Origin of the sequence: Pseudomonas palmensis (assembly GCF_049942755.1) — a bacterium.
Taxonomy (GTDB): Bacteria; Pseudomonadota; Gammaproteobacteria; order Pseudomonadales; family Pseudomonadaceae; genus Aquipseudomonas; species Aquipseudomonas palmensis.
Map to the genome: position 1 here is coordinate 227022 of NZ_CP187958.1, position 57671 is coordinate 284692.

At 64.0% G+C, this 57671-nt stretch carries 28 protein-coding genes (2 of these 28 cut by a window edge); 10 read left to right on the top strand and 18 right to left on the bottom strand.

Annotated features, from left to right (window positions below; translation table 11 throughout):
• Window positions 1–824: the 3' portion of a citrate synthase gene (gene gltA / locus ACPRTJ_RS01210; protein ID WP_043863142.1), read on the top strand. It extends 466 nt beyond the left edge of the window; only the last 824 of its 1290 coding nucleotides appear in the window; its start codon lies off the left edge, out of view; its stop codon occupies window positions 822–824.
• Between the two features lie 134 nt (window positions 825–958).
• Here the strand turns inward: gltA and ACPRTJ_RS01215 are convergent, their stop codons facing one another.
• The 9 genes from ACPRTJ_RS01215 to ACPRTJ_RS01255 form a co-directional block, all read right to left on the bottom strand.
• The gene (locus ACPRTJ_RS01215; protein ID WP_043863143.1) at window positions 959–1564 is read right to left on the bottom strand and encodes an START domain-containing protein; all 606 of its coding nucleotides are present in this window, start codon (window positions 1562–1564) and stop codon (window positions 959–961) included.
• A gap of 35 nt (window positions 1565–1599) precedes the next feature.
• Window positions 1600–1854, bottom strand: coding sequence for a YkgJ family cysteine cluster protein (locus ACPRTJ_RS01220; RefSeq protein WP_043863144.1), 255 nt, complete (start codon window positions 1852–1854; stop codon window positions 1600–1602).
• A gap of 127 nt (window positions 1855–1981) precedes the next feature.
• Window positions 1982–2512 (bottom strand): hypothetical protein, encoded by a 531-nt coding sequence (locus tag ACPRTJ_RS01225; protein WP_043863145.1) that lies wholly within the window; start codon window positions 2510–2512, stop codon window positions 1982–1984.
• Window positions 2513–2579: 67 nt separating this feature from the next.
• Complete coding sequence (locus tag ACPRTJ_RS01230; RefSeq protein WP_043863146.1) at window positions 2580–4025, bottom strand: PLP-dependent aminotransferase family protein; 1446 nt, start codon at window positions 4023–4025, stop codon at window positions 2580–2582.
• Between the two features lie 189 nt (window positions 4026–4214).
• A complete protein-coding gene (locus ACPRTJ_RS01235; protein WP_043863147.1) occupies window positions 4215–5024 on the bottom strand; it encodes an OmpA family protein in 810 nt (269 codons plus the stop codon).
• Window positions 5021–5374 carry a DUF4398 domain-containing protein gene (locus tag ACPRTJ_RS01240; RefSeq protein WP_043863148.1) on the bottom strand — a complete coding sequence of 118 codons (354 nt, stop codon included), beginning with the start codon at window positions 5372–5374 and terminating at the stop codon, window positions 5021–5023. The genes ACPRTJ_RS01235 and ACPRTJ_RS01240 overlap by 4 nt, the downstream gene beginning before the upstream one ends.
• 9 nt (window positions 5375–5383) lie before the next feature.
• Window positions 5384–6190: a substrate-binding periplasmic protein gene (locus tag ACPRTJ_RS01245; protein WP_244988700.1), complete on the bottom strand. Its 807-nt coding sequence runs from the start codon at window positions 6188–6190 to the stop codon at window positions 5384–5386.
• Window positions 6191–6284: 94 nt separating this feature from the next.
• Window positions 6285–7214, bottom strand: a complete 930-nt coding sequence (locus ACPRTJ_RS01250) for an electron transfer flavoprotein subunit alpha/FixB family protein (protein WP_043863150.1) — start codon at window positions 7212–7214, stop codon at window positions 6285–6287.
• Complete coding sequence (locus ACPRTJ_RS01255; protein ID WP_426427838.1) at window positions 7215–7964, bottom strand: electron transfer flavoprotein subunit beta/FixA family protein; 750 nt, start codon at window positions 7962–7964, stop codon at window positions 7215–7217. It lies immediately after the preceding gene.
• A gap of 543 nt (window positions 7965–8507) precedes the next feature.
• On the opposite strand from ACPRTJ_RS01255, the gene ACPRTJ_RS01260 reads away from it, so the two are divergent.
• Window positions 8508–10172 carry an electron transfer flavoprotein-ubiquinone oxidoreductase gene (locus ACPRTJ_RS01260; protein WP_043863152.1) on the top strand — a complete coding sequence of 555 codons (1665 nt, stop codon included), beginning with the start codon at window positions 8508–8510 and terminating at the stop codon, window positions 10170–10172.
• Between the two features lie 75 nt (window positions 10173–10247).
• On the opposite strand, the gene ACPRTJ_RS01265 is transcribed toward ACPRTJ_RS01260, so the two are convergent.
• The 3 genes from ACPRTJ_RS01265 to ACPRTJ_RS01275 all read right to left on the bottom strand — a co-directional run bounded on the left by ACPRTJ_RS01265 (window position 10248) and on the right by ACPRTJ_RS01275 (window position 12780).
• The gene (locus ACPRTJ_RS01265; RefSeq protein WP_104572884.1) at window positions 10248–11564 is read right to left on the bottom strand and encodes an MFS transporter; all 1317 of its coding nucleotides are present in this window, start codon (window positions 11562–11564) and stop codon (window positions 10248–10250) included.
• A gap of 84 nt (window positions 11565–11648) precedes the next feature.
• Window positions 11649–12134, bottom strand: a complete 486-nt coding sequence (locus tag ACPRTJ_RS01270) for a histidine kinase (RefSeq protein WP_104572885.1) — start codon at window positions 12132–12134, stop codon at window positions 11649–11651.
• Between the two features lie 169 nt (window positions 12135–12303).
• Window positions 12304–12780 (bottom strand): sigma-70 family RNA polymerase sigma factor, encoded by a 477-nt coding sequence (locus tag ACPRTJ_RS01275; RefSeq protein WP_426427840.1) that lies wholly within the window; start codon window positions 12778–12780, stop codon window positions 12304–12306.
• Between the two features lie 255 nt (window positions 12781–13035).
• Here ACPRTJ_RS01275 and ACPRTJ_RS01280 point away from each other — a divergent pair, with 255 nt between their 5' ends.
• From ACPRTJ_RS01280 to ACPRTJ_RS01290, 3 genes are read left to right on the top strand one after another with little or no spacing between them, the layout of a single operon-like run.
• Window positions 13036–14214: an efflux RND transporter periplasmic adaptor subunit gene (locus ACPRTJ_RS01280; protein ID WP_253087356.1), complete on the top strand. Its 1179-nt coding sequence runs from the start codon at window positions 13036–13038 to the stop codon at window positions 14212–14214.
• Entirely contained in the window at window positions 14215–16182 is a 1968-nt protein-coding gene (locus ACPRTJ_RS01285; protein ID WP_104572888.1) for a MacB family efflux pump subunit, read from the top strand.
• A gap of 7 nt (window positions 16183–16189) precedes the next feature.
• A complete protein-coding gene (locus ACPRTJ_RS01290; protein WP_274097193.1) occupies window positions 16190–17581 on the top strand; it encodes an efflux transporter outer membrane subunit in 1392 nt (463 codons plus the stop codon).
• 12 nt (window positions 17582–17593) lie between these two features.
• Here the strand turns inward: ACPRTJ_RS01290 and ACPRTJ_RS01295 are convergent, their stop codons facing one another.
• Window positions 17594–19225, bottom strand: coding sequence for a PvdJ/PvdD/PvdP-like protein (locus tag ACPRTJ_RS01295; protein ID WP_426427842.1), 1632 nt, complete (start codon window positions 19223–19225; stop codon window positions 17594–17596).
• A gap of 189 nt (window positions 19226–19414) precedes the next feature.
• On the opposite strand from ACPRTJ_RS01295, the gene ACPRTJ_RS01300 reads away from it, so the two are divergent.
• The 5 genes from ACPRTJ_RS01300 to ACPRTJ_RS01320 all read left to right on the top strand — a co-directional run bounded on the left by ACPRTJ_RS01300 (window position 19415) and on the right by ACPRTJ_RS01320 (window position 47432).
• Entirely contained in the window at window positions 19415–20293 is an 879-nt protein-coding gene (locus tag ACPRTJ_RS01300; RefSeq protein WP_258662447.1) for a formylglycine-generating enzyme family protein, read from the top strand.
• 139 nt (window positions 20294–20432) lie between these two features.
• The gene (locus tag ACPRTJ_RS01305; RefSeq protein WP_104572892.1) at window positions 20433–22082 is read left to right on the top strand and encodes a cyclic peptide export ABC transporter; all 1650 of its coding nucleotides are present in this window, start codon (window positions 20433–20435) and stop codon (window positions 22080–22082) included.
• 120 nt (window positions 22083–22202) lie between these two features.
• Complete coding sequence (locus tag ACPRTJ_RS01310; RefSeq protein ID WP_426427845.1) at window positions 22203–34601, top strand: non-ribosomal peptide synthase/polyketide synthase; 12399 nt, start codon at window positions 22203–22205, stop codon at window positions 34599–34601.
• Window positions 34602–34612: 11 nt separating this feature from the next.
• Window positions 34613–46414 carry an amino acid adenylation domain-containing protein gene (locus tag ACPRTJ_RS01315; protein ID WP_426427847.1) on the top strand — a complete coding sequence of 3934 codons (11802 nt, stop codon included), beginning with the start codon at window positions 34613–34615 and terminating at the stop codon, window positions 46412–46414.
• A 61-nt stretch (window positions 46415–46475) separates the two neighbouring features.
• Complete coding sequence (locus tag ACPRTJ_RS01320; RefSeq protein ID WP_213607248.1) at window positions 46476–47432, top strand: alpha/beta hydrolase; 957 nt, start codon at window positions 46476–46478, stop codon at window positions 47430–47432.
• Between the two features lie 63 nt (window positions 47433–47495).
• Here ACPRTJ_RS01320 and ACPRTJ_RS01325 read toward each other — a convergent pair whose 3' ends face one another.
• The 5 genes from ACPRTJ_RS01325 to ACPRTJ_RS01345 all read right to left on the bottom strand — a co-directional run.
• The gene (locus ACPRTJ_RS01325) at window positions 47496–50006 is read right to left on the bottom strand and encodes a TonB-dependent siderophore receptor (RefSeq protein ID WP_116053330.1); all 2511 of its coding nucleotides are present in this window, start codon (window positions 50004–50006) and stop codon (window positions 47496–47498) included.
• A gap of 106 nt (window positions 50007–50112) precedes the next feature.
• The gene (locus tag ACPRTJ_RS01330) at window positions 50113–51066 is read right to left on the bottom strand and encodes a FecR family protein (RefSeq protein WP_426427850.1); all 954 of its coding nucleotides are present in this window, start codon (window positions 51064–51066) and stop codon (window positions 50113–50115) included.
• A complete protein-coding gene (locus ACPRTJ_RS01335; protein ID WP_213607246.1) occupies window positions 51067–51576 on the bottom strand; it encodes an RNA polymerase sigma factor in 510 nt (169 codons plus the stop codon). It lies immediately after the preceding gene.
• 185 nt (window positions 51577–51761) lie between these two features.
• Window positions 51762–54296 carry a TonB-dependent siderophore receptor gene (locus ACPRTJ_RS01340; protein ID WP_426427852.1) on the bottom strand — a complete coding sequence of 845 codons (2535 nt, stop codon included), beginning with the start codon at window positions 54294–54296 and terminating at the stop codon, window positions 51762–51764.
• A gap of 306 nt (window positions 54297–54602) precedes the next feature.
• A protein-coding gene (locus tag ACPRTJ_RS01345) for a non-ribosomal peptide synthetase (protein WP_426427854.1) crosses the window boundary here: on the bottom strand, window positions 54603–57671 show its 3' portion. 87 nt of this gene lie beyond the right edge of the window; 3069 of the gene's 3156 nt are visible here — the last part of the coding sequence; its start codon lies off the right edge, out of view; the stop codon is at window positions 54603–54605.

A 57671-nucleotide genomic window follows, 5' to 3' on the forward strand; every position in this document is an offset into this window, starting at 1 on the left:
AGCACCGGGAAATCTCGGCCGTGCGCCTGGTCGCCAAGATGCCGACCCTGGCCGCGATGGTCTACAAGTACTCCATGGGCCAGCCCATGATGTACCCGCGCAACGACCTGACCTACGCCGAAAACTTCCTGCACATGATGTTCAACACCCCGTGCGAGATCAAACCGATCAGCCCGGTGCTGGCCAAGGCAATGGACCGGATCTTCATCCTCCACGCCGACCACGAACAGAATGCGTCGACCTCCACCGTACGCCTGGCAGGCTCCTCGGGCGCCAATCCGTTCGCCTGTATCGCTGCCGGCATCGCTGCACTGTGGGGCCCTGCCCACGGCGGCGCCAACGAAGCCGTGCTGACCATGCTCGACGAAATTGGCGATGTCTCGAACATCGACACCTTCATCGCCAAGGCCAAGGACAAGAACGACCCGTTCAAGCTGATGGGCTTCGGTCACCGCGTCTACAAGAACCGCGACCCGCGTGCCACCGTGATGAAGCAGACCTGCGACGAAGTGCTGCGCGAGCTGGGCATCACCAACGATCCGCAGCTGGAACTGGCCATGCGCCTGGAAGAGATCGCCCTGACCGATCCGTACTTCATCGAGCGCTCGCTGTACCCGAACGTCGACTTCTACTCGGGGATCATCCTCAAGGCGATCGGCATCCCTACCAGCATGTTCACCGTGATCTTCGCCCTGGCGCGGACCGTCGGCTGGATCTCGCACTGGAAGGAAATGCTCTCCAGCCCGTACAAGATTGGCCGTCCGCGCCAGCTGTACACCGGCTACGAGTCACGTGACATCGTCAAACTGGAAGACCGCAAGTAAGCCAAACGGCTCGCCTGCAACAACAAGAAAGGCTGCCCTCGGGCAGCCTTTTTTGTTGCGTAACGCTTCATGCAGGAGGAGCAAGCCTTGGCGGCCCCTACAGTTTAGGCATATTGCAGCCTACCATCAAACTGTTACGGTTTCTCCGCCCGCTCCTTCAACGCCTTGAGCGTATTGAACGGCGCATCGACCACGAACTTGTTCGCCACCATCGCTGGCACACTCCCGCCTGGCTCGGTGTGCACCTGGTATGTCACCTCGGTAGTGTCACCCTTGGGCACCAGCTTCCAGAAACCCTGCACTTCAGCCACCCGCACATAGCCTTTTTCCTCCGGCAGGTACTTGGGCACACCCTCCAGCTTGCGGGTCAGGCTGCCGTCAGCACCTTCGCTGGTGGTTACATGGATGATCGAATCGCGCGGGGTGACCGGCCACGGCGTATTGAACTGGGTGTAGGTCCAGCTCTGGTCACCCTCGTGCTTGAGCAGCTTCTGGCTCTTGCACTCGTGAATCCAGGCACAGGCCCCGGCCACGTCTTCCTGCAGCGCCCGGACCTTGGCCAGCGGCGCCTTGATGGTCGTCACGCCCTGATAGGCCTTGTAGTTCGAACCACTCACTTCGCTCAGCGATACCTTGATGCCATCCCCTTCCTTGGCAACCTTCCAGTCTTCAGCCTGCGCCACCGACATGAACATCGCACTCAGACCACAAATCACCGCTACCCGCTTCATCGAACCCATCGTGTTGTTTTCCTTGTTTGCGAAGTTCCACTCACTCAAGCCGCCGTCACTTGCTCCAGCCAGCCGATGATCCTGATCGCCTCGTCGCGATCATTGCCGCAGGTGTCCACCTCCGCCTGGAAGCCCGAGCACACCGCCGGCCGTTCAGGCTGGCCGAACAGGCTGCAGAGGTTGTGCTCGGACAGTTGCACACAGCGTTCGCCAGCCGGCTTGCCGTGCGGCATGCCAGGAATGGGCGAGCTGATGGAAGGGGCAATGCAGCAAGCGCCACAGCCTTCACGGCAGTTCATGACGACATGGACCTCGGCCTAACAAATGATGGGTGAATGGGGATAGTAACCGCTAAAACAGGTGTTTGAAATTACCGCTCAGATGAAATATCGCCGCGCAGAATGTGACCGGCAGGTCGAGCAGCGTTTATTGCTTGAACTCGAAATCGATGGCTGCACCCTCAATGTCCTGACGGGCATCATTGCGCAACTGCAATTGCATTTCGTTGCTGATCAAGCGGCCATTGAGCTGGAACGGGCTGTCCGCGGCAGGCTTTTCTTCGAACAACGACGGCAGCAGCGGACGTCGCACACGGACTTCCTCCTGACTGCTCGGCTGCAGGTCCTTGACCATCTCCGGGGGCAGGCTCAGATCCAGGCGCGCCTTGGGCAAGGGCGCGGCAATCACCTCGGAGGCCTTGCGCTTGCCCGACTTTACCGCCTTGGCCGGCGTCTTCCTGGGGTCGCCAGCCTTGGTCTTGGGTTGCGCCTTGGGCTTGGCCTGTGGCTTGGCACTCGCTTTTACCGGGGCCTGGGTCGAAGGCTTCCGGTCCGGTGCCGGGGCAGCCGACGCCTGTGCCAGCAGTATCGGCCCCGGTCCGGGCACAGCCAGTGCCGGGCCCGTTGCACACAGGCCCAGCGCACACAACATCACGGCAGCACAGCTCAACGCTTTCATAGGCAACGAGACGTATTCATGAGTCGCACATGCTCCCTGTTCCTGCAGTCGCTGGCAAGCCCGCGATCTAGAGGTATCCGCCCGAGGCGGTTTCCTGGCAAAGCTGATGGGCCAGCATCCCCAATGTCAGCAGCGCCCGCTCAGCCTCGCGGTTCCACGGAATGCCGCAGTTGAGACGAATGCAGTGGTTGAACTGCTCCGTGTTACTGAAGATCAGCCCGGGCGCGATGCTGATGCCCTGCTGCAAGGCACGTACATGCAACTCCTGGGTGTTGACCCGCCCCGGCAGGCTGACCCACAGGATGAAGCCCCCGGTAGGCCGGCTCATCTGGGTGCCTTCCGGAAAGTGCTGCTGTACCGCCAGCTGGTAGGCACTGAGGTTCTTGCGATATTCCTGGCGAATGTAGCGCAGATGGCGGTCATAGCCACCATTTTCAAGGTAGGCCGCCACCCCCATCTGCGTCACACTGCACGCCGAGTGCGTGGTAAAGGTCTGCAGTCGCTGGATTTCCTGCTGATAGTTGCCCGCGATCATCCAGCCGATACGCACCCCCGGCGACAGGGTCTTGGAAAAGCTCGAGCAATAGATCACCCGCCCCAGCCGGTCGAAGGCCTTGAGCGCCTTGGTGCGCCCTTGCTCGAACATCAGCTCGCCGTAGATATCGTCCTCGACGATCTGGATGTTGAAATCCGAGGCCAGGCGCAGCAACTGCTTCTGGCGCTCCTCGGGAATGGTGCCGCCCAGCGGGTTGCTCAACCGCGCAGTCAGCACCAGCGCCTTGATCGACCACTGGTTGGCCGCCAGTTGCAGGGCCTCCAGGCTGATGCCGGTGGCCGGGTCGCTGGGGATCTCGATCACCTTGAGCCCCAGCAGGTCCGCCAGTTGCAGCAGCCCGTAATAGGTGGGCGACTCGGCGGCGATCAGGTCGCCTGGCCGGGTCAGCACCCGCAACGACATCTGCAGCGCATCGACGCAACCGTGGGTTACCACCACTTCGGACGGGTCGACCACCACCCCGGCGTCGCGCATGCGAATGGCGATCTGCCGGCGCAGCGGCTCGAAACCCGGGCTGAACATGTAGCTGAACGCCCGCGGGCTCTGGAACCGCGTGACCTTGGCCAGTTGCTGGTGCAGCGCCCGCACCGGCAGGTAGTCCACATGCGGAACCGCCGCCCCCAGCGGGAACACCCCATCACGCCGGGCTTCGGTCAGTACCTGCTGGATGATGCTGCTGCGCGTGACCAGCCCTGGACGCTCGACCCGCGCGATGTCCGGGGTCTGCGCAGTCAGGGCCGGGGTCTGGTGGACGTAGTAGCCCGATTGCGGCCGCGCGCGAATCAGCCCCTGGTCCTCGAGGTTGGCATAGGCCTGCAGCACGGTGGCATGGCTGACATTGAGCTGCGAGCTCATCTTGCGTACCGACGGTACGCGCTCACCGGGCTGATAGACGCCGCGGCGGATGTCTTCCGCCAGTTGCTGGGCGATGCGCTGGTAGAGCAACAGATTGGTCATGGGACGGATCTCGAAACGCGGGCTATCTAATTGTTCTTGTACAGTCGGCGAAGAATACCGGAACAGTGCATAAGTGTACGGGCACAGATGCCAGAATAGTCGACTACACAGTTGTGTGACAGCGGCTTTTTCAAGCTTTGCGGCATAAAAAAACCGGTGACTATCACCGGTTTTTTGTTTACCTCGACCTCAGCGCGGCGCGCCCAGGTGGCCTTTCTCGTCGGAAAACACGATCTCCACCCGACGGTTCTGCGCCCTGCCCCGCTCCGAGGCATTGGCCTCGATCGGGTACTGGTCGCCATAGCCTTCGACCTGGATGCGTTTTTCGTCGACGCCCAGGTCGACCAGCATGTCCGCCACGGCCTGCGCACGATCACGCGACAGCGTCAGGTTGTCCTCGGGAGTGCCGGTGCTGTCGGTATACCCCTCGATGCGCACAACGCGCCGGGGGTTGAGCTGCAGAAACTGCACCAGCTTGAGCACGGTACGGCTGGCGGAGTTCTTCAATTCGGCCTGCCCGGTATCGAACAGCACGTCACCCAGGGTCATCACCAGGCCACGGTCGCTCTGGGTCGTGGCCAGGCTGACGATCTGCGCCTCCAGCCATTTGCCCTGCTGCTGCACGCTGACCAGCTTGGCTTCGCGCAGGGCCAGCTGCAGGCGCTGGCGCTCCAGTTCGAGCTTGGCCAGGCGCTCCTGATTGAGCACCAGGTTGCTGTGCTCGCGGGCAATCTCGCTGTAGCGCTGACTCAGGTAGGCGTAATGGCGCACGTCCGCACCACTGCCCACGTAGCTGGACAACCGCTCGGCACGGGCCAGCGACTCGCCGGCGCGGATCACGTCACGCGGCGCACTGCGCAGCACATTGGAATCGTCCTTCACTGCCTGGAAACTGGCGGCGGCCTGGTCGAGGGCGGTTTCGCTGCGCTCGCTGGCGCAGCCCTGCAACCCCAGCACACCTGCACATAACACGGCCACCAAGGGCTTGATCGAACTCACTGTTGCTCCCCCAACTGCTTTCGCAGACGATTGACCCGCGATTGCAGCAGCGACAGCTGCTCCTGACTCTTGAGGGTCAGCACCCGGGCTTCGGCCAGCCGCGCATCAAGCTCGGCCTGCTCGGCGCGCAGCCGCGCATCACGGTACGACTCGCTGGCCATGTTGCTGCGGGCGCGGGCAAGCTTGTCTTCGGCCAGCTTCAGCTCGGCCACTTCGTCGGTGGCACCGACGGCCTTGGCCTGCTCCAGCGCCTGTTCGGACAGGCGCATCTGCTCGTGGGGCGCCGGGTCGGCAGCGCAACCGGCCAGGGCCAGTAACGCCATGGCAGCGAAAAGCGGTTGAGTTCTCACACAATCTTCCTACTGTTTGGGGGCGTCGAGCGGTTGCTGCAGCTGCGCCTTCCAGCGCTCGACATTGCGTTGCAGTACTGCCTGAGGCACGCCTGAGGCCGGCAATTCTGTCAGTTTTTTGGCCAGCTGTCCGCGCAACCAGGCGTCATTGCACGCCGAATTGTGCGACAGCGCCAGGTACAGCCCCGGGCGATCCAGCGGCAGGCCGCGGGCGATCAGGTCGTTGGCCATGCCAAGGGTCTGCGCCATGGCCATGCCGGCGTAACGCCCGGCCAGCACATAGTCGACCTGGCCAAGCAAAAGCTTCTGGAATGCCTGGGTCAGGTTCTGCGCCGGCGCCAGCTTCAACTGGTCCTTGGCAAACTGGGCGAACGCCGGGGTCAGCCTGGCCTTCTCCGAGATCGCGCCCTGGTGCTGGTGCAGATCGGCCAGGCCGTCGTAGGCCAGCGTGGAGTCGTGCCGGGTCCACACCAGGTAGTCGTTCTGCAGCAGCGCCGGGTGGATGAAGTCGACGCGGGTCAGGTCTTCAGTGGCCAGCGGCGCATCCACCAGCAGGTCCATGCGCCCGCTGCGCACTTCATCCTGCGCCTCGTTGCGCTTGCCTGCGTACAGCACCTCGACCTTCAGCCCAAGCTCCGTCGCCACCTGCTTGAGCAGGTCGACGTTGGCGCCAATCAGGTGCCTGGGGTCCTGCGGGTCGCGCCAGGCATAGGGCGGCGCATCGGGGCTGCCGGTCGCCACCAGACGCTCGCACTTGCCCACCGCCAGCGCCGCCGTGGGCAAGCAGGCAAACCCCAGCAATCCCGCCATCGCCATTCGGCCAAGCCACCCCATGCACATGCCTCCCTTGCGTCGCGAAATAAAAAAGCCCGATCAAAAGACCGGGCTCTTTATAAGTGAAGCGGCTGGATTAAACCAGCTTCTCCAGCTCAGGTACGGCTTCGAACAGGTCGGCGACCAGGCCGTAGTCGGCCACCTGGAAGATCGGCGCCTCTTCGTCCTTGTTGATCGCAACGATCACCTTGGAGTCCTTCATGCCGGCCAGGTGCTGGATCGCGCCGGAGATACCGACGGCGATGTACAGCTGCGGCGCAACGATCTTGCCGGTCTGGCCGACCTGCATGTCGTTGGGCACGAAGCCTGCGTCGACCGCGGCGCGCGAAGCACCCACGGCGGCGCCGAGCTTGTCCGCCAGCGCGTACAGGTGCTTGAAGTTGTCGCCGTTCTGCATGCCGCGGCCGCCGGAAACGACGATCTTGGCAGCGGTCAGCTCAGGACGATCGGACTTGGCCAGCTCTTCGCCGACAAATGCCGACTTGCCCGCATCGTGGGCAGCGCCAACCGCTTCGACAGCAGCCGAACCACCTTCGGCGGCAACGGCGTCGAAGCCGGTGGCACGCACGGTGATGACCTTGACCGCAGCGCTCGATTGCACGGTGGCAATGGCGTTACCGGCGTAGATCGGACGCTTGAAGGTGTCCGCCGACTCGACCGCGATGATCTCGGAGATCTGGTCGACGTCCAGCAGCGCGGCAACGCGCGGCAGGATGTTCTTGCCGTTGGAGGTGGCTGGTGCCAGCACGTGGCTGTAGGCCTTGCCAAGCTCGGCCACCAGCGGCGCGACGTTTTCCGGCAGCTGGTGCGCATAGGCAGCGTTGTCGGCTACCAGCACCTTGGCCACACCAGCGATTTTCGCGGCAGCTTCGGCAACGCCACCCACGTTCTGGCCAGCGACCAGTACGTGGATATCGCCACCGATTTTCGCGGCGGCAGCAACGGTGTTCAGGGTCGCCGGGGCAACGGCGCCGTTTTCGTGTTCAGCGATAACCAGGATAGTCATTTAGATTACCTTCGCCTCGTTCTTCAGTTTCTCGACCAGTTCAGCCACCGACTTGACCTTGATACCAGCGCTGCGTGCAGCTGGCGCTTCGACTTTCAGGGTCTTGTTGGTAGAGGCGGTGGAAACGCCCAGCGCGTCCGGAGTCACAGTCTCCAGCGGCTTCTTCTTGGCCTTCATGATGTTCGGCAGCGACGCATAGCGCGGCTCGTTCAGACGCAGGTCGGTGGTCACGATCGCCGGCAGGTTCAGAGCAACGGTCTGCAGGCCGCCATCGATTTCACGGGTGACGTTGACCTTGTCGCCGGCCACTTCCACCTTGGAGGCGAAAGTACCCTGGGCATAACCGGTCAGCGCAGCCAGCATCTGGCCGGTCTGGTTGTTGTCGCTGTCGATGGCCTGCTTGCCAAGGATGACCAGTTGCGGCTGCTCCTTGTCGACCACAGCCCTGAGCAGCTTGGCCACGGCCAGCGAGGTCAGCTCTTCAGCCGACTCGACCAGCACGGCGCGGTCGGCACCCAGTGCCAGGGCGGTACGCAGCTGCTCCTGGGCAGTGGCCGGGCCGACGGTAACGACGACGATTTCGCTCGCCACGCCCTTCTCTTTCAGGCGCACGGCTTCTTCTACGGCGATTTCGCAGAAGGGGTTCATGGACATCTTGACGTTAGCAAGGTCTACGCCGGAGTTGTCCGCCTTGACGCGAACCTTGACGTTATAGTCGACCACTCGTTTGACAGCTACAAGAACCTTCATGGATTCCTCGTTACTCTCCGGTGAAAAGAATGTCGCCTGGGCAGAACCGGGCGATTGCGCGTGGGTACAAGGGCACCTCCAAAAACGAACGCGAGCAGGTGAAATTCAACTGACTGTGCAGTCTGTTCTCGACGCTTGCGCGCAAAACCCGTGGGTCATTGTTTGTCGTGGCGTGTAAACTCCACTACAAAGGCGGGTCCTGGCGTAACTGCCCTGCTTTTTGCCTGGTTTTTAGGGGTGCTCCTGCATCCGACGGTCAGCCTACGGCGAGCGTAAAACCGCCCGTATCTTGACCGTAACGCCCAATCCGGTCAATACGGCAAACCAGCCAGCTTCAAGCCGTGCGTCTTTGATTTTACTGGGCTGCGGCAAATTCAAACAAACGTTTGTATTGGACCTCGCAAGTGGTGTAGATATAATGCGCGGCCAAGAGAAAGCGGTGTAGTCCGTCATCACCCGAGCTACACACCCGGGTACTTCGAAATGACCGCCTGACACCCGCCAACAAAGAAAAACCGATGAGCCTTGAGTAGGAGAGAACCTGTGGAACGCGAATACATGGAATTCGACGTGGTCATCGTCGGCGCTGGCCCGGCAGGCCTGTCCGCCGCCTGCCGACTGAAGCAGAAGGCCGCCGAAGCCGGTAATGAAATCAGCGTCTGCGTGGTCGAGAAAGGCTCCGAGGTCGGTGCACACATTCTCTCCGGTGCGGTGTTCGAGCCGCGTGCCCTGAACGAACTGTTCCCGGACTGGAAAGAACTCGGCGCGCCACTGAACACCGAGGTCAAGCGCGACGACATCTACGTGCTGCGCGACGCCAGCAGCTCGGTCAAGGTGCCCGATCTGTTCGTGCCCAAGACCATGCACAACGAAGGCAACTACATCATCTCGCTGGGCAACCTGTGCCGCTGGCTGGCCCAGCAGGCCGAGAACCTGGGCGTGGAAGTCTACCCAGGCTTCGCTGCCCAGGAAGCGCTGTTCGATGAAAACGGCGTGGTCCGCGGGATCATCACCGGCGACCTGGGTGTCGACCGCGAAGGCAACCCCAAGGAAGGCGTATACACCCCCGGCATGGAACTGCGCGGCAAGTACACGCTGTTCGCCGAAGGCTGCCGTGGGCATATCGGCAAGCAACTGATCAAGCGCTTCGACCTGGACAACGCCAGCGACGTGCAGCACTACGGCATCGGTCTCAAGGAAATCTGGGAAATCGACCCGGCCAAGCACCAGCAGGGCCTGGTGATCCACACCGCCGGCTGGCCGCTGGACGTGATGAGCACCGAGAACACCGGTGGCTCGTTCCTGTATCACCTGGAAAACAACCAGGTGGTGGTCGGCCTGATCGTCGACCTGTCGTATGCCAACGCCTACCTCTCCCCGTTCGACGAGTTCCAGCGCCTCAAGCACCACCCGGTGCTCGCCCAGTACCTGGAGGGTGGCAAGCGCATCAGTTATGGCGCCCGTGCCCTGGCCAAGGGCGGCCTGAACTCGCTGCCGAAAATGGTATTCAAGGGCGGCGCGCTGATCGGCTGCGACCTGGGCACCATGAACGTGGCCAAGATCAAGGGCAGCCACACCGCCATGAAGTCCGGCATGCTCGCAGCCGAAGCGGTGGCCGATGCGCTGCTGGCCGGTAGCGAGGGTGGCGACGAACTGACCGCCTACGTCGACGGCTTCAAGGCCAGCTGGCTGTACGAAGAACTGTTCGCCAGCCGCAACTTCGGCCCGGCGATGCACAAGTTCGGCCCGATGCTCGGCGCGGCATTCAACTATGTCGACCAGAACTGGTTCGGCGGCAAGCTGCCGTTCACCCTGCACGACACCAAGCCGGACTACGCCTGCCTCAAGCTGGCGGCCGACTCGAAGAAGATCGATTACCCCAAGCCCGATGGCAAGTTGAGCTTCGACAAGCTGAGCTCGGTGTTCCTCTCCAGCACCAACCATGAAGAAGAGCAGCCGTGCCACCTGAAGCTGACCGACCCGAGCATCCCGATCGGCACCAACCTGCCGTTGTACGACGAACCGGCGCAGCGCTACTGCCCGGCCGGCGTATACGAGGTGATCAGCCAGGAAGACGGCAGCAAGCGCTTCCAGATCAACGCCCAGAACTGCGTGCACTGCAAGACCTGTGACATCAAGGACCCTTCGCAGAACATCACCTGGGTGACCCCTGAAGGTGCTGGCGGCCCGACTTACCCGAACATGTAAGTACCGCCCATAAAAAAAGCCCCCACGCCTTGCGGCGCTGGGGGCTTTTTCGTGAAGGCGTTCGAGCAAACGGTCTCACACCTTCGCCAACACCAGTTCATCCCCGGCCCGCAGGTCCTCCCGCGCACTGAAGTACACCGCCGTGAGCAGGCCCACCGTGCCCATCAGCAGGCAGAACCCCACACACACCCATGGGCTCCACGGCATCAGCGCAATCAGCATCAGCGGCGTGGTGCTGGCCCACAGCGCATAGGCCAGGTTGTAGGTAAAGGAAATCCCCGACACGCGAATGGCCGGCGGAAACAGCCCGACCATCACCGACGGCACCACCCCCACCACACCACAGGCCAGCCCTGCCAGCGCATAGGCCACCCCGGTCCAGCCCCAGCCGCCGATCAGGCTGGCATACAGCGCCCCCACTCCCAGCGGCAGCAACAGGCTGTAGACCATCAGCGCGCGCCAGGCACCTACCCGGTCCACCAGCAAGCCGGCCAGCACGCAACCGATGTTCAAGAACACGATACCCAGCGCGCTCAGGGCGAAGGTGTCGGCCGCGCTCATGCCGAAGCGCTGCTGCATCACCGTCGGGGTAATCACCACCAGCACCACCACCGCCGAGGTCAGCACGCAGGTCAGCAGGGCCGCCGGCACCAGCGCGCGGCGGTGCTCGCGCAGCACCGTGCGCAGCGGGAAGGCCACCGGTTGTTCACGCCGCTCGCGCAGCGCCAGGAACACCGGCGTCTCGCTCAGCCAGCGGCGCAGCCACACCCCGATCACGCCGAACACCCCGCCCAGCAAGAATGGATAGCGCCAGGCGTAGTCCAGAATCTCCTGGGCGGTGAACACCTGGGCCAGCGCCGTGGCGGTCAGCGCGCCCAGCAGGTAGCCGAACGTCAGCCCGGCCTGCAGAAAACCCAGCGCATAGCCCCGCCGCCCGGCCGGCGCATGCTCGGCGACGAAGGTCCAGGCACTTGGCACCTCACCGCCCACCGCCGCGCCCTGCAGAATGCGCAGGCCCAGCAGGATCAGCGGCGCCGCGTAGCCGATGTCGGCATAGGTCGGCATCACCCCGATCAGCAGGCACGGCAGCGCCATCATCAGGATGCTCAGGCTGAACACCTTCTTGCGCCCCAGGTGATCGGCAAAATGCGCCATCAGGATGCCGCCCAGCGGCCGCGCCAGGTACCCGGTGACGAAGATCCCGAAGCTCTGCAGCAGACGCAGCCACTCCGGCATCTCGGGCGGGAAGAACAGCTGGCTCAGGGTCAGCGCGAAGAACACGAATATGATGAAATCGTAGATCTCCAGCGCACCGCCCAGCGCCGCCAGGCCCAGGGTCTTGTGGTCGTCGCGCGAAAGCCGCAGCGGGCGCGCAGGGTTGGTGGCAGTCATAAAGGCATCCGCTTCGATAGGCTCACTGCGCGCAGCAAGGCGCGCCAGGACAGGCGCAGAGCATACCAAAAAGCGGCGAACGGCTCAGGCCTCGCGAGGGAACACCGTATGCCCCATGTTCAGGCGGCGCATGGGGGGCGCGTTACCAGCAGGCCTGTACCCGGGGTTGGGCAACTGCCCCAGCAGCAGCGGGGCATCGATGATAGCCATGAAGGACTGCAGGGCCTCGTTGTCGGGCACCTTGGGCAGGCTGACGCTCACCGCCTGACGCTGGCCAGCAGGCACCGCAGGTACGCGAAGGTGTTGCGACTCATACAGCAGCACATGCTGGATCTGCGTACTCACGCGACAGAACCGCTCCAGATCGACCCCCACGTGGCTGGCCAGGTCGATATTTCCGACCAGCAGACTGAACGGCAAAAGCGCGTTCTGCACCAGGCGCTGCAGGTCGTCGAAGGTCTCGACAGGGGCAATCCGGTAATACCCCAGGCCGTTGAGCATCTTCTCCAACTGCAGCAGTTGGATGGGGTGCTCATCGGCAATCAGGATTCGCATGGACTTGTCGGGCATCGGAAGGGCCTGGATAGAGAGCATGGAAGACATTCCTTGACCGCTACTACGCCACGATAAACCTCAGGCTGCGACAGGCATTACGTCAGGTGACGGATCTGATAGATAGTTGTAGGGAAATGCTGGGAAATCAAGGCGCAGCCTCAATTGTTTATTGCTGACCAGTACATCAGACGGAATTTTGGCGCATCCGCGCCCGGCAATGCTTCATGGCATTGACGATATTTTTTTCCACCAGACTGCGAGAAATTCCGAGTCTTTCGGCAATTTGCTGGTGAGAAAGCCCCTCCAGCTTGCGTAGAAGGAAACTGTCCCGGCACCCAGGGCTTAGTTCCCCCAACGCCTGCTGCATCAGCTCCAGTCGGCGATCCATGTCCATGCGCTGGCAGGGCGCCGGCGAACGGAATGCCTCGTCGGTGTCGAGCACTTCCAGCGGCTCGTTGTGCCGCACCTGACTAAGCCGATGGTCGTCGATCACCAGATTCAGCGCGGTACGGTAGAGAAAAGCCCGCGGATACTCGATCTGCTGTTCGCCATGTCGCTCGAGCACTCGCACATAAGCGTCGTGGGCCACGTCCTCGGCCGCCTGGCGACTGCCCAGCCGAACACACAGAAAGCTCACCAGTTCGCGATAGTAGTTTTCCAAAACGACACCTGGCCAGGATTCGGCGCTAAAGCGCCGAGAATGGAGAATCAGGGTGAAGCCAGTAGGCAACAATACAAATTATTATTATTCTCAGCAACCTCCGTCACGCCTCGCAGATTACCCGACTGCACGGCCTGCGACCCTGAATGTGCACCGGTAAATTCCTGCGCATATAGCTCGTCTAACGAGGAGCCCCCGTGCCTGCGCTGTCTACGCCAGCAACTCGCGGGTAAACCCTTCTGGCTGGAAGCCCGCATGACACGTCTTACGAAAAATCGCCGCCTGTTGCTCTGCGGCCTCGGCCTGCTCGCCGCCGGCAGCCTGGCGGCCTGGCAAACCCTGCCATTGGGTGGTGAGCCCTCGAACACCATCAAGGTCACCCGCGCCGACATCGAAAGCAGCGTGACAGCACTCGGCACCCTGCAGCCACGCCGCTATGTCGATGTCGGCGCCCAGGCCTCGGGACAGATCCGCAAGTTGCATGTGGAAACCGGAGACCACGTCGAGGAAGGCCAACTGCTGGTCGAGATCGACCCTTCGACCCAGAAGGCACGCCTCGATGCAGGCCGCTATTCGATCGAGAACCTCAAGGCCCAGCTGCAGGAGCAGCGCGCCCAGTACACCTTGGCCGAGCATCAGCTCAAGCGCCAGCAGCAACTGGCCGCCAGCGGCGCTACCCGCGAAGAGGATGTGCAGACCGCACAGGCACAACTGAAAGTCACCCAGGCACGCATCGGCATGTTCCAGGCGCAGATCCTGCAGGCCCAGGCCAGCCTGCGCAGCGACGAGGCAGAGCTGGGCTACACGCGTATCTACGCGCCGATGTCCGGCACGGTGGTCGCCGTGGATGCGCGTGAGGGCCAGACACTCAACGCGCAGCAGCAAACACCGCTGATCCTGCGCATCGCCAAGCTGTCGCCGATGACCGTATGGGCTGAGGTCTCGGAGGCCGACATCGGCAACGTCAAACCCGGCATGCAGGCCTACTTCACCACCCTGGCCGGCGGCAAGCGCCGCTGGAGCAGCACCGTGCGCCAGATCCTGCCGATACCGCCCAAGCCGCTCGACCAGATCAGCCAGGGCGGTGGCAGCCCCACCAGCTCCAGCGCCTCCGGCGGTGGGGGCAAGGTCGTGCTGTATACCGTCCTGCTGGACGTGGACAACGTCGACAATTCCCTGATGGCGGAAATGACCGCCCAAGTGTTCTTCGTCGCCGGCCAGGCCAGCAACGTGCTCACTGCCCCGATCGTGGCGCTGGAGCCCGATGCCCGGCAAAACGACATGCGCCTGGTCCAGGTACTGCACCCCAACGGCAAGGTCGAGCAACGCCAGGTTCGCGCCGGCCTCAGCGATCGCCTGCGCGTGCAGATCCTCGAAGGCCTGGCCGAGGGCGACACCCTGCTGATCGGCGCGCCCGCCGCCAGTGGAGGCTGAATGTCCACGCCCCTGATCGAACTGCGCGACATACGCAAATCCTACGGCGGCATCGACACGCCCAAGGTCGAGGTGGTACGCGGTATCAGCCTGGCCATCCAGCCCGGTGAGTTCGTTGCCATCGTCGGGGCTTCGGGCTCGGGCAAGTCGACCCTGATGAACATCCTGGGCTGCCTCGACCGCCCCACCAGCGGCCAGTACTACTTTGCCGGCAAGGATGTCGCCGAACTGGACAGCGACGAACTGGCCTGGATCCGTCGCGAAGCCTTCGGCTTCGTGTTCCAGGGCTACCACCTGATCGCCTCCGGGTCGGCCCAGGAAAACGTCGAGATGCCGGCAATCTACGCCGGTACCCCTGCCGCCGAGCGCCATGCCCGCGCGGCCGGGCTGCTGGCCCGACTGGGCCTGGCCACCCGCACGGGCAACCGTCCGCACCAGCTGTCCGGCGGTCAGCAGCAACGTGTCTCGATTGCCCGCGCGCTGATGAACGGCGGCCACATCATCCTGGCCGACGAACCCACCGGCGCCCTCGACAGCCAGAGCGGCGCCGAAGTGATGAGCCTGCTCGACGAACTGGCAGGCCAGGGCCACGTCGTGATCCTGATCACCCATGACCGCGAAGTCGCCGCGCGCGCCAAGCGCATCATCGAGATCCGCGACGGCCTGATCCTAAGCGACTCGGCCAACGCGGCGGCGCCAGCGCGCGCAGCGGTGGCCAGCCTGAATGCAGACGACCTGCGCCAGCGCCTGGACCGCGGCGCCACCCAGAGCGGGGCCTGGAAAGGCGAGCTCATCGAAGCCCTGCAGGCCGCCTGGCGCCTGATGTGGATCAACCGCTTCCGCACCGCCCTGACCCTGCTCGGCATCGTCATCGGCGTGGCCTCGGTGGTGGTGATGCTGGCCGTCGGCGAAGGCAGCAAGCGCCAGGTCATGGCGCAGATGGCCGCCTTCGGCTCCAACATCCTTTACCTCAGCGGCAGCGAGCCGACGCACAACGCCCCCGCCGGAGTGGTGACCCTCGACGATGTGGCAGCAGTGGCGCAGTTACCGCAGGTGAAGATGATCATGCCGGTCATCGGCAGCGAACTGACGGTGCGTTACGGCAACAGCAACCAGCGCTTCTACGTCGGCGGCAACAACACCCACTTCCCCGAGATCTTCAACTGGCCGGTGGTCGAAGGCAGCTTTTTCACCGACGCTGACGAACATGCTGCCGCAGCCGTCGCGGTGATCGGTCACAAGGTCAGGGAAAAACTCCTCAAGGATGCCGGCGACCCTATTGGCCAGTACATCCTGATCGGCAACGTGCCCTTCCAGGTCATCGGCATACTCGCCGAAAAAGGTTCCAGCTCCGGCAACCAGGACAGCGATGGCCGCATCGTGGTGCCCTACTCCGCCGCTGCCGTGCGCCTGTTCGGCAGCCGCGATCCGGAGTACGTCACCATCGGCGCAGTCGACTCGGGCCGGGTCAAGGAAACCGAGCAGGCCATCGATCACCTGATGCGCCGCCTGCACAACGGCAAGCATGATTTCGAGCTGACCAACGATGCGGCGCTGATCCAGGCCGAGGCCCGCACCCAGAACACCCTGTCGCTGATGCTGGGCGCAATCGCAGCCATTTCGCTGCTGGTGGGCGGCATCGGGGTGATGAACATCATGCTGATGACCGTGCGCGAACGCACTCGCGAAATCGGCATCCGCATGGCCACCGGCGCCCGCCAGCGCGACATCCTGCGCCAGTTCCTCAGCGAAGCGGTGCTGCTGTCGATGGTCGGTGGCATCACCGGCATTGCCCTGGCGCTGTTGATCGGCGGCGGCCTGCTACTGGCCGACATTGCCGTGGCCTTTACCCTGGGCGCCATGCTTGGCGCATTCACCTGCGCGGTCATCACCGGCGTGGTATTCGGTTTCATGCCCGCACGCAAAGCCGCCCGTCTCGATCCGGTCAAGGCCCTCACCAGTGAATGAATCTCCGATGAAACCGCTCTTGAGCGCATTGAGCCTGGCCCTGCTGCTCAGTGCCTGCAGCACTCCACCCACCCCGCCGGACATCGGGTTTGCCCCGCCACAACAGTGGCAGTCAGCCAACACCCAGGCGGTGCGCGACAGCAACCGCGCCTGGTGGCGCAGCTTTGCCAGTCCCGAACTCGACCAACTGATCGCACAGGCCGACAGCGGCAGCTACGACATTGCCGCTGCCATCGCCCGCGTGCGCCAGGCCCGTGCGGCGCGCACCATCGCTGGCGGCACGCTGCTGCCCGAAGTTGGCGCAGCCCTGGCCGGCAATCGCGAAAAACAGATGCACCATAACGGCTACGGCACCTCCAGCAGCACCAACGACCGAGAATCGGTCAGCTACAGCGCCAGCTTCAACGCCAGCTACGAGGTCGACTTCTGGGGCGGCAATGCGGCGGCACGCGACAGTGCCGAGCAGACCCTCAAGGCCAGCGAGTTCGACCAGGCTACCGTCACCCTGACCCTGTTCAGCAACGTGGCCAGCTTCTACCTGCAGGCCCTGGCCCTGGACGAACAGCAGCGTATCGCCAGCCTCAACCTGGCCAACGCCCAGCAGGTACTGGAGGTGGTACGCGCCAAGTACAACGCGGGCTCGGCAACTGCACTTGAGCTGGCCCAGCAGCAAGTACTGGTCGCTGCGCAGCAGCGCCGGCTGCCATTGCTGCGCCAGCAGGCCACCGAGGCCCGCATCACCCTGGCCGCATTGCTGGGCAAGCCGGTGCAGGCCCTCACCCTGCACGCCAGCGATTTCAACCGCATCGCCGCCCCTGGCATCGATGCCGGGTTGCCCAGCGACCTGCTCAGCCGCCGGCCAGACATCGCCGCGGCCGAGGCTCGCCTGGCAGCGGCCAAGGCCGACGTGCAGGTGGCGCGCGCCGCAATGCTGCCCAAGTTGACCCTGACTGCCGGCCTGGGCTCCGGCGCCAACGTCGCCGCCGACGTGCTGCGCAACCCGTTCTACAGCCTGGCGGCCGGCCTCAGTGCGCCGATCTTCAACAATGGGCGGCTCGGTGCCGAACGCGACAAGGCCACCGCCGTGCAGCAGGAACTGCTGGAAAAATACCGCGGCGAACTGATCAACGCATTTGCCGATGTCGAAAAGGCCCTCAACAGCATCGACGGCCTCGATCGCCAGCGCCAATGGCAGCGCGTCGAGCTGAACCAGGCCCAGCAGGCCTTCGACATTGCACGCACACGCTACGAGGCAGGCGCCGAATTGCTGCTCAATGTGCTGGACGCGCAACGCAGCCTGTACGAAAGCCAGGACGAGGCCGTGCTGCTGCATCTGCAGCGACTGCAGGCCAGCATCGCCCTGTACAAGGCTGTGGGAGGGGGGTGGCAGGTGCAATGACTGCACCTGCCCTCAGGTGCGACGCGTGACCACCAGGTGACGCGCGTACCAGGGCCGTTGCGGCACCCGGCGCAGCAACCCCTTGAAACGCTGATTGTCCTTGGTATTGGCGACGATCACCCGCAGCGCCAGCTTCATGGTCTCCGGGTCCATCTCCACACTCTTGCCCGGCTGCAGGCCTGGCGTGGTGCTGCAACCATGGGTCACAGGGCCCAGCCAGGGCTGCCTGATATCGACCCAGCGCCCCTTGGCGAACCACGGCACGCCATTGACCCGGTTGCGCGTCACCTGGCCGGGGTGGAAGCGTTCGTGGGCGCGGAACCAGTCTTCGATACGGTCATCGATCCAGCCATGGAACAGCCAGAACACAGGGTTCACATGGGAGGAAAACGGATCGCCGAGAAAGTCGTTTTCGGGCCCGTACCAACGCGCCGAGAAGTCGTCCAGGTCACGCGCCATGGGTACTGGCGCACCGTTGGACGGGTCACGCGGCACCGACGCCCAGCGCATGTGCAGCCAGTCATGCAGGCCCAGCTCCATCTCCGAGCCCAACTGCCCCAGGGTCAGGCGCGACAGGTAGCGCGGGTCGCGGTACTGCGACTCCCATACCTCGAAATTGCTGTGGTAGGTCTCGGCACTCTTGATGTCACTGACCCACTGGGTGTACTCGGCATCCCCCGGCGCCAGCCAGGTTGGCGGCACCGCACAGCCATCATGGTTGTCGAAGTAGCGCGCAAAGCCCAGGCGGTCGCGTTCAAGCTCCGGCTGTGGCGCCGGAAAGCGCGGCCAGGAAGGCAGGTCCTGCAACCCCCGCGCGGTCTGCAGCATATGTCGATGCATGAACAGAAAATCCACCCCGGAGCCATTGCGGTCCTTGGTCGGCCCCCGCGCATCGCGCTCGCGCTCGCGCGTTCCCGGCTGCCAGCCAAGCCCGCGCAAGGCATTGCGCTTGTCTTCGGGCAACGAGTGCCACTGGTCACGCGAAGCGTGCCAGAGTTGGTGAAACAACCTGTGCTCGTCGGAAATCAGCCAGTTCAGCAGGGCCGGCTGCAAGCCGATGCGCTCGCGTGCTTCCGGGAACAGCTTGCGGGTGGCGACAAAACGGTTGTCCTGCTGTACCAGGGCAAGGCTGCGGTCCAGGCGCGCAATGCGCCCGGTAAGCGTGCCGCTGCCGGCATTGGCAAATTCACCCCACACCTCATCCAGCACCATGCTCAATTCGTAGACCGGTTGCTGCAGCCCCTGCTCCCGATCGAAAAGACGCCACGTCAGCTCCCCCGCTCCCGGCGTGGCCAGGTCGCCCAGCAGGCTGTAGCGCGGGGCCGCGGGGGCACGCAGGGCCTGCGCGGTGTCGATGAAACCGCGAACCGCGCGCCCGCGCGGTGCAATGTCGATGAACACCTCCAGGTCATGCGTGGCCAGGCCGTCCAGTCCCGCATCGCGCCCTTCCAGGCGCAGGCTCCACACCCCGCGCAACTGATCGGCCAACTGGCGTCCTGCCGTATCCGGCAGCTCGACCCTGGCTTCCCCCGGGGTAACCGGATGCTCGGGTCGCGTCAGTTCCTTGTGCGCGTACAACGCAGCAGGCACCGCAGCACCGGTCAGTGCCAGGCCTGCGACAAATCCTCGTCGAGATATCGTCATTGCCCTACCTGTATCAGCCTGGAAGCAGGCTTTATCCAAGCTAGGACGTAGGCTTGAAGGTTAAATTTAGTGTCGGCGCCACACCCGGTGCCGGATAAATTAATCGGCCCTGCGCTCGTTCTTCCTGGGGAGCACACCGCGTACCGTCCCTGCCTGCGTGCAGCGATCCGCCCCTCATGGAGACCCCAGATGATCCCGACCCCCTGGCGCAACGCACTGGCCCTTGGTGCCCTGCTCGCCTGCCTGATGCCCGCCGCACACGCCGCCGTACCGCCCCCGGGCGAGGTGTTCCAGGACTGCAAGGACTGCCCTGAAATGGTCGTGCTGCCCAGCGGCAGCTTTACCATGGGCACCCCTGATGACGAAGTCGGCCGCCAGCCCGACGAAGGCCCGCTGCACCAGGTGACCTTCAGCAAGCCATTTGCCGTCAGCCGCTTCACCGTGACCATCGGCCAGTGGCAGGCATTTCTGCGCGACACCGGCTACAAGATGCCCGACGCCGATGACCGCCCCGGCCGCAAATGCAGCGCCGGCAACCCCAGCTACCCGACCACCGCGCGTCACCCCGCCGTCTGCATGACCTGGCACGAAGCGCAGCGCTACATCGACTGGCTGTCGAACAAGACCGGCAAGCCCTACCGCATGCTCAGCGAATCGGTACGCGAGTACGCCGCACGTGCCGGCAGCACCGGCCCCTTCCCGTTCCCCTTCGACGAAGGCAAGGAATACAGCATCGCCAGGCATGCCAACACCTACGGGCCTGAAGACGGCTTCAGCTTCACCGCCCCGGTGGGCAGCTTCCCCCCCAACGCCTTCGGCATGTACGACATGCACGGCAACGTCTACGAATGGGTCGCCGACAGCGTGCATGACGATTACGTCGGCGCACCCACCGATGGCAGCGCCTGGATCGACTCCAAGCCGAGCGACCCCACCTGCGACTACCGGCACATCCGCGGCAACGACTGGACCGAAGCGCCGATCTTCTCGCGCTCAGGCAACCGCAACGACCGCTGTTCGGACAACGCCGGCGACTGGCTGGGCTTTCGTGTGATGCGCGACCTGTAGCCGACCGGCCAGGGCGCCGGTGCCGCGCCGGCGCCCTCACTAAATCCCCCGCGTATCCACTCGTCCAGTTTCAGACAGCCCGCCGTGCGCGGGTCCACTCGCCCTTAGCACGTAGCCACGTCGCGACCGAGGTAGTTTCATGACCGCAGCACCGCGTAGCGCCATTCGCGAACTCTTCAGCCTGCTCAGGCCTTACCGCGCCATCGTGATCGCCTCGATCGCGCTGGGTATCGTCGGAGGCCTGAGCGTCACCGCCCTGCTGGCCACCGTCAACCAGGGCCTGCACGATGCCGGCGGCATGGGCAAGGGCGTGGTCCTGGCGTTTACCGGGCTATGCGTTCTGGCCCTGCTCAGCACCATCGTGGCCGATATCGGCAGCAACTACGTCGGCCAGAAAATCATCGCCAAGCTGCGCAAGGACCTGGGCGCCAAGGTGCTCGCCGCACCGATCGAGCAGATCGAGCGCTACCGTACCCACCGCCTGATCCCGGTGCTGACCCACGACGTCGACACCATCAGCGATTTCGCCTTTTCGTTCGCGCCACTGGCCATCTCGCTGACCGTGGTGATCGGCTGCCTGGGCTACCTGGCGATGCTGTCCTGGCCGATCTGCCTGATGACCCTGATCGCCATCGGCATCGGTTCGGCGGTGCAGTTCTTTGCCCAGCGCCGCGGCGTCAAGGGTTTCCATGCCGCGCGCGACGCCGAGGACAACCTGCAGAAGCACTACCAGGCAATCGCCGAGGGCGCCAAGGAACTGCGCATCCACCGCCCACGCCGCCACGCCATGTTCACCCGCAACATCCAGGGCACCGCCGACTTCATCTGCGATACCCATGTACGCGCCATCAACATCTTCGTGATCGCCAAGAGCCTGGGTTCGATGCTGTTCTTCGTGGTCATCGGCCTGGCCCTGGCCCTGCAGGCGTTCTGGCCGGCCAGCAACCCCACCGCGCTGAGCGGCTTCGTGCTGGTACTGCTGTACATGAAAGGCCCACTGGAGAACCTGATCGGCAACATCCCGATCATCAGCCGGGCGCAAATCGCCTTCCGCCGCATCGCCGACCTGGCCGAGCGCTTCTCCTCGCCCGAGCCACACCTGCTGCTCAGCGCTGCAGAAAAGCCCGCAGGCGCCTTCGAGGGCCTGGAAATGCGCGACGTTCAATACAGCTTCCCGGCGGCACCCGGCGCCGCGCCCTTCCGCCTGGGGCCGGTCAACCTGAACATCGAGCCCGGCGAGATCCTGTTCATCGTCGGCGAGAACGGCTGCGGCAAGACCACCCTGATCAAGCTGCTGCTGGGCCTGTACACGCCGCAACAGGGCATGGTGCTGCTCAACGGCAAGGCTGTTGATGCGCCTGGCCTGGACGATTACCGCCAGCTGTTCACCACCATCTTTGCCGACTACTTCCTGTTCGACGAACTGGTGCAGCGCGAAGGCGCCTTGCCCGACGATGCCGCGCAGTACCTGGAGCGCCTGGAGATCGCGCACAAGGTCAGCGTGCGCGACGGCGCCTTCACCACCACCGACCTGTCCACCGGCCAGCGCAAGCGCCTGGCCCTGGTCAATGCATGGCTCGACGGGCGCCCGGTGCTGGTGTTCGACGAATGGGCCGCCGACCAGGATCCGACCTTCCGCCGGATCTTCTACACCGAGCTGCTGCCCGATCTCAAACGCCTGGGCAAGACCATCATCGTGATCTCCCACGACGACCGCTATTTCGACGTGGCCGACCAACTGGTGCGCATGCACGGCGGTCGTGTGGTCAGCGAAAAAGTCTTCGCCTGAACGCCTTGAACCGGCGAGCGCACCGCCGCTCGCCGCTGCCCGCCTTTGCAACTAAATCGCATTCGTCGCCCTTCGTCTTCCTGACAACGCTCAATTTCTGCCGACGGCGACGAGATCGACATGAACCAGATGAATCACCCCTCCGACGACGACCTGCTGGCCCTGCTGCTGGCCGACGAAGCCGGCTCCGAACACGTGATCAAGGCCGGTTGCGCACCCACGCATGGCGCCTTGTCCTTCGCTCAGCAGCGCCTCTGGTTCCTGCAGCAGTTCGACCCGCAGAGCTGTGCCTACAACCTGCCGCGCGCACTGCGCCTGAACGGTCCGCTGAACGCCGACGCGCTGGAGCAGGCGTTGAATGCAGTGATCGACAAGCACGATATCCTGCGCACCCGCTTCGTCGAAATCGACAACCTGGCGCAGCAGCAGGTCGACCGCCAGGCGCGACTGATACTTGCACGGCACAATCTGGGCGAACTGCCCGCCACCGAGCGCGACGCAGCCATACGCCGGCACCATGACGCCGACCTGGCCCAACCGTTCGACCTGAGCCAGGCACCTCTGATTCGCGGCACGCTGTTGCGTACCGGTGCCAGCGAGCACGTGCTGCTGCTGAACATGCACCACATCGTGTCCGATGCCTGGTCCAATGCGATCCTGCTGCAGGACCTGGCCCAAGCCTTTGCGCAAGCGCAGGCAGGCCTGCCCGGTGGCCTGCAGCGGCCGTCGATCCAATACGCCGACTACGCGCACTGGCAGCGCCAGCAGTACCCGCTCAGCGCCGCCCACGAACGCGCGACCGCCCATTGGAAGCAAGTGCTCGACGGCGAGCTGCCGAGCCTGGACCTGCCCTTCGACAGGCCGCATGCACCAGACCAGCTACACCTCGTCGGCAACCATTGCCTTACCCTGCCGGCCTCGCTGGGCAGCGCCCTGCAGCGATTCTGCCAGCAACAGGGGCTGACCCCCTTCATCGTGCTGCTGGGTGCCTGGCAACTGCTGCTGGGTCGCTATACCGGCCAGCACGACTTCACCGTCGGCGTGCCCAATGCAACCCGCAGCCAGGGCCAGACACAGGCGCTGGTCGGCTTCTTCGTCAGCAGCCAGGTGTACCGTGCCCGACTCGACGGCGCGCAACCCGTCGCCGAATTTCTTCAACGCCTGCGCGAACAGTCGTTGGCCGCACTGGAGCACGCCGACTACCCCATCGAGCTGATTCTGGAAGACCTGCAACTGCAACGCAGCACCCAGGCCAACCCGCTGTTCCAGACGCTGTTCAACTGGCGCGTGGCCAACCAGGACGCAGCACAACTGCGCCTGGATGGCCTGGAGATGGAATTTCTCGGTGTCGAGCAGCAGCAGGCCAAGTTCGACCTGTCGCTGGAGATCGACTACAGCCAGCAGCAGATCGACGCCACGTTCAGCTACAGCACCGCACTGTTCCTGCCACAGACCATCGAGCGTCTGGCCGGCCACTGGCAGCACCTGCTTCAGGGGCTTGTCGAAACGCCTCAACTGCGCCTGGGCGAGCTGCCAATGCTCGAGCGTGCCGAACAGCAGATGGCCCTCCACACCTGGAACGCCACAGCCACGGACTTCGGCGCGCATGCCAACCTGCAGACCCTGTTCGAACGTCAGGCGCACGCCACCCCGGATGCCGTCGCCGTACGCCTGGGCAGTGCCGCTCTCACCTATCGTCAACTCAACCAGCGCGCCAACCGCCTGGCGCACAAGCTCCTGGAGCTGGGCGTAGGTGCAGAGGTCGGCGTGGGCATTGCGTGCGAGCGCAGCCTGGAGATGGTGATCGGGCTGCTGGGCGTGCTCAAGGCCGGGGGCGCCTATGTGCCGCTGGACACCGGCTACCCGCAGGATCGCCTGGCCTACATGATCGAGCACAGCGACATTGCACTGCTGTTGACCCAGGCATCGGTGCACCCTGGCCTGCTGCTGCCCGAGGCCCTGCCGGTCATGCTGCTGGAGCAGGCCGACAACGAACTGCAGGGGTATGCCGACAGCAACCCGACGCCAGTGATCGACGCGGACAACCTGGCCTACATCATCTACACCTCCGGCTCCACCGGTCGCCCCAAGGGCGTGCAGGTTCGTCATGGCGCACTCACCAACCACATGCTGTGGATGCAGCAGACCCTGCAATTGCAGGCCCAGGACCGGGTGCTGCAAAAAACCGCGTTCAGCTTCGATGCCTCGGTCTGGGAGTTCTGGCTGCCGTTGCTCAACGGCGCGCAACTGGTGCTGGCTGGCCCTGAACTGAACGACGACATGTCGCTGCTGTGGCCCGAAGTGCAGGCCCAGCGCATCACCGTGCTGCAAGCCGCGCCTTCGCTGCTGCAAGCCCTGATGGGCCAGGCCGAGCGCACATCACTGGCCAGCCTGCGGGCAATCCTGCTGGGCGGCGAAGCGCTGAGCCCGGCGTTGGTGCAGCAACTGCGCAGCGTCAGCGACGCCCGTATCTACAACCTCTACGGGCCCAGCGAAGCCACCATCGACACGTGCTGCTACAGCGTGCCGGCCACGCCCGACGGCGCCATCGTGCCCATCGGCCAGCCAATCAGCAACCTGCGCACCCACGTGCTCGACCACGAGCTGAACCCCTGCGCCATCGGCGTCAGTGGCGAGCTGCTGATCGGTGGCGTGGCCCTGGCCCGCGGCTACCACGCCCGGCCCGGGCTGACCGCCGAACGCTTCGTGCCAGACCCCTTCGCCGGACACGGCGAGCGCCTGTACCGCAGTGGCGACCTGACCCGCTATCGCGACGACGGCGTGATCGACTATGTCGGCCGCATCGACCACCAGATCAAGCTGCACGGCCTGCGCATCGAACTGGGCGAGATCGAGGCACGCCTGCTGCAACAGCCCCAGGTGGCCGAAGCCGTGGTACTGGCCCCGGACTACCTGGGCAGCCAGCGCCTGGTGGCCTATGTGGTGGCCACCCGGCCTTTGCCCGATGCTCAGGCGCAGGACCAGTTGCGCCAGGCCCTGATCGCCGGGCTCAAACAGCAACTGCCGGCCTACATGGTACCGGCCCACTTGCTGCTGCTCGACGGCCTGCCCCTGACACGCAACGGCAAGCTCGACCGCAAGGCCTTGCCTATGCCCGACACCGCGCCCACCGGCTACCGGTACGCGGCCCCGCAAAGCGCCATGGAACGCCAGATCGCGATGCTCTGGCAGGAAGTGCTCAAGCAGCCGAACATCGGCTTGAACGACAACTTCTTCGAACTGGGTGGCGACTCGATCGTCTCCATCCAGGTGGTCAGCCGCGCCCGTCAGGCTGGCATTCGCTTTACTCCCAAACAGCTGTTCCAGCACCAGACCGTGCAGGGGCTGGCCCAGGTCGCACAGTTCGACGACCCGGTTGCACACATCGACCAGGGGCCGGCCAGCGGCACGGTCGCGCTGCTGCCGATTCAGCAGGCATTCTTCGATACGCCGGTGCCATCACGTCATCACTGGAACCAGTCGGTCCTGCTCAAGCCGGCCGGGCAGCCACTCGATGCCGCTGTGCTGGAACAGGCAGTGAACACCCTGATCAACCACCACGACGCATTGCGCCTGAGTTTCACCCAGCAGGCACAGGGCTGGAACAGCGTCTACCGCGCGCCTGCCGACGCCCACAACGCCCTGCTACAAGCGGTGGCGTGCGATGATCGCGAACTGGAGCAGTTGTGCGAACGCGCCCAGCGCAGCCTGGACCTCGAACACGGCCCGTTGCTGCGCGCGCTGCTGGTGAGCCTGGCCGATGGGCGTCAACGCCTGTTACTGGTAGCCCACCACCTGGTGATCGACGGGGTTTCCTGGCGCATCCTGTTTGATGACCTGCAAAGCGCCTACCAGCAGTGCCTGGCTGGCCAGCCCCCCCAATTGCCGGCCCGTACCAGTTCGCTGCAGGCCTTCGCCCAGGCGCTGCGCGAGCATGCCAGGGGCCAGGCCATCGGCGAGCTGGACTACTGGCTGGACCAGCACCAGGCCATCGCAGCCGACCTGCCCGATGCCCGGAGCGCCATGGGCGCACCGGCACAGGTCGCGCTGCTCGATTCGCACCTGGACAGCGAACGCACGCGTCGCCTGCTGCAACAGGCTCCTGCGGCCTACCGCACCCAGGTCAACGACCTGCTGCTCAGCGCGCTGGCCCGAGTACTCGCACGCTGGACCGGACAGGCCGACAACCTCATCCAGCTCGAAGGGCATGGCCGCGAAGAGCTGAGTGAAGGGCTGGACCTCACCCGTACCGTGGGGTGGTTCACCAGTGCCTTCCCGCTCCGGCTGTCGGCGGGACATGACCTGCAGGCCACCATCAAGCAGGTCAAGGAGCAACTGCGTGGCATACCCGACAAAGGCATCGGTTTCGGTGCCCTGCGCTACCTGGGCGAGCAAGCCGTGCGCGAGGTGTTGCAGGCGCTGCCAGATGCACGTATCACCTTCAACTACCTCGGCCAGTTCGACACCAGCTTCGATGACACCCAGCAACCGCTGCTGATACCGGCCAGCGAAGCGGCAGGTGCCGAGAAACACGCCGATGCCCCGCTGAGCAACTGGCTGAGCATCAATGGCCAGGTGTACGCCGGCGAGTTGAGCCTGAGCTGGACCTATGACCAGAACCGCTTCGCCCCGCAGGTGATAGAGCGTCTGGCAGAGGACTATGTCGCAGAGCTCGGCGCACTGATCGACCACTGCTGTGACAGCCTGAATCAGGGCGCTACCCCGTCGGACTTCCCGCTGGCCGGGCTCGACCAGGCGCAACTGGATGCCCTGCCGATCGACCTGGCATTGATTGACGACCTCTATCCGCTGTCGCCGCTGCAGCAAGGCATGCTGTTCCATACCCTCTACGAGCAGGAAGCCCACGACCAGGACGGTCGCAGCTACATCAACCAGATGCGCCTGGACATCAGCGGCCTGGACCCCCAGGCATTCGCCGAAGCCTGGCAGGCCGCCGTCGACCGACACGACAGCCTGCGCACGGTGTTCCTCTGGCAAGGCGAAATGGCGCAGCCACTGCAGGCGGTGTACAGGCAGATGCGCGTGCCGTTCAGCCTGCTCGACTGGCAGCAACGCACTGACCTGCCGGGCGCGCTCGACGCACTGGCCGCCGAGCAGCTGCAACAGGACCTGGCGCTGGACAAGGCTGCGCTGTTCAGGCTTGTGCTGGTGTGCACCGCACCTGGGCACTATCACCTGATCCATACCAGCCACCACATCCTGATGGATGGCTGGAGCACCTCGCAGTTGCTCGGCGAAGTGTTGCAACGCTACAGCGGCCAGGCCCTCGCTACCCCGCCAGGCCGCTACCGCGACTACATCGACTGGCTCGGCCGTCAGGACGCCGTACTTGACCAGGCCTACTGGCACACTCAACTGGCCGACCTGGAGGAGCCCACCCGGCTCGCGCATTCGGTCGTCAACAGCACGCCGGCGCAGGGCCATGGCGCCTGCTACCTGAGCCTGGATGCGCCACGCACTCAACGCCTCAACGACTTCGCACGCCAGCAGAAAGTCACCCTCAACACCCTCGTGCAAGCCGCTTGGCTGGTAGTGCTGCAACAGTACAGCGGCCAGCGCTGCGTATGTTTCGGGGCCACCGTGGCCGGGCGCCCGGCTGATATCGCGGGCGTGGAACAGCAGATCGGCCTGTTCATCAATACCCTGCCGGTCATCGCCAGCCCGCGCCCCGACGTCAGCGTGGCCAGCTGGCTGCAGCAGGTGCAGGAAATCAACCTTGGCCTGCGTGAGCACGAACACACCGCGCTGAGCGATATCCAGCGCTGGTCCGGTCAACAGGGCGAGGCACTGTTCGACAACATCCTGGTGTTCGAGAACTACCCGGTGGCCGAAGCCCTGGAACAGGAGGCGCCCGCCGGGCTGACATTCGGTGCAGTCGACTATCACGAACAGACCAACTACCCGCTGACCCTGGCCATCAGTGCTGGCGACTCGCTGCTGCTGCATGCCAGCTATTCGCGACAGCATTTCAGCGACGCGGGCGTGCAGGCCATCGGCGAGCACCTGCTCAACCTGCTCGAACGCATGCGCGACAACCCCCGCCAACACCTGGGCGAGCTGGAGATGCTCGCGTCGACCGAACGCCAGCAGGTCGTCCAGGCGTGGAACGCCACCAGCACCGAATACCCGCTCGAACGCTGCGTGCACCAGCTGATCGAAGACCAGGTCGAGCGGACCCCCGGCTCCCCGGCCCTGGTGTTCGGCGGGCAGCACCTGAGCTATGCCGAACTCAACAGCCGTGCCAACCAGCTCGCCCATGCGCTGATTGCACGCGGTGTCGGCCCCGACGTGCTGGTCGGCATCGCCATGGAACGCAGCATCGAGATGGTCGTCGCCCTGCTGGCGACCCTCAAGGCCGGTGGCGCCTACGTGCCGCTGGACCCGGAATACCCGCGCGAGCGCCTGGGTTACCTGTTCGACGACAGCGGCATCGCCCTGCTGCTGACCCAGCAGCACCTGCTGGCACAGCTGCCGGTGCCCGAAGGCGTACCGCTGCTGGCCCTGGACACACTGGACCTGAGCGAGCACGCCCAGAGCAACCCGGACATTGCCCTGCACCCGGAGAACCTGGCCTACGTCATCTACACCTCTGGCTCCACCGGCAATCCCAAGGGCGCCGGCAACCGCCACAGCGCACTCACCAACCGCCTGTGCTGGATGCAGCAGGCCTACGCCCTGGACGCCAGCGACACGGTACTGCAGAAGACCCCGTTCAGCTTCGACGTGTCGGTGTGGGAGTTCTTCTGGCCGCTGATGACCGGTGCGCGCCTTGTGGTCGCTGCTCCTGGCGACCACCGCGACCCGGCCAGGCTGGTAGCGCTGATCAACCAGCACCAGGTCAGCACCCTGCACTTCGTACCGTCGATGCTGCAGGCCTTCCTGCTGGATGCCGGTGTGCCGAGCTGCACCAGCCTCACCCGCATCGTCTGCAGCGGCGAGGCCCTGCCGGTGGACGCGCAGCAGCAGGTGTTCGCCAAGTTGCCGAACGCCGGCCTGTACAACCTGTATGGCCCTACCGAAGCCGCCATCGACGTGACCCACTGGACCTGCCGCGACGAAGGTCGCAACAGCGTGCCGATCGGCCAGCCGATCGCCAACCTGGGCGCGTACGTGCTCAGTGCCGACCTGCTGCCGTTGCCGGCGGGTGCCACCGGCGAGTTGTACCTGACCGGTGCAGGCCTGGCGCGCGGTTACCACCGCCGTGCCGCGCTGACCGCCGAGCGCTTCGTCGCCAGCCCGTTCGGCGCCGGCCAGCGCCTGTACCGTACCGGTGACCTGGCACGCCAACGCGCCGACGGCGTGATCGACTACATGGGGCGAGTCGACCACCAGGTGAAGATCCGCGGCCTGCGTATCGAACTCGGTGAAATCGAAGCGTACCTGCTCGAACTGAACTGCGTTCGCGAGGCCAGCGTGCTGGCCGTTGAAGCAGGCAGCGGCCTGCAACTGGCCGCCTACCTGGTGGCCAGTGACGCCACCCTGGCGTCGGCCAGCAGTGCGCAGCAGGCGCAATGGCGCGATGCTGTTCGCCAGCAGTTGCTGACCGGTCTGCCCGACTACATGGTGCCAACCCACCTGATACTGCTGGAACAACTGCCGCTGAGCCCGAACGGCAAGCTTGATCGCAAGGCTCTGCCCGGCATCGGCGACGCAGCCACGCGCAGCGAGCATGTCGCTGCCTCCAACCCACTGGAACAGCAACTGGCCGCTATCTGGCAGGCGGTACTCAAGCTTGATCGCGTGGGCGTTACCGACAACTTCTTCGAACTGGGCGGCGACTCGATCATCTCGATCCAGGTCGTCAGTCGCGCCCGTCAGGCCGGTATCCGCTTCACTCCCAAGGCGCTGTTCGAACACCAGACCATCCAGCGCCTGGCCACGGTTGCCCAGACCAGCGATGCACGCTCGGTTGTCGACCAATCGCCCTTGCAGGGCGAAACGGCATTGCTGCCGATCCAGCAGATGTTCTTCGAACTGCCGATGCCCGAGCGGCATCACTGGAACCAGGCCGTACTGCTCAAGGCCAACGCCAGGCTTGATGCGGCGGCGCTGGAGCAGGCCCTGCAAAGCCTGGTGCTGCACCACGACGCCTTGCGCCTGCAGTTCACCGAAACCGCCAGCGGCTGGACCGGCGAGTACCGTTCGCAAGCGGCCCAGCGCGAAGCCTGGGCACACACACCGCTGCTGTGGCAACACACAGTCAGTGATGCGCATGCGCTACAAGCGCTGGCCGAATCGGCGCAGCGTAGCCTGGACCTGGAAGGCGGCCTGGTCCGTGCGCTGCTTGCCGAGCTCGCCGATGGCAGCCAGCGCCTGTTGCTGGTGATTCACCACCTGGCGGTCGATGGCGTGTCGTGGCGCATTCTCTTCGAAGACCTGCAGGCAGCATACCGCCGTGCAGTGGCCGGGCACGCTGTCGAACTGCCCGCCAGGACCCGCTCGCTGCGTGCCTGGGCCGAACATTTGCAGGCGTTCGCCAGGCACACCGGGCAGAACCAGGAACTCGCCTACTGGCAGCAGTTGCACGGAGCGAGCAATGACCTGCCCTGCGACCGTGCAGCCGATCGCCTGATCAACCGCAACAGCAACAGTGTGCAGGTCGTGCTGGACAAGCAACGCACCCGCCAGTTGCTGCAACAGGCACCGGCGGCGTATCGCACCCAGGTCAACGACCTGCTGCTCAGCGCGCTGGCGCAGGTCATCACGCGCTGGAGCGGTCACGACGACCTGCTGCTGCAACTCGAAGGGCATGGCCGCGAGGAGCTGTTCGAAGACATGGACCTGACCCGTACCGTCGGCTGGTTCACCAGCCTGTTCCCGGTACGCCTGACCCCGGCCAGTACGCTGGGTGGCACGATCAAGCAGATCAAGGAGCAACTGCGCGCCATCCCCAACAAGGGCATCGGCTTCGGCGCCTTGCGCTACCTGGGCGATGCACAGATGCAACAGACCATGCAGCAGCTGCCTGTGCCGCGCCTGACGTTCAATTACCTGGGCCAGCTTGATGGCACCTTCGACAGTGACGAGGGTGCGCTGTTTGCCCCCGCTGCAGAAAGCGCAGGTATCGGGCAGAGCCTGGACGCCCCGCAGAGCAACTGGCTGACCCTCAACTGCCAGGTGTTTGCCGGTGAACTGAGCCTGACCTGGGGCTACAACAGCGCAATGTACGATGCATCGACCATTGAAGGGCTGGCCGAAGATTACCTGCATTCGCTGAGCCGCCTGATCGAGCACTGCCTGCAGGCCGACCACCACGGCCTGACGCCGTCGGACGTGCCTCTGGCCCGTTTGAGCCAGGCGCAGCTCGATGCACTGCCCCTTTCGGCCCAGCAGGTTGAAACGCTGTACCCGCTGGCCCCGATGCAACAGGGCATGCTGTTTCACACCCTTTACCAGCAACAAGCAGGCGACTACATCAATCAGATGCGCCTGGACGTACGCGGCCTGGATGCAGAACGCTTCCGGGCCGCCTGGCAGGCCACCCTGGATGCCCATGACATCCTGCGCAGCGGTTTCCTCTGGCAGGGCCAGCTCGACGAGCCGCTGCAAGTGGTGCACAAGCGAGTCGAACTGCCGTTCAGCGTACTGGACTGGCGCGAGCGCCAGGGTTGCAGCGCAGCGCTGGACACCCTGGCTGGCGAAGAGCTGATGCAGCCGTTCGACCTGCAGCAACCGCCATTGCTGCGCCTGTTCATGGTCCGCACCGGCGAGGACAGCCATCACCTCATCTACACCCACCATCACATCCTGATGGATGGCTGGAGCAACTCGCAGATGATGGGTGAGGTGATGCAGCGCTACCATGGCCAGCGCGTGCCCCAGTCCAGCGGTCGCTACAGCGATTACATCGCCTGGCTGCAACAGCAGGACCCGACACTGAGCGAGACGTTCTGGAAAGCCCAGGTACAGACCCTCGATGCGCCCACTCGGCTTGCAGCGGCCATCACTGCGCAACGCTCACCGGGGTCCGGCCACGCACACCTCGAAGCCGCGCTCGAACAGGCCGACACTGCCCGGCTCGAGACCTTTGCCCGCCAGCAGAAGGTGACCCCCAACACACTGGTTCAGGCAGCCTGGCTGATCGTGCTGCAGCGTTACTGCGCGCAGGCGACGGTCTGCTTCGGTGCCACCGTCTCCGGTCGCCCGGCGGAGCTCAGCGGGGTGGAACAGCAACTGGGGCTGTTCATCAACACCTTGCCAGTGGTCGCCACGCCGCTGCCCGAGCTCAGCGTCGGCCAATGGCTGCAGCAGGTGCAGGCGCAGAACCTGGGCTTGCGAGAACATGAACACACCCCGTTGTTCGAGATTCAACGCTTGGCCGGCAAGAACGCCGAAAGCCTGTTCGACACCCTTCTGGTGTTCGAGAACTATCCGATTTCGCAAGCCCTGGAACAGACGCCAAGCACAACACTGCACTTTGGCAGCATCCGTACCCATGAGCAGACCAACTATCCCTTGACCTTGATGGTCGGCTTCGGCGCGATGCTGACCTTGCAGGCAAGTTACGACCAGGCGCATTTCGATACCGCCACGGTCGAGAAGCTCGCTCACTCGCTGCTCAGGCTGCTGAGGGCGATGCTCGACTCGCCAGACCAGGCCATCGGCGACCTGGTGATGCTTGCACCGCAGGAACAGCACACCGTACTGCTCGACTGGAACCTGACATCGACCCACTACCCACTCGAGCAACCGGTTCATCAATTGATCGAGGCGCAGGTCCAACAGACACCGAACGCGCCGGCCCTGGTGTTCGGCGAACAGCACCTGAGCTATGCCGAACTCAACAGCCGTGCCAACCAGCTCGCCCATGCGCTGATTGCACGCGGTGTCGGCCCCGACGTGCTGGTCGGCATCGCCATGGAACGCAGCATCGAGATGGTCGTCGCCCTGCTGGCGACCCTCAAGGCCGGTGGCGCCTACGTGCCGCTGGACCCGGAATACCCGCGCGAGCGCCTGGGCTACCTGTTCGACGACAGCGGCATCGCCCTGCTGCTGACCCAGCAGCGCCTGCTGGCACAGCTGCCGGTGCCCGAAGGCCTACCGCTGCTGGCCCTGGACACACTGGACCTGAGCGAGCACGCCCAGAGCAACCCGGACATTGCCCTGCACCCGGAGAACCTGGCCTACGTCATCTACACCTCTGGCTCCACCGGCAATCCCAAGGGCGCCGGCAACCGCCACAGCGCACTCACCAACCGCCTGTGCTGGATGCAGCAGGCCTACGCCCTGGACGCCAGCGACACGGTACTGCAGAAGACCCCGTTCAGCTTCGACGTGTCGGTGTGGGAGTTCTTCTGGCCGCTGATGACCGGTGCGCGCCTTGTGGTCGCTGCTCCTGGCGACCACCGCGACCCGGCCAGGCTGGTAGCGCTGATCAACCAGCACCAGGTCAGCACCCTGCACTTCGTACCGTCGATGCTGCAGGCCTTCCTGCTGGATGCCGGTGTGCCGAGCTGCACCAGCCTCACCCGCATCGTCTGCAGCGGCGAGGCCCTGCCGGTGGACGCGCAGCAGCAGGTGTTCGCCAAGTTGCCGAACGCCGGCCTGTACAACCTGTATGGCCCTACCGAAGCCGCCATCGACGTGACTCACTGGACCTGCCGCGAGGAAGGCAAGGATGGCGTACCGATCGGCCAGCCGATTGCCAACCTGCAGACCTACATCCTCGGCGACGACCTGGGGCTGTTGCCGGCGGGCGTCACCGGTGAGCTCTACCTGGCCGGCGAAGGCCTGGCGCGGGGTTACCACCGCCGCGCCGCACTGACTGCCGAGCGCTTTGTCACCAGCCCGTTCGGCGAAGGCAAGCGCCTGTACCGCACCGGCGACCTTGCCTGCTACCGCGCCGACGGCGTGATCGAATACCGCGGGCGTATCGATCATCAGGTGAAGATCCGCGGCCTGCGCATCGAGCTGGGTGAAATCGAGGCACGCCTGATGGCACTCGACGCCGTGCGCGAAGCGGTGGTGCTGGCGATCGAGGGTGCCACCGGCCAGCAACTGGTGGGGTATGTGGTGCCAAGTGCTGGTACCGGGCAGGACGACCTGCGCGAGCACCTCAGGCACGCACTGAATGCACATCTGCCGGACTACATGATCCCGGCGCAATGGGTATGGCTGAAGCAGATGCCGCTGAGCCCGAACGGCAAGCTGGAGCGCAAGGCGCTGCCCAAGCCCGATGCCAGCCAGCTGCAACGCGAATATGTAGCCCCGCAAAGCGAGCTGGAGCAGCGCATTGCTGCCATCTGGCAGCACGTGCTCGGCTGCGAGCGCATCGGCCTGCACGACAACTTCTTCGAACTGGGTGGACATTCCTTGATGGTGATTCGCGTGATGTCACGCATGCAACTGGATGTGGGGATACAGGTGAGCCCGCACGAGCTGTTCCAATTCCCTGTCCTGGGTGATTTCACTGCACAGGTGGCGCAACTCGGTGCCCAGGTCGACACCACGAAACTCAGCAAACTCGAAGCACTGTTCGACGAATTGGAGGAAGTGTGATGGACAAGGACATGGCTGCACGGATCGCCAAGCGATTCATCACCCTCCCGCTGGACAAGCGCAAAGTGTTTCTAGAAAAAATGCTCGGCGAAGGCGTGTCGCCGGCCAACCTGCCGATCCCGCAGGTGCAGTCGGAGGTCGAGACGGTTCCGCTGTCCTTCGCACAGGAGCGTCAGTGGTTCCTCTGGCAGCTGGAGCCGCAGAGTGCGGCCTACCACATCTGCATTGCGCTGCGCATGAAGGGCCCGTTGAACGCGAACGCGCTGGAGCGCAGTTTCAACGCCCTGGTGGCACGCCACCAGGCCCTGCGCACCACCTTCGCCCAGACCCACGACGGCCCGGTGCAGCGCATTGCCCCGCACCTGACGCTGGAAATTGCGCGTCATGTGCTGGCCCCCCAGACAGAGGCGGCGGTTCTGGCCTTTGTCCAGGCGCAGACACAGGCCCCGTTCGACCTGGAGCACGGCCCTCTGTTGCGCATCGCGTTAGCATCCTCGGCGCCGGACGAGCATGTGCTGGTGCTGGTTCAGCACCACATCGTGTCGGACGCCGCCTCGCTGGAGATCATGGTCAGCGACCTGGTGCAGTTGTATGCCGGCTACAGCCAGGGGCGCGAGGTGACGTTGCCCGAGCTGCCGATCCAGTACGCCGACTACGCCATCTGGCAGCGACGCTGGATGGAAGCCGGCGAACGTGAGCGGCAGTTGCAGTACTGGACTGAAAAGCTCGGTGGCGAGCAGTCGGTGCTGGAGTTGCCACTGGACCGCCCGCGCCCCTCCGAGCAAAGCCACCGCGGAGCGCGCCTGGATGTCGACCTCGATCACACCGTCGCCCAGCGTCTCAAACACCTGGCCCAATCGCACAACGTGACCCCTTTCATGCTGTTGCTTGCCTCATTCCAGACCCTTCTGCACCGCTACAGTCGTCAGGCGGACATCCGCGTCGGCGTGCCAGTGGCCAACCGCAACCGGGTCGAGACCGAGGGTCTGATCGGCTTCTTCGTCAACACCCAGGTCTACAAGGCCGACTTCAGCACCGCATCGAGCTTTGAGGCACTGTTGCAGCAGGTGAAGCAGACGTCGCTCGAAGCACAGCAGTATCAGGAGTTGCCTTTCGGCTACCTGGTCGAAGCGCTGCAACCCACCCGCAGCATGAGCGTCACACCGCTGTTCCAGGCCATGTACAACCATCGCGGGCTGGTCAATGAAACGCGGCAGGCATCAGACCACTCGGATGCGCTGCAGGTCGAAAACCTGCAGTGGGACACCCACAGCGCGCAGTTCGACCTGACGCTCAACACCGCCGAATCGCCGACTGGCTTCTCGGCAAGCTTCACGTATGCCACCGATCTGTTCGACGCCGCGACCATCGAGCGTCTGGCCCGGCACTGGCAGAACCTGCTGCAGGCGATTGTCGCTGACCCGCAACAGCGCGTCGGCGAACTGCCGTTGCTCGATGCCCGCGAGCAACAGGCCAACCTCCAGCAATGGAACCCGGCGCCTGCGCAGTTCGCCAGCCAGCGCTGCCTCCATGAACTGATCGAAGCCCAGGCTGCGCGTGCGCCGGGCTCCATCGCGCTGACCCTGGGTGACGCCCAGCTCAGCTACCGCGAACTCAACGAACGCGCCAACCAGATGGCCCATGCGTTGATTGCCCAGGGCATCGGGCCAGAGGTGCTGGTGGGCCTGGCCTGCGAGCGCAGCCTGGAGATGGTCGTCGGCCTGCTGGCGATCCTCAAGGCCGGCGGCGCCTATGTGCCACTGGACCCGGCGTACCCCGAGGACCGCCTGGCCTACATGATGGAAGACAGCGGCCTGAGCGTGGTGCTGGCCCAGTCGCACCTGCAACTGCCAGTTCCGCAAGGCGTGCGCACGTTGCTGCTGGACGATGACTTCGGCGCCTTCGCCACGCACAACCCGGCACTCTCGCTGGACCCTGCCAACCTGGCCTATGTGATCTACACCTCCGGCTCCACCGGCAAACCCAAGGGCGCGTTGCTGGCGCACCACAACGTGCTACGCCTGTTTGCCGCCACCGAACACTGGTTCGCCTTCGGGTCGAGTGACGTGTGGAGCCTGTTCCACTCCTATGCCTTCGACTTCTCGGTGTGGGAGATCTTTGGTGCGCTGCTGTATGGCGGCAGGCTGGTCATCGTGCCGCAGGCCACCAGCCGGGCACCGGAAGAGTTCTTCCAGCTGCTGTGCCAGCAGGGGGTCACCGTACTCAACCAGACGCCATCGGCGTTCAAACAGCTGATGCAGGTGGCCTGTGCTCCGGCGCAAGCCGAGATGAAGCCCGCCCTGCGCTACGTGGTATTCGGTGGCGAAGCCCTCGACGTGCACAGCCTGCGCCCTTGGTTCGAGCGCTTTGGCGATCAGCAGCCGCAACTGATCAACATGTACGGCATCACCGAGACCACGGTGCACGTCACTTACCGTCCTGTGTCGCTGGCCGATCTGGCCGGCGATGCGGCAAGCCCCATCGGCGAGCCGATCCCGGACCTGTCGTGGTACCTGCTCGATGCCGACCTGAACCCGGTGCCAAAAGGCGCCATCGGCGAGCTGTATGTGGGCCAGGCCGGCCTGGCGCGTGGTTATCTCAAGCGTGCCGATCTCACCGCCACGCGCTTCGTGCCCGACCCGTTCTCGGCCCGCGGCGAGCGCCTGTACCGCACGGGCGACCTGGCGCGTTATCGCCAGGATGGCATCGTCGAGTACGTCGGCCGCATCGACCATCAGGTCAAGATCCGCGGCTTCCGCATCGAACTGGGTGAGATCGAGGCACGTCTGGCGCAACAGGCTGTGGTGCGCGAGGCGCTGGTGCTGGCGGTGGACGGGCCGAGCGGCCAGCAACTGGTGGGTTATGTACTGCCCCACGATAACGACGCCGACCCCACGGCCCTGCGGGAAGAACTGAAAACCCGACTCAAGGCCGAACTGCCGGACTACATGGTGCCCACGCACCTGTTGTTCCTGGAGCAATGGCCACTGACGGCCAACGGCAAGCTCGACCGCCGCGCCCTGCCGGCCCCGGATGCGAGCCTGCTGCAGGCCGAGTACGTGGCGCCGCAGGGCGAACTTGAACAACAGATCGCCGCCCTCTGGCAACAGATGCTCGGCTGCGAGCGTATCGGCCGTACCGACGATTTCTTCGAGCTGGGCGGGCATTCGCTGCTGGCCACCCAGGTGATCTCGCGGGTGCGTCAGGTGCTGGGCTTCGACGTGGCCTTGCGCACGCTGTTCGAACACAGTCGCCTGGCGGATTTCGTCGCCACGCTGGATGCATTGAAGCGCATTGACGAGCCTGCGCTGGTTGCGGTCGAACGCGGCGTGCCGCTGCCGCTGTCCTACGCCCAGGAGCGCCAGTGGTTCCTCTGGCAGCTGGACCCGCAGAGCAGTGCCTATCACCTGCCGGCGGCCCTGCGCCTGCGCGGCCATCTGGACCTGAAGGCACTGCAACGTAGCTTCGACACGTTGCTAGCGCGTCATGAAAGTCTGCGAACGCACTTCACTCAAGAAGATGACCAACTGCACCAGATAGTCACCCATCAACCAGCCATGCTGATAGAACAGGAAGACCTGACCAATCAGAAAGACCAGATAGACACCTTTGTCGAAGTCGAAATCAACCGTCTGTTTGCATTGGATCAGGGGCCATTGTTACGGGTGAAGCTGCTGCAATTGGCAGCCGATGACCATGTGTTGATCATGACCCAGCATCATATCGTTTCCGATGCGTGGTCGATGCAGGTGATGGTCGACGAACTGATCAGCCTGTACAGCGCATACAGCGCAGGCCAGGATGTTGTGCTACCCGTACTGCCCATTCAGTATGCAGACTATGCGCTGTGGCAACGCGAGTGGATGGAGGCCGGAGAGCGGGATCGGCAACTGCACTACTGGCTCAAGCAGTTGAGCGGCGAGCATTCCGTCATAACATTGCCGACAGACCATGCCAGACCGCCAGAGCAGAGTTTCCGTGGGGACCATCTCGCGCTTACGCTCGATCAACCACTAGCGCTGAGCCTCAAAAAACTTGCACAACAGCGCGGCATCACGCCCTTCATGCTGTTGATGGCCTCGTTCCAAATGCTGCTGCATCGATACAACGGCCAACGCGACATTCGTGTAGGCGTGCCCGTTGCCAACAGAAATCGTATGGAAACCGAGCGCTTGATCGGCTTCTTCGTCAATACCTTGGTGCTCAAAACCGAGATAGAAAGTCAGCACACCGTCGCCACCCTGCTTGATCAGGTTAGAAACATTACTTTGCAGGCCCAAGCTCATCAGGACCTTCCGTTCGAACAGCTGGTTGAAGCGCTGCAGCCTGAACGAAGCCTGAGTCACAATCCGTTGTTTCAAGTCATGTTCAGCCACCAGGGCGAGACACGTGGCGTACAAAGGCAAAACGCGCTGCCAAATTTGGACGTAGAGTTCCTCGCCTGGGACAAGCAGACATCGCAATTCGATCTGATGCTGCATACAACTGAAAGCGCCGAAGGCTTCTCAGCGGTATTCACCTATGCCACCGATCTGTTCGAGGCGGCCACCATCGAGCGTCTGGCCCGGCACTGGCAGAACCTGCTGCAGGCGATTGTCGCTGACCCGCAACAGCGCGTCGGCGAACTGCCGTTGCTCGACGCCCGCGAGCAACAGGCCAATCTCCAGCAATGGAACCCGGCGCCTGCGCAGTTCGCCAGCCAGCGCTGCCTCCATGAACTGATCGAAGCCCAGGCTGCGCGTGCGCCGGGCTCCATCGCGCTGACCCTGGGTGACACCCAGCTCAGCTACCGCGAACTCAACGAACGCGCCAACCAGATGGCCCATGCGTTGATTGCCCAGGGCATCGGGCCAGAGGTGCTGGTGGGCCTGGCCTGCGAGCGCAGCCTGGAGATGGTGGTCGGCCTGCTGGCGATCCTCAAGGCCGGCGGCGCTTATGTGCCACTGGACCCGGCGTACCCCGAGGACCGCCTGGCCTACATGATGGAGGACAGCGGCCTGAGCGTGGTGCTGGCCCAGTCGCACCTGGGTTTGCCAACGCCGGCCGGGGTGCGCACGTTGCTGCTGGACGATGACTTCACTGGTTATGCCGCCAGCAACCCAGGCCTGACGCTTGACCCGGCCAACCTGGCCTATGTGATCTATACCTCCGGCTCCACCGGCAAACCCAAGGGCGCGTTGCTCGCGCACCACAACGTGCTACGCCTGTTTGCCGCCACCGAACACTGGTTCAACTTCGGGCCGAGTGACGTGTGGAGCCTGTTCCACTCCTATGCCTTCGACTTCTCGGTGTGGGAAATCTTTGGCGCGCTGCTGTATGGCGGCAGGCTGGTCATCGTGCCGCAGGCCACCAGCCGGGCACCGGAAGAGTTCTTCCAGTTGCTGTGCGAGCAGGGGGTCACCGTGCTCAACCAGACGCCATCGGCGTTCAAACAGCTGATGCAGGTGGCCTGTGCCCCCGCCAATGCAGCAGCCAAACCCGCCCTGCGCTACGTGGTATTCGGTGGTGAAGCTCTCGACGTGCACAGCCTGCGCCCTTGGTTCGAGCGCTTCGGCGATCAGCAGCCGCAACTGATCAACATGTACGGCATCACCGAGACCACGGTGCACGTCACTTACCGTCCAGTCAGCCTTGAAGACTTGGCCGGCGATGCGGCAAGTCCGATTGGCGAGCCGATCCCGGACCTGTCGTGGTACCTGCTCGATGCCGACCTGAACCCGGTGCCAAAAGGCGCCATCGGCGAGCTGTATGTGGGCCAGGCCGGTCTGGCGCGTGGTTATCTCAAGCGTGCCGATCTCACCGCCACACGTTTCGTGCCCGATCCGTTCTCGGCCCGCGGCGAGCGCCTGTACCGCACGGGCGACCTGGCGCGTTATCGCCAGGATGGCATCGTCGAATACGTCGGCCGCATCGACCATCAGGTCAAGATCCGGGGCTTCCGCATCGAACTGGGTGAGATCGAGGCACGTCTGGCGCAACAGGCTGCGGTGCGCGAGGCGTTGGTGCTGGCGGTGGACGGGCCGAGCGGCCAGCAGTTGGTGGGCTACGTCGTGCCGCAGGACGCCAATGCCGAGCACACCCAGTTGCGTGATCAACTCAAGGCCGGGCTCAAGGCCGAACTGCCGGACTACATGGTGCCCACGCACCTGCTGTTCCTGGAGCAATGGCCACTGACGGCCAACGGCAAGCTCGACCGCCGCGCCCTGCCGGCGCCGGATGCGAGCTTGCTGCAGCGTGAATACGTGGCACCGCAGACCGAAATGGAAAAACGCATCGCCACCTTGTGGCAAGACGTGCTCAAGCTGCCGCGCATTGGTCTGGACGACAACTTCTTCGAGCTCGGTGGCGACTCGATCATCTCGATCCAGGTGGTCAGCCGTGCCCGCCAGAGCGGGATCCGCTTCAGCGCCAAAGACCTGTTCCAGCACCAGACCATCAAGAGCCTGGCCAGTGTCGCGCAGGTCGCCGACACCACGCAGCAGATCGATCAGGGCCCCGTGCTCGGCACCACGCCCCTGCTGCCGATCCAGCAACTGTTCTTGCTCAGCGATACCCCCGAACCGCATCACTTCAATCAATCGGTGATGCTCGAACCATCCAGGCCGCTGGATGCAACCGTACTGGACCATGCCTTGCACGCGCTGCTGGAACACCACGATGCCTTGCGCCTGGTGTTCTTCCTCGACGGCGAACATCCAGGTGCTCGCTACCTGCCAGTGGACCCGACCTGCAAATCGCTGTGGCAGGCCGAGGTCGCTGACGAGCCTGCGCTCAACGAATGGGCCAATCGCGCCCAGGCCAGCCTGAACATCCAGCAAGGCCCGCTGCTGCGCGCCCTGCTGGCGACCCTGCCCGATGGCCAGCAGCGCCTGCTGTTGGTCATTCACCACCTGGCGGTGGATGGCGTGTCGTGGCGCATCCTCTTCGAAGACCTGCAACTGGCCTACCAGCAACGGCTGGTAAACCAGCCGACGAAACTGCCGGGCAAAACCAGCTCGGTCAAGGCCTGGGCCGAGCAGTTGCAAGGCTATGCACACAGCGAGGCCCTGCAAAAGGAACTGCACTACTGGCAGGCGCAACTGCAGGATGTACCCACCACACTGCCCTGCGAGCGCCCACACGGCAGCTTGCTGAACCGCCACGCACGCAGCGTGCAAAGCCGCCTCGACACGCAGCTCACCCGCCAACTGCTGCAGGAGGCACCGGCGGCCTATCGCACACAGATCAACGATTTGCTGCTGACCGCACTGGCACGCGTGATCGGCCGTTGGAGCGGCTCGCCAAGCAGCCTGATCGAGCTGGAAGGCCATGGCCGCGAAGACCTGTTCGACACGATCGACCTGACCCGTACCGTGGGTTGGTTCACCAGCGTGTTCCCGGTCAAGCTCACCCCCGCCAGCGGTATGGGCGAGTCGATCAAGGCAATCAAGGAACAGCTGCGCGCCATTCCCAACAAGGGCATCGGCTACGGCGCACTGCGCTTTCTTGGCGATGGGAGCGCGCGTCAGGCCCTGGGCGAACTGCCCGTCCCACGCATCACCTTCAACTACCTGGGCCAGTTCGACGCCAGCTTCGACAGCAATGAGGGCGCGCTGTTCGCACCGGCCGCTGAAAGCACCGGCGCCAACCAGAGTGCCCACGCAACGCTGGGCAACTGGCTGTCGCTCAACGGCCAGGTGTATGGCGGCGAGTTGAGCATGAACTGGAGCTTCAGCAGCGAAATGTTCGAGGAGGCGACGGTTCAGCAACTGGCCGATGCCTTCTGCCTGGAACTGGCGGCCGTCATTGCGCATTGTCGCGACCCGCAGCACAGGGGGCTGACGCCATCGGACTTCGCGCTGGCGCGTCTTAGCCAGCCGCAACTGGACCGTTTGCCAGTACCGTGCAGCGACGTGCAGGACCTCTACCCACTCTCGCCCATGCAGCAAGGCATGCTGTTTCACACGCTGGAGTCCAACGAGGCCAGCCTCTACATCAACCAGATGAGCGTACCGGTTATCGGGTTGGACCCCGAACGGTTCATCGCGGCCTGGAACACCGCGATTGCCCGCCATGAAATCCTGCGCACCGGGTTCTGGTCGGCCAACGAGCTGAATGAGCCGCTGCAAGTGGTGTACAAACACGCCACCCTGCCGGTGCGTCGCTTGGCCAGGCAAGCCACGACGTTCGATGAAAAGGCCCTGCAACGTATCCTTGAAGCGGACTGCGCCGAAGGCTTCGATCTGCTGCAGGCGCCGTTGACGCGCCTGACGCTGATCGACCTGGGCGAGCACAAGCACCACCTGATCTGGACCAGCCACCACATCCTGATGGACGGTTGGTCCAGCTCGCGCCTGCTCGGCGAAGTGCTGGAGCTGTACCACGGGCGCACGCCACCGGCAAAGCGCGGGCAATATCGCGACCATATCCAATGGCTGCAGAATCAGTCCCAGGCCAGCCTGGAGCAGTTCTGGAAACACAAGCTGCACGACCTTGAAGGCCCGACCCTGCTGGCCGGCAGCATTGCACCGCGTCCGGCCGGCGACCTGCAAGGGCATGCAGCGCTGTATCTGCACTGGGACGAAGCACGCACCCAGCGCCTGCGCGAACAGACCCAGCGCCTGCGTATCACGCCCAACACACTGATCCAGGCCGTATGGCTGCTGCTGTTGCAACGCTACACCGGCCAGCCCACCGTGTGCTTCGGCGCCACCGTGGCCGGTCGCCCGGCCAGCCTGCCCGGTGCCGAAGAAATGCTCGGGCTGTTCATCAATACCCTGCCGATCATTCAGACCCCGCAGCCGCACATGCCGCTGGCGCAGTGGCTGCAAGCACTGCAAACCTACAACCTGGAGGTTCGTGACCAGGAGCATGCCTCGCTGGCCGACGTGCAGCGCTGGTCGGGGCAGAACGGCCAGGCACTGTTCGACAGCATCATCGTGTTCGAAAACTACCCGGTGGACGACCGTCTGCAGGAAGCCGAGCAGAATCAGTTGAGCTTTGGCGAGGTGAACAGTCGTGACGTCACCAACTTCGCCATGGACCTGGCGATCAACCTGGGCCGCACCCTCAAGATCGAGTTCCTCTACCTGCGCAACCGCTTCACCGAGGCTGCCACGGCGCAGATCCGCACCAGCTTCGAAACCTTGCTCGATGCCCTGCTCGACAACCCTCAAGCAACCCTGGGCAGCCTGTCGATGCTCAGTGCCGACGAACAGCAGGCACTTGCACAACACAATCAACTGGCGCCGCCGAGCCACGACCCGGCGCTGCTGGCCGAGTGCATCCGCAGCCATGCCGAACGGCAGCCGCAGCGTATCGCGGTCACCTGCGCCGATGTGCAGTTGAGCTACGGCGAACTGGAAACCCGCGCCAACCGGCTGGCCCACCACCTGATCGCACAGGGCATCGGCCCTGAAGTGTGCGTCGGCATTGCCCTGGAGCGTTCGGTCGACGTGATCGTGGCGTTCTATGCCGTGATGAAGACCGGCGCAGCCTACGTTCCGCTCGACATCGACTACCCGCAGGAGCGCGTCAAGTGGATCGTCGAAGACTCGCGCATGCCGGTGCTGCTGACGCAACGCTCACTCCAGCACCGGTTTGCCGATGCCGGTGCCGGCACCCTGATCACACTTGACCATCTGGCCCTGGACACCTACCCCGCCAGTTGCCCGGCGCCTCGCGCCGACGCGGACAACCTCGCCTACCTGATCTACACCTCCGGCTCCACCGGCAAGCCCAAAGGAGTGGCCGTCAGCCACGGGCAGATCCGCATGCACTGCCTGGCGATTGCCGAGCGCTACGCGATGGACGCCAGCACCCGCGAGCTGCTGTTCATGTCGTTCGCCTTCGACGGTGCCCAGGAACGCTGGCAGTCGACCCTGCTCGGCGGCGGCCAGCTGGTGCTGCGCGACAACCGCCTGTGGACTGCCGAGGAAACCTGGCAGGCCCTGCACGCGCACAACATCGATATCGCCTGCTTCCCGCCCGCCTACCTGCAGCAACTGGCCGAATACGCCGCCAGCGTCGAAGCGCCGCCACCGGCGGTGCGGGTGTACTGCTTTGGTGGTGACGCGGTGGCCGAGGCCAACTTCGAGCTGGTCAAGCGTGCACTCAAGCCGGCCTATCTCACCAACGGCTACGGCCCCACCGAAACCGTGGTCACGCCGTTGCTGTGGAAAGTCGACGCCAGCCAGCAGTGCGGTGCGGTGTATGCGCCCATCGGCACCCGCGTGGGTCGACGTACCCTGTACGTACTCGACGACCAGCTCAACCCGGTGCCCGACGGCGTGGCCGGCGAGCTGTACCTCGGTGGCGAAGGCGTGGCGCGCGGCTATCACCAGCGTCCCGGGCTCAGCGCCGAACGCTTCGTTGCCGACCCGTTCGCGGGCGATGGCAGCCGCCTGTACCGCACCGGTGACCTGGTGCGCCAGCGCGCCGACGGCGTGTTCGACTACCTCGGCCGACTGGACAATCAGGTCAAGGTGCGCGGTTTCCGCATTGAGCTGGGCGAAATCGAATCGCGCCTGCGCCAGCAACCCGGGGTGTCCGACGCGGTGGTGGTTGCACGTGAAACCGGCGCCGGCAAGCAACTGATCGGCTACGTGGTAGCGGACGACGCCGGTGACCTGGGCGAACGCCTGCGCGGTGCACTGCAGGTCGAGCTGCCCGACTACATGGTACCGGCGCAGATCCTCGCGCTGGCCGCCTTCCCGCTCAACCCCAACGGCAAGCTCGACCGCAATGCCCTGCCCGACCCGGACTTCAAGGCGCGTGCCTTCATCGCCCCGCGCAATGCGCTGGAGCAGGGCTTGGCGGCCATCTGGCAACAGGTGCTGGAGGTCGAACAGGTTGGCGTTACCGACAACTTCTTCGAACTGGGGGGCGACTCGCTGCGTGTGCTCAAGGTGCTGTCCAGGGTACGTAGCCAGCCGGAGCTGGGCATCGAACTGAAACTGCGCGACCTGATCGGCAAGCCGACCATCGCCGAGCTATCGGGCTACGAGGCCCAGGTGTCTTCCCTCGACCCGTTGCTGTTGCTCAACAGCCCGGTCGAACAGGCGCGGCCGCTGTTCTGCCTGCACGCAGGCTTCGGCACGGTATTCGACTACGAGCCGCTGGCTCGCCGCCTGGAAGGCCAGCGCAGCGTGTATGGCCTGCAATGTCGAATGCTGCTGGAGCGTAGCTGGGAAGACGAATCCCTCGAGGCCATGGCCATCGACTATGCCCAGTACATCCGCCAGAAACAGGCCAGCGGTCCTTACCACCTGCTGGGTTGGTCACTGGGCGGCACCCTGGCGGTGCTGGTCGCGCAAGAGCTTGAGAAACAGGGCCAGCGGGTGGGTTTCCTCGGCCTGGTGGACAGCTTTCTGCCATCATCTGCGCCTGCGCAGCCTGCAGCCGATGAGGACTGGAGCGAAGACCTTGGCAGCTTCCTGGGTGTCATCATGGGCGTGCCAAGTGACGCGCTGCCGGTGTTGCAGGTGCGCGCCAGCAGCCCTGCCAACCACCTCGAAACGGTGATTGCCCAGGTGCAGGCCCAGGTCATCAGCGCCTCGGCGTTCGCCTCCATCGGCGCTGAAGAACTGGCCCATACCTTCCGTGTAGCCATGAAACTCAAGGCATTGTCCGAGGCCATCGAGGGGCTCCCCGCAACGCAGGTGCCAGCGCAGTGCTGGTGGGCCAGGGCCGGCGCAGGCCAGACCCAGCTGCGCCTGGTGCAGGCGCAACTCAACGAACCGGTCGCCGCCGGCCATTACGACATGCTCAAGCATCCCGAGCTGCTGCGCCGCGTGCTGGAGCAGTTGCAGGAAAGCCACAGCGTCACCTGTTGATACCACCGCCGCCCCGTCAGCCGGGGCGGCGCTTACCGATAGCTTTGCAAGGAACCTCTACATGCCTCTGGATCCCGACCTCGAAGGCTTCCTGGAACTGGCCCAGATGGGCCGCCTGAGTGGCAAGAGCAGCGCGCTGCACGAACTTGATCTGGCACTGGCGCGCACGCAGTTCGAAACCACCTCGCAAGTGCTCGACCCCTGCCCGCCAGGCGCCATCAACGTTACTACCCTGAGCATTCCAACCCGCGACGGCCAGTCCATCGCGGCGCGTCTTTACCGCGCCGATGCCAGCGACACGGCGTTGCTGCCAACGCTGCTGTTCTTTCATGGTGGCGGTTATGTGGTCGGCAGCCTGGACTCCCATGACTCCATCTGCCGCCGCCTGGCAGCAAGCGGGCGCCAGGCGGTGCTGGCGCCGGCTTACCGGCTGGCCCCGCAATACCCGTTCCCGACCGCCGTGCATGATGCGCTGGATGCCGCCAACTGGCTGGCTGAACAGGCCACGGCGCTGCACCTGGACAACCAGCGGGTGACACTCGCGGGCGACAGCGTCGGCGCCACCCTGGCCACCGTGCTGGCGATCACGGCGGTCAAGCAGCCACAGGCGTTGCAGCTCAAGCCCAGGGCGCAGCTACTGTTCTATCCGGTCACCGATACCTCGCGCCAGCGCGACTCGCATCGCCGCTATGCCCATGACTACCTGCTCGAGACCGCCACGCTGGAATGGTTCTACCACCATTACAGTGCCGACCCGGCGCAGCACCTGGACTGGCGCGTCTCGCCGTTGCTGGCCAGCGGGCTGGGCGAACTGGCCCCGGCGTATGTGAGCCTGGCCGAATACGACCCGCTGTTTGACGAAGGGCTGGAATACGCCCGCCTGCTGGAGGCCAGCGGTACTTCGGTGACGTTGAAGGTGCAGCAGGGGCTGACCCACGATTTTCTGCGCATGGGCGGGATTGTGGCGGATGTCGAGGCGATCTATACGGCGGTGGACCGCTGGTTGGCCTCGCTGTAGTCGAGGCAGGTGGCGCCCATGAAAAAGCCCGCAGCGTTGCGGGCTTTTTTGTGGCGTTGGCGATTACCAGAACGTACCCCGCAACGTCAGCATGTGGTTACGCGGCTCACCGTACCAGTTGGCGGCAACCGAAGAGCCTACTGTCGAATAATAGGTCTTGTCGAACACGTTGTTGAGGTTGTAGGTGAGGCTCCAATGATCATCGAGACGATACTCGGCCATGGCGTTCCACACGGCGTAGCCTGCCTGGCGATATTCATAGCTTTCGTTGCGAATGACCGCACCTGTGTTGTCCAGCACCGCTGCGGTTCCACTGACATAGTTGGCACTCTGCAGGTTCACCCCGCCGCCGATTTTCAAGTCATTGAATTCGCCTGGCAGACGATATGTGGACCATAGCTTGAACAGGTGTTTGGGGGTCAGGCTGCTGAACACCGTGTCGTCGTTACGATTCTGGTTGTGGTTATAGGTGTAACCCGCCATCAGGCTCCAGTCGGGAAGCAGCTCACCGCTGACCTCCATGTCCACACCCTTGCTGACCACTTCGCCCTGCGTCACATAACAGCAGCTGCCACCAAACGGAACGGTCGTTACCGGATAAGCAGGGTCTAGAACAGCCTCGTGCTCACGCTTGGTGTAATACAGAGCGAAGGAGGTGTTGACGGCACCGCCCCACAGCTCCCCCTTGATACCGGTTTCGTAGGTCTTGCCGGTCATGGGTTCGATCGAATTGCTGGATTCGGTACCCGGTGCAGGCGTTGGGCCTTCAAGTTTGTTCTGCTGTGGCTTGAAGATTTCCGAATAGCTGGCATACGCCGACCACTCATCATTCAGGTCATATACCACGCCACCATATGGAACCACCTTGGTGGGCTCTCGGGTAGAAAGATAAGCCGGTGCAACGCCCCTTTCCTGATACGTCTGATAGAACTTGTACCGTTGCGCACGAGCACCAACGATCAGGTGCAGAGGTTCGGCCAGTTGCAGCCGCAGGGTCGAGTAGAGACCGTACTGGATCTGGGTATTGGGGTTGTAATCAGCCAGCCAATCCTTGGTGGTGGGTGGGTTTGGCCACGGAGTGGAACCGGGATCGAACACGTTGATTGGCTCGAAGGCGCCTGCCAGTTGCCCGGTGCCCCTCCATTGACTGGTGATTCGCTGATGATCTGCCCCCATCAAAAACTCATGCTGGCGATCGAACAGGTTGAATTTACCCGCCAGGTTAACGTCCGCCAATTGCTGATCGCTGCGGTAGCGCGCCACACTGCCGAAGCGCGTTGCCCCGGTGCCCGTCACCGGGTTGACACTGCCCACGTTGAACGCGCGCTTCTGCAACCCGGAGTCCTGAGTCTGGGTGTAACTGACGTTAAGCTTCCAGTCATCCGACAGCTCGTGATCGACCTTGGCAAACACCTCATCCGACCGACCGTCCTGGAACGCCCAGCTCTCGCTCAGGTTGGTATGGCGCGGCAAACCAAGATCCTTGCCGTCGCTGTAGCGAGGCAGGCCGGCGCTGGCACCGTTCTCATTGATACGCTCGGAACGTCCACCGATGGTCAGGCGTGTGCTGGGCAACACGTCCGCCTCCAGAATGCCGTAAAGCGTAGGGCTCTGCGAACTGCGCTCATCCATGAAGTACTGCCTGTCGGTATAGGCCGCTACTAGTCGCCCCCTCAGCTTGCCGTCGAAGCCCATCGGCCCCGTGATGTCGACCTGGCTACGGTAGTTGTCCCATGAACCCGCAGACGCCTCGAACTTCAATTGATAGGTGTCCAATGGGCGCTTGCGCACCAGGTTGATGATGCCACCGGGGTCGCCCGTACCACCAAAAAGGCCTGAAGCACCACGCAGTACTTCAACGTGATCGAACTCGGCCAGGTTGTAGACCTTGCTTGAATAGAAGCTGCCCGCTGTAGTGCCCAGCGCCATGGGGGCTGCACCATCGATCTGGATGTTCTCGATGGCAAAGCCGCGGGAGTAGAAGTCGTTGATGCGCTCGTTCGAGTTGCGCACAGTGATACCCGGCGTCATCTTCATGGCATCGGTCAAATCGACCATGCCCTTGTCCTGAATCACCTGATGGGTAATGACCGAAACCGACTGCGGCGTCTGGCGCAGGCTGGTCGGGGTCTTGGAGCCGACACTGGTCAGGCTGGGCGTATAGGAACCGGTATTCTCGGTCATCTGCCCCATGCCCTGGCCCTGGATGGTGGTGGTACCGAGTTCCAGAGCCGCCCCCAGCGCAGGAGTTCTTTCGACCAGGATCACATCGCCGCTGAGCCTGGCGCTCAAGCCACTGCCCAACAACAATCGATCAAGCCCCTGCTGTACCGCGTAACGCCCGTGCAGCCCTTGCGAATGCTGGCGGGTCACTACTTCACTGGCAACCATCAGGCGCAACCCCGCCTGATCGGCAAACCGCGTCAGTGCCTGGTCAAGCGGGCCTGGCGCAACATCGAAGACCTGCTCAACGGCGTGTTGGTGATCCACCGCCCTGGCCGGTAGGCTGACACCCACGCAGCTCGCTGTCACGATCGCCAGGCTCAAGGCGGTTTGTCTGATCAGATACGGCATAACGCTCCCCTGCTGAAATCAGCGAAATAAAAATCAATCTCGAAAGGAAAGACGTCAGCCCTCTGAAACCCGACAGTGGCAACAATCAATTATTTCTGCGCAGGCCCTACTTTTGCCGTGCGTCGTCTCGCTCGATCACGGTCAACCATGGGAACTGCCGCACGCGTAGCGGCAAGGTGCGCTGCAGCAATTGCAACTGGGCGTGAGTGTCATCGGTTGCAACGACACCGGTGACCGGCAAGCGGCGCAGGTCGTAGTCGCGCACCCAGATCAGGCCGCGGTGGTAGTGGCCGATCTGCTCCAGCACCTCACCCAGCGGCTGCTGGTTGAACACCAGGCGGTCGCGACGCCACGCGGTTGCCGATGCGATATCCACCGCTTGCGCATCCTCCAAGCCGTGCGGACCGAACTGCACCGCCTGGCCGGCGTCAACGTCAACAGCCTGCGCATCCCCCTCGAGCGTCACCCGCACCGAATGCTCGGTCACCACCATCCGCACCTGCTCGCCCTCGCGTCGCACATCGAAGCCGGTACCCAGCGCGCGCATGCGCCCGTTGCCAGCCAGTACCTCGAACGGACGCTGTGCATCGGCTGCGACCTGCACAAAGAGCTCCCCGGCGTACAAACGCAACACCCGGCGATCGCCTTCCAGATCTATATCCACACGCGTGTGCGGCGCCAGCTCCAGGCGCGAGCCATCGGCCAGGTTCAACGTGCGGTGCTCGCCCAGAGCGGTCACCTGGTCGGCTACCCAACCTTGGGTTTGAGCCTGCCAGTAGAGCCCCCCCGCAAGGCTCAAGGCTATTGTCAAACCCAACAACGGCACCCTGCGCGACGATGCAGGCGGCCGCTCCAATGCACTGCCCAGCCGCTCCCACAGGCGCTCCGCCGCGTGGGCGGCATGCTGGTGTTGCGGTGATGTTTCGCACCACTGCAGGTAGGCGTCCCAGGCAGGCGCCTCGGCGTCGCCCGAATGCAGGTCGACCAACCACTGCAAGGCCTGCTCGGTCAGCACTGTGGATGCCTTGCCTGAACAAAAACCGCTGCTCTCGCGCCTCATTCAGTCATCCATCATTTCGAGGCGTCGAGCACAGTGCAGCAAGGCGCTCATGATGTACTTGCTGACCATGCTCACCGAGACCCCGAGCCGCTCGGCGATGGCCGCATGGCCCAGCCCTTCGAGGCGATTGAGCAGCAGGGCCTGGCGGCAGTTGACGGGCAATTCGTCCAGGGCCTGCTGCAACAGCATCAGTTGCTGGCGCAACTCGAACAGCGCGGCGGGTCCCGGACATGGATCGAGCAGTTCATGCTCGACCTCGTCAAGCGAGCCGACCGGCCCACGCCGAGTGCGGCTGCGCCCCAGGTCGATGATCAGGTTGCGCAGCACGCGGATCAGGAAAAAGCGCGGATTGGCAATCGAATGCGTGCGCTGTTGACGGTCAAGGCCGACGTAACGCACGAAGGCGTCCTGAGTGAGGTCTGCCGCCATTTCCCGATCGCCCAGGCGGCGGTAGGCAATCTGCTGCAGTTCGCGGTGATAGAGGCGAAACAACCGATCCAGATTATCCAATGCACACTCCAGAGCGATCCATGTGCAGGAGCACAGGTGGCGGGAGCGCTAGGGTACGAATTTTGAGAATCGTTCGCAATATCAAAAAACATTGGCGTCATGCAGGAAGCGGACGACCTCCGTTTAAGCCGCCACCGCCCACAAAAAAGCCCGCATCAGAACGGGCTTTTCGAAAAGAGTGCGGATTACCAGAACGTACCACGCAACGTCAGCATGTGATTGCGCGGATCGCCGTACCAGTTGCCCAGTGCCGAGGAGCCGACAGTGGAGTAGTACTTCTTGTCAAACGCGTTGTTGAGGTTGTAAAGCACCGACCAGTGATCATCAAGCCGGTACTCCGCCATGGCATTCCACACCGCATAGCCGGCCTGGCGGTATTCGTAGCGCTCGTTGCCCACCACTGCGCCGGTGGCAGGGTCCAGTACCGATGCCGAACCGTTGACATAGTTCGCGCTCTGGAGATTGACCCCACCGCCTATCTTCAGGTCATTGAAGTCGCCCGGCAGACGGTAGGTCGACCACAGTTTGAACAGGTGTTTGGGCGTGACCCCGCTGAACACATCACCGTTGTTGCGGTTACGGTTGTTGTTGTAGGTATAGCCGGCAATGACGCTCCAGTCCGGCAACACCTCACCACTGACCTCAAGGTCGATGCCCTTGCTGACCACCTTGCCCTGGGTCAGGTAGCAGCAGTTGCCTCCGAACAGCACCGAGGTCAACGGGTAGGCAGGGTCTTCGACGGCCTGGTTTTCGCGCTTGGTGTAGTACAGCGCGATCGAGGTGTTCAACGCACCGCCGAACAACTCGCCCTTGATACCGGTTTCATAGGTTTCACCGGTCATGGCCTCGACCGGGCTTCCCGGCAGCGGTCCTTGAAGGTTGCTTTGCTGCGGCTTGAAGATTTCCGAGTAGCTGGCGTATGCCGACCACTCCTCATTCAGGTCATACACAACACCGCCATAGGGCACGACCTTCGTCGGTTCACGGACCGACACGTCCGAGGCCACTGACCACGCCCCGGTGCTGCCATCGAACTCGCGGTAGACCTGGTCGAACTTGTAGCGTTGCACCCGGGCGCCGACGATCAGGCGCAGCGGATCGGCAACGTGCATCCGCAACGTGGAGTAGAGCCCGTACTGCACTTGCGAGTTGGGGTCATAGTCGCTGACCCAGTCCTTGCGGATAGGTGGTTCGATCCAGGGGGTCGACTTCGGGTCGTAGACATCGATGGCGCCAAAGGCACCGGCCAATTGTGGCGTACCCTGCCAGCGGCTGGTGATGCGCTGATGGTCGGCGCCCATGAGGAATTCATGCTCACGGCCCAGCAGGTCGAATTTTCCGGCAACGTTCACGTCCCACAGTTGCTGGTCGCTCCGATAGCGAGAGTTCGAACCGAGCCACATCGGGCCGAGCCCGGTGACCGGGTTGAGCGCGCCCACGGAAAAGGAGCCTTTTTTCATACCCACATCTTGCGTCTGGGTATAGCTCAGGTTCACTTTCCAGCGGTCTGACAATTCATGGTCGATCTTGGCGAACAGTTCCTGCGAGCGGCCATCCTGATAAGCCCAGCTCTGGCTCAGGTTGGTATGGCGTGGCAGGCCCAGATCACCGCCGGTGCTGAAACGCGGAAGCCCGGTTCCCGAACCGTTTTCATGAATACGCTCGTAACGCCCGCCCACGGTCAGGCGAGTGCCGGGCAGCACGTCGGCCTCGAGCACACCGTAGATCGTGGGCAGCTCGGTGCTTCGTTCGTCGAGAAAATACTGCCGGTCCGTGTAGGCGGTGACCAATCGTCCGCGCAGTTTTCCGTCGAAGGCCATAGGGCCGGTGACATCCAGTTGCGTACGGTAGTTGTCCCAGGAACCGGCCGATGCCTCGACCTTCAATTGATAGGTGTCCAATGGGCGCTTGCGCACAAGGTTGATGATGCCGCCCGGATCGCCAGTGCCGCCGAAAAGACCCGAGGCCCCACGCAGGACTTCGACGTGATCGAACTCTACCAGGTTGTAGTTCTTGTTCGAGTAGAAGCTGCCTGCCGTGGTACCCAGGGCCATGGGCGCCGCTCCATCGATCTGGATGTTCTCGATGGCAAAACCTCGAGAAAAGTAGGTCGACAGCCGGTCGGTGGAATTCTGCACGGTAATGCCTGGTGCAATCTTCATGGCATCGGTCAGATCGACCATGCCCTTGTCCTGAATCACCTGATGGGTAATGACCGAAACCGACTGCGGGGTCTGGCGCAGGCTGGTCGGGGTCTTGGAGCCGACACTGGTCAGGCTGGGCGTATAGGAACCGGTATTCTCGGTCATCTGCCCCATGCCCTGACCCTGGATGGTGGTGGTATCCAGTTCCAGCGCAGAGTTTGAAGCGGCTTCATTGGTCAGCAACACCGTGTTGTCTTCGATGCGATACCTCAGCCCGGCATTGCGCAGCAGCTGCTCCAGCGCCTGCTGCGGCTCCATGGTGCCCACCACGGCCGGGGCCTTCTTGCCAGTGACCAGGTCAGGCCCGTAGAGAATCTGCAAACCGGTCTGGTTGCCCAGATCGATCAGGGCCTTCTCCAGGGATTGGGCGGGGATATTGACCGCCACACTCTGTGCATACACACCGCCGCTGGCACCCAGTGCCAACCCCAACACGATGATGGAAGCCGAAGTACGCCAGGTGGCCAGTGAATTTTTCAGCACACGTGGTGCACGCCTTTTTTGCTCAACCTTCATAGTGTTGGATCACCCCAGATATCATTCGTCGGAAGATCGTCGCCTCTTCAGGGCCACTGATCAGTCAATGGGCATTCCTTGCTGCCACTTCCGCGCCAATGCCTAAGGGGCACGCAGGCCGGACTTCCATCGGATTCTTCGTGGAACCCAATGGAAGACGAATTAAAAATGAAAAATTTAGGAATCGTTCACATTTTCAGTACAGACATACTGAAAAAAGATAGCGCACCGTCTTGCACGGCAGCTGAAACGTCACAGCGAACGGAGCCCATCGACGTCGATGGGCTCCGGCAACACGGACGCGCCTCAGGCGCTGGCGTTCTGCGCCTTGGCCAGCAACTGTGCACGCTGCTCGGGGGTCATGCTGTCCAGACGTAACCGTGCCGCCGCCAGTTTTTCCAGTTGCCCGGGGGCGGCCTCCTGCGAGCGCAACGCCTGCGCCAACGCTGCCACGCTGGGGTTGTCGAACACCACGCCGGGGTGAACATCGCACTGCAGCAACTTGCGAATGCCCGCCACCAGCTTGATCACCAGCAACGAGTGCCCACCGGCAGCGAAGAAGTCCTGCTCCACGCTCAGGCGCTCCAGCCCCAGCAGTTGCGCCATGCGGCTGGCCAGCAGTTCCTCGACGGCATCGCGCGGCGCCACACAGGCCACCTCGGCAGTGGCCAACGGACGCTGCTGCAATGCCTGTCGATCGACCTTGCCATTGGCCAGGCGCGGCATCTGCGCCAGCACCTGTACATGGCGTGGCAGCATCGGCGCCGGCAGCCTCAGGGCCAGTTGCGCCGTCACTGCGGCAGCCGCCTCCTGACCTGCGCCCTCACGCAGCACCAAGAAGGCCACCGGCTCGGCGTCGACCAGCACCGCAACCGCCTCGCTGACCTGCGCCAGGCTGGCCAGCTGCACTTCGATTTCCGCCAGTTCGATACGAAACCCTCGCACCTTGACCTGCTGGTCGCGCCGGCCATACAGCTGTACACCGCCCTCGGGACGGTAGCGTGCCAGGTCGCCGCTGCGGTACAGCCGCTCACCCGGCTGCAGCGGATGCTCGATGAACACCTGTGCCGTTTGCTCGGGCGCATTCAGGTAGCCACGCGCCAGTTGTCGTCCACCGATGTACAGCTCGCCCAGTTCACCAATGGCCACCGCCTGAAGGTGCTCATCCAGCACCAGCACCTGATTGTTGGGCAGCACCTCGGTCAAGGGCACACTCCCTGCGTCCATATCCGCCGCTGTGACCCGATGCACCAACACACCCACGGTGGTTTCGGTAGGCCCGTAGTGGTTGAACACGCGACAGTCCGGACGAATCTCGGCAATGCGCTGCAGCAGCGAGACGCCGATCGCTTCACCGCCCAGCACCAGGGTCGCCGGCAGGTGCGGCGCCTGGGCTTCGAGCAACGCGGCCAGGTGCGAGGGCACGATCTTCAGGCAGTCGATGGCCTGCTCACGCATGAAATGCGCGAACGCCTCGGGCGACTGGATGCTGTCGTCGTCGGCTACATGCAGCGCTGCACCCAGGTACAGCGCGCCCAGCAGCGCGGTGTTGCCAAGGTCGGCAGCCACCGTGGAACTCAGTGCGAAGTGACGGCATGCATCGAGTTGCAGTTGCTGACACACCCCGGCGGCGTAGTTGAGCAACTGCTGATGCTCCACCACCACGCCTTTGGGCGTGCCGCTGGAGCCGGAGGTGAACAGCACATAGGCGACATCGGTCGCACTGAGCGCAGGGCTGGCCACATCGCCGTCGACGTGGCCCAGCAGCGCGATGTCCTGCACGACCATACCCTGCCCGGCCAGTTGGGCCAGATGCGCCTGCTCGGTCAGCACCAGGCCTGGCTGTGCCTGTTCCAGCATCTGCAACTGCCGTGCAACCGGCCATTGCGGGTCCAGCGGCAAGTACGCGGCGCCCACCCGCCAACAGGCCAGCATGGCCACCACCCATTGCGTCGAACGTGGCAAGGCCAGCCCCACCCGCCCACCCTGGCCCACGCCAAGTGTCACCAGGTCGAACGCCAGGCGTGCCACGCGCTGTTCAAGTTCGGCGTAGCTCAGGGTCACGCCGGCACTGACCAGCGCCGGAGCGTCCGGGGTGATGGCGGCCCACTGGGCGATGCGTTCGGGTAACAGCACCCGGTCTTCCAGTGCACGCACTGCGGGGTTGAGGGCAAGCAGCGCGGCGTTGTCCGCAGCCCCCGAGAGGTTGAGCCGGCCCAGGGCCTGTCGACTGTGCGCGGCGATGCTGTGCAGCAGCGCCTGGTACTGTCCGAGCAGCACTTCAAGACCGACCTGGCTGTAGCGCCCCGCTTCGGCGTCAAGACGCAAGGCCGTGTCGCTGACGCTCAGCAGCAACTCGAACCGGGGCTGTGCTTCGGCAAGGCGGGTCGCCTGCCACTGCGCAGTGCCGACAACCTGCTCCAGCAAGGCAGCGCGCGCGGCAAAGCCGTAGAGCGGGTTTTCATACGCCACCGGCAGGTTGCCTGCGGCATATTCCTGCCAGGTTGCATGCTGCTCGAGCTGCGCCGCCAGGTCGGTAACCCACGCTTCGAAGGGTTGCTCCTGATCCACATGCACTACCAGCGGCAGGGTTTTCTCGAACACCCCGATGCTGTTCTCGAAGAACGCGTAATCCTTGCGCCCGTCGTGGCGCCAGCCACCGACAAACCGATGGCGCCCGCTGATGCGTGCCAGCAGCGTCCACCAGGCTGCCTGCAGCACGGTGTCCAGCGTTACCCCCAGGCGTTGCGCCAGGCCAGCCAGCTGCGCCTGCAACGGCGCCTCCAGCGTAGCCTCAAGCTTGAGCGCGGCTGCGGGCTGGGCCGTGGCACGGCGGTATGGCAAACAGGGCGCAACGCACGCTTCGCTGGCCGGCAGGTGCGCCTGCCAGTACGCCTTGGCGGTGTCGGCATCTTCGTCGAACAGCACTTCGCTGCGCCACTCCAGGTACTGCGCAAACTGCCCCGGTTCCTCGTCGTCGACCGCAGCAGCGTGCAGGTAGGCCTGTACCAACGCGTCGAACATTACCTTGAGGCTGCCGGCATCACCGACAAAGCGGGCCAGCGCCAGCACCAGCACCCACCGCCCCTGCGTCACACGCGACAGCAAGGCCTGCACGTGCGGGCCTGCCGCAGGCCAGGGCTCGGCGAGCCACGCCTCGGGCGCCGCATCCGGCTGCACCTGCAGGTCGAACACCTGCACCGATGCCTCGGGCATGAACTGGCGCTGGCCGTGATAGCCGGCCACGCTGCCCAGGCGCATGGCCAGGGCGGCGTGTCGCGCCAGCAGGCTGTCCAGTGCCTGCTGCAGGCGCGGCACATCCGGCTCGCCGTGGATATCGACGCGCAGGCAATGCGCGATGGCCTCGCGCCGTGC

Coding starts and splice junctions, on each gene's coding strand:
- ACPRTJ_RS01215 (WP_043863143.1), bottom strand. CDS start 1,564: ATGGGTTCGATGAAGCGGGTAGCGGTGATTTGTGGTCTGAGTGCGATG.
- ACPRTJ_RS01220 (WP_043863144.1), bottom strand. CDS start 1,854: ATGAACTGCCGTGAAGGCTGTGGCGCTTGCTGCATTGCCCCTTCCATC.
- ACPRTJ_RS01225 (WP_043863145.1), bottom strand. CDS start 2,512: ATGAAAGCGTTGAGCTGTGCTGCCGTGATGTTGTGTGCGCTGGGCCTG.
- ACPRTJ_RS01230 (WP_043863146.1), bottom strand. CDS start 4,025: ATGACCAATCTGTTGCTCTACCAGCGCATCGCCCAGCAACTGGCGGAA.
- ACPRTJ_RS01245 (WP_244988700.1), bottom strand. CDS start 6,190: ATGGCGATGGCGGGATTGCTGGGGTTTGCCTGCTTGCCCACGGCGGCG.
- ACPRTJ_RS01250 (WP_043863150.1), bottom strand. CDS start 7,214: ATGACTATCCTGGTTATCGCTGAACACGAAAACGGCGCCGTTGCCCCG.
- ACPRTJ_RS01255 (WP_426427838.1), bottom strand. CDS start 7,964: ATGAAGGTTCTTGTAGCTGTCAAACGAGTGGTCGACTATAACGTCAAG.
- ACPRTJ_RS01265 (WP_104572884.1), bottom strand. CDS start 11,564: ATGACTGCCACCAACCCTGCGCGCCCGCTGCGGCTTTCGCGCGACGAC.
- ACPRTJ_RS01270 (WP_104572885.1), bottom strand. CDS start 12,134: ATGCCCGACAAGTCCATGCGAATCCTGATTGCCGATGAGCACCCCATC.
- ACPRTJ_RS01280 (WP_253087356.1), top strand. CDS start 13,036: ATGACACGTCTTACGAAAAATCGCCGCCTGTTGCTCTGCGGCCTCGGC.
- ACPRTJ_RS01285 (WP_104572888.1), top strand. CDS start 14,215: ATGTCCACGCCCCTGATCGAACTGCGCGACATACGCAAATCCTACGGC.
- ACPRTJ_RS01290 (WP_274097193.1), top strand. CDS start 16,190: ATGAAACCGCTCTTGAGCGCATTGAGCCTGGCCCTGCTGCTCAGTGCC.
- ACPRTJ_RS01295 (WP_426427842.1), bottom strand. CDS start 19,225: ATGACGATATCTCGACGAGGATTTGTCGCAGGCCTGGCACTGACCGGT.
- ACPRTJ_RS01300 (WP_258662447.1), top strand. CDS start 19,415: ATGATCCCGACCCCCTGGCGCAACGCACTGGCCCTTGGTGCCCTGCTC.
- ACPRTJ_RS01305 (WP_104572892.1), top strand. CDS start 20,433: ATGACCGCAGCACCGCGTAGCGCCATTCGCGAACTCTTCAGCCTGCTC.
- ACPRTJ_RS01310 (WP_426427845.1), top strand. CDS start 22,203: ATGAACCAGATGAATCACCCCTCCGACGACGACCTGCTGGCCCTGCTG.
- ACPRTJ_RS01315 (WP_426427847.1), top strand. CDS start 34,613: ATGGCTGCACGGATCGCCAAGCGATTCATCACCCTCCCGCTGGACAAG.
- ACPRTJ_RS01320 (WP_213607248.1), top strand. CDS start 46,476: ATGCCTCTGGATCCCGACCTCGAAGGCTTCCTGGAACTGGCCCAGATG.
- ACPRTJ_RS01325 (WP_116053330.1), bottom strand. CDS start 50,006: ATGCCGTATCTGATCAGACAAACCGCCTTGAGCCTGGCGATCGTGACA.
- ACPRTJ_RS01330 (WP_426427850.1), bottom strand. CDS start 51,066: ATGAGGCGCGAGAGCAGCGGTTTTTGTTCAGGCAAGGCATCCACAGTG.
- ACPRTJ_RS01340 (WP_426427852.1), bottom strand. CDS start 54,296: ATGAAGGTTGAGCAAAAAAGGCGTGCACCACGTGTGCTGAAAAATTCA.